Genomic DNA, 57,671 nt, shown 5'->3' with positions numbered 1-57,671 from the left:
CGTTCGCACCTTACCAATCAACCCGGCCTGGACACGCATCCGGGCTTCCACAATCAGTGGATAGCCAGAATAGGTATAAGTCACACCCAGAAAGCGTCCGGTCTGACTTACAACTTCGGCCAACGCTTCAGCATCCTGCAACGTGGTGGTGAGCGGTTTTTCACAAATCACATCAATACCGGCTTCGAGGAAGGCTTTCACTATGGGAAAGTGGGTAAAGTTTGGGGTGCAGATGGCGACCACATCAATGCCGTCAGCACGTGCCGCCTCAGCCTGCGCCATACTGGCATAATCCCGATAAGATCGCTCAAGCGCGATATAGTTTTGTGCTGCAAAGCGGTGCCCCCGCTCAGCATCAATGTCAAACGCACCCGCGACCAGTTCATACTGATCGTCAAGACGCGCGGCAAAACGATGGATTCCGCCGATATAGGCACCATCGCCACCGCCAACCATGCCTAATCTGATACGACGTCCACTCAACGTTGACCTATGCATGTTCTGCTCCTTCAATACCCAAAATTTTACGATTAAGTGATTGGTCTGCCCAGGACTTACAGAAATTATCAAACGGTTTATCGGTAACACGAATAATGTGGTCGCTGATGAACTGCGCGCCTTCACGTGCGCCATCCTCCGGGTTTTTGAAGCAGCATTCCCACTCCAGCACTGCCCAGCCATCAAAGCCGTAGCCGGTCAATTTAGAGAAAATGCCGCTGAAATCAGTCTGGCCATCGCCAGGTGAGCGGAAGCGGCCAGCGCGGCTGGTCCAGGGTTGATAGCCGCCATAGGCGCCGGTTTTACCATTCGGCCTGAATTCAGCGTCTTTAACGTGGAAAGCCTTAATGCGCGGGTGGTAGTGATCGATATACGTCAGGTAATCAATGCCCTGTAATACCAGATGACTAGGGTCATACATGATGTTGCAGCGTGGATGGTTGTGAGTTTTTTCCAGAAAACGCTCAAAGGTTAAACCATCATGTAAATCTTCCGTAGGGTGAACTTCATAACAGAGATCGATTCCCTGTTCGTCGAATGCGTTAAGAATCGGTGTCCAGCGTCGTGCCAGCTCGCTGAAGCCCTCATCAATTAAGCCTTCTGGCCACTGCGGATAGGGATAGAGAAATGGCCACAGCAACGTGCCCGAAAAAGTGACGTGTTTCTCCAGACCTAAGCGGCGTGATGCGCGTGCCGCCAGATAAAGCTGTTCAGTTGCCCACTGCTGGCGTGCTTGTGGGTCATTGCGCAGACTGGCTGGGGCAAAGCTATCAGCGGGTAAATCAAACGCAGGGTGCAGCGCCACCAGCTGTCCCTGCAAATGGCTGGCCAAATCGGTCAGCTGAAGGTCATGTTCAGCCAGCACGCCAAGGATTTCATCCGCATAGGTTTGGCTCTCGGCGGCTTTCGATAAATCAATAAGGCGATGATCCCAGCTGGGAATTTCAACCCCTTTAAATCCTTTTTCCGCTGCCCAGCCAGCCATGCCAGATAAAGAGTTAAACGGTACATCGTTGCCAGCGAATTGCGCCAGAAATACCGCAGGCCCTTTAATGGTTTTCATAACTTCTCCAAATTTAAAAAAGTGCACCTGCAACCTTCACAGGTGCCAACAACAGACACAGAAGGAAACAAAGGTTAATTTGTCATGAACTTCTGGTAATTTTGCGGCGTAACTAATTGGAACGGAATAAAGTTAATATCCTGAACCTTTTCACCTTTGGCAGCTTTTTCGGCCATATCCACCGCGCCATAAGCTTGTGATTTTGCATCCTGGAATACGGTAACGGTAAGTAAGCCGGTTTTGATCGCCTGCAATCCATTCGGTCCACCATCGGTACCGCCGACTAAAATATCTTTACCAATTTTAATGCCATTACTTTTAATAGCCATTGCGGCACCGATAGCCATTTCATCTGCGTTAGCGGAAAGAATATCAATTTTGTCCCCAGATAAAATCCAGTTATTCATCAGATTCATGCCATCTTCGCGCATCCATTTCGCGGTATCTTCTACAATCACATGCATATTAGGATGTTTGGCTATGATTTCTTTTGCTCCCTGAGTTCTGAAACGGGTAGCATCATTGCTTAATAACCCTTTCATGATGGCGACGTTGACGCTTTTACGATCCTTCACGAGATCTGCCAGATATTGCATCTGTAAACGGCCGGCTTCAATCTCATCGCTGCCGATGTAGCTCACGCCATCACCCATTTTCGCGTCTGAAGGCATACGGTTGAGGAAAATGAGTGGTACTTTAGCGGCGCGTGCCGCTTCAGCCATATTTTTGGTTCCCTGGGTATCAACTGGGTTAACGATAATAACGTCGACCTTACCGTTAATAAAACTTTGCACCTGGCTCAGTTGCTTATCTACCGCACCCTGAGCGTCCTCAAACTGAATTTTCATATCTGGATGGGTTTTCGCCTGCTCGATAATATAGCCTCTCAGACGAGAGAGAAACACATCATCCATTTGGGCGATACTGACGCCAACCTGTACGGCATAAACAGCAGGACTGAGCGAAAGTAAGGTAAGACAGAGTAAGATGATTTTTTTCATAATGGTCTTCCACGTTAATTATTAGTCTCAGAGAGAGTCTGATCTCGGGTATTTTATTATTAACTTCATTTACGTAGGGTTATTACAATGCTTTCAATTTAGTGCCTGTTCTGGCGTAGGCTTGACGGAAATATTTAATGGGCCTCCTTGCCAGACATCGATTAATTTAAATCGTAATCCAACTCCTTTCACGCGAAGAGGCGACGGCAGCATCGACCAGCTTCTGAATTTCATAGGCTTCGCTAAAATCGGGTCCGATTGATTTCTTCTCATTGATTGACTGAATAAACTCCAGCATTTCAATGGTCTTAAGATCGTTGAATCCAAGCTGATGTCCCGGAGCAGGACAGAACAGGCCATAAGGATAATGCTCGGGTCCCGCCACAAGCGTTTTGAAACCACTGGTTGCCTGGTTTTGACCGAGTTGAAAATATTGCAATTCGTTGAAACGCTCCTGATTAAAAATCAGTGCGCCTTTTGACCCGGTGATTTCAAAGCCCAGCTGCATTTTATGGCCGGAAGCTACCCAGTTAGCTTCAATATACCCGCTGCAACCGCGCGCAAACTTCACCGTCAGACGGGCGATATCATCCACTTCGACGGATTTGGTATTTGATGCACCTGCGCTTTCCGGGCGCGTTTTAATCACGGTTTCCAAATCGGCAAAAAGTGACGAAATGGGACCAAGCAGAAAGCGCGCCATACCAAGAATATGGCTGCCGAGATCGGCTACGGCACCGGCACCGCCAGAGGGATCCAGCCGCCATGACCAGGCAATATCTGGATTGGCCATAAAATCTTCGGCGTGAATGCCGCGAAAACCAGTAATCTCGCCCAGTTCCCCTTCCGCTATCATCTTTTGTGCCAGCTTCAGCAGTGGATTTTTAACATAGTTAAAGCCGACCTGGGTGACCACGCCCGCTGCCTGAGCGGCTGCCATCATGCGCTGTGCGGTTTGGCTATCAGGCGCCAACGGCTTCTCGCAGTGGACATGTTTGCCTGCGGCTATCGCCGCCAGCGACTGCTCGGCGTGAAAGCGATTGGGCGAGGTGATAGAGATGACATCGATCTCTGGATCTTCTATCAGCGCCTGCCAGTCAGTGGTTGAACGCTGAAAGCCATACTGATGCTGGGCACGGCGGGCGGCTTCACCGTCAATATCTGCCACGCACACCAACACCGGCTGCACCTCGCCACTGAAGTTGGCTGCCGCGCGCCAGGCCATGGCGTGAGATTTGCCCATAAAGCCGGTGCCGATAAGACCAATACCTAATTTGCGCATCACATTATCCTTAATTCAATTTCACCACGGCCTGGGTATCCGCTGACAGTTGCGCGGCATCGGCGAGTCGCAGCGCCTGACAGCCATCATGAATAGTGACAGGCAGCGCGCTACCATTGCCGATCGCCTGAATGAAAGCGTCGATTTCCAGCCGATACGCATCGGTATAGCGTTGCATAAAGAAGTCCAGCAACGGTCCACGCACTTCGGTGTGCTGGGCGCCAAAATGGCGCACCGTGGTTTCACGATGGTTGTCATTGATCATCATGCCGCCAGAGCCAAATGCTTCCAGACGCTGATCGTAGCCATATACCGCCTGGCGGCTGCAGTTGATCTGACATTGTTTACCGGAGGCGGTACGCAGCTGCACCATTACCGTGTCGTAATCCCCTAACGCTTCCAGCGAAGGTTCAAACAGGCGGCTGCCGGTGGCAAATACCTCAACGGGTTCCTCACCCAAAATCCAGCGCGCGAGGTCAAAATCATGGATCACCATATCGCGGAAAATACCCCCGGAATGCTTGAGATAGTTTAGCGGTGCCAAACCAGGATCGCGGCTGGTGATCACAACCTGGTGCAGATCGCCAATCTCTCCCTGAGCAATACGCTGATGAATTTCGTTAAAGCCGGGATCGAAGCGGCGGTTAAAACCGAGCATCACTCTGCTGGCCTTCTCGCCCAGCGCTTTTTCGGCCGCCAGTGCTTTGTGGATATCAAGGTCGACCGGCTTTTCGCACAGCACGGCTTTGCCCGCGTTGGCAGCGGCCAGCATTAGCTCAACGTGGGTATCGGTCGGTGTACCGATCACCACGGCATCTACAGCAGGATCGTTAATCGCTTCAAGGGGATCTCGCACCGCGCGACCGCCCCACAGATCAGTTAACGCTTGGGCATTTTCAATAAAGGGATCGGCAACCATAACCAGTTGAGCGTCTTTATGGCGCGCCACGTTGGCTGCATGAACCTGGCCAATACGGCCAGCGCCGAGGATGGCAATTTTCAGCATGATGTTCTCCGGGTCGAGAGGTTTATCGTTATCAGGGCAATTGGCTCATCAGGTCGTTAAGCGCCAGAACCTGCTTATTGACCACCAGATCCGTATCGAGCTGACCAGCGAAAAAGTTGACGATATTGGTGGCGGCGGAGATCGACATGCGCATCGCCGCCTCTTCAGTCAGCCCTGCAGAATGGGGGCTGAGAATTAATTTGTCGCGCTGGGCCAACAGTGCGGTATTTAGCGCGGGCGGCTCCTGCTGTAATACATCAAGACCCACGCCACCCAACGCATCATTTTGCAATGCAGTTGCCAGCGCCTCTTCATCGACAATACCGCCGCGTGCTGTATTGATTAAAATGGCGTGGCTTTTCATTAGCGCCAGTTCGTCCGCACCAATCACCGCTTTATCACCGCTCAAAGGCAGATGGATAGTGACCGCATCGGCCTGTTGCAGGCCTTCATTGATTTCTGCAACGCGTGTTACGCCGCTTTCTACAAAACTGTTATCGGGCAGGAAAGGATCATAAGCGATAACGTTCATGCGAAAGCTTTGCGCCAGGCGCGCCACTTCACGGCCGATGCGACCAAAACCGAGAATGAATAAGGTTCTGCCAGCCACTTCTACGGCGGAAAAACTGTTGCGACGATTCCATTCACCCTCACGAATGCTGCTATCGAAATAGCAGATGCGTTTTGCCAGAGCCAGCAGCATGGAAAGCGTGTGTTCCGCCACTGAAAGCGAATTCACATTGCCGACAATGGACAGCGGAATGTTGCGTTCGGTGAGGGCGGCAACGTCAACCGAGTCATAACCCACGCCGTGACGTGACACCATGCGCAGATTTTTTCCAGCAAAGATCTCTTTTGCCGTGAGCGGCTGCGTACGGATTAATAGCGCATCCGCTTCGGCAATAAAGGGCGCATAACTCGCCACACTGACTTCTTGTACCAACTGCACTTTGAATCCGGATACGTTATGCAGGATATCGAGCCCGGCCGGATGAATTTTTCCGGCAACCAGAATGTTTGGCATCTTAGTAACCTCCCGCCAGGGTTGATTGTGTTGCCTGCCCATCACCGTCGAGTTCGCGGAATTGCTGCACGCTGCTGGCTGCTGCGCCACGCAACAGCTGGACGTCGTTAGAAAGCGTGACTAAATCGAAACCCCATTGCGCCGCGTTGGCCGCATAAGTGGCAGAACCATTGTGCAGCCCCGCCTTTTTTCCGGCACGATGTGCAGTGGCGAGAATATGTTTAATCGCATCGACAATTTCAGGTTCAGTGCGATCAAAACCAGTGCGATATTTTCTGCCGGTGAGTCCTAGTGTCAGATCGGCTGGCCCAATATAGACACCGTCCAGACCGGGGGTAGCGACAATCGCTTCGATATTGTCAAAGGCTTCAGCGGTTTCGATCATCGCCAGGCACACCACGTGATCGTCGGCATGCTGGCCGTAATCCTGCCCGGCGGAAAATGTCACGCGGGTTGGGCCAAAACTGCGGCTGCCGTGGGGTGGATAACGCACGCAGGAGACCAGTGCCTGCGCTTGCTCTGCGGTACTGATCATCGGACAGATAATGCCCCACGCACCGGCATCAAGTGACTTCATGATAATGCCGGGTTCCAGCCAGGGCACACGCACCATCGGGGCGACACCGCTGGCGCGCATCGCCTGCAGCATATGCGTGGCCTGCTCATAGCCGACAAAACCGTGCTGCAAATCGATGGTTAGCGCGTCGTATCCTTGCTGCGCCATAATCTCGGCGGTAAAGGTGTTAGCGATACTCAGCCAGCCATTGAGCACCGTTTGCCCTTCATTCCAGCGTGCTTTGATATTATTCAGCTTCATCAATCAGTTCCTTACAGCACGATTTGCGTCAGTTTGACGTTCATGTAGTCGTGGAGACCCTCACTTCCGCCTTCACGACCCATGCCGCTGGCTTTAACGCCGCCAAACGGCACTTCGGCAGCGGCCAGCGCATAGCTGTTAATACCGACCATACCGGATTCGAGGCGCGCAACGGTTTCACGAATACGGGCCGGATCACGGGTAAAGGCGTAAGCGGAGAGGGCAAAGTCAGAGTTATTAACGCGTCGCCACAGATCCTCGCTATCGCGAAATGAGGTGATGGCGGCGATCGGACCAAAATTTTCTTCGGCGATCGCCAGCGCATCATCGGGGACGTCGGCAATGACGGTTGGAGCAAAGAAGTACCCACCATTTAATTCGATACGTTCGCCGCCGGTCACGATCCGCGCTCCTTTATCTCGCGCATCTGCCACAATCGCCTCGATAGCTTTGAGACGACGAGGATTGATCAGCGGGCCCATTTGCGTGCCTTCATCCAGCCCGTAACCGACTTTCAGTTTTTTCGCGCGCTCGGCAAATCCTTGCACAAAGTCGTGGTAGAGGCTTTGATGCACATAAAAGCGATCGCAGGTGACACAAACCTGACCACAGTTGGCAAATTTGGTTGCCACAGAAAGGTCGAGCGCTTTTTCCAGATCGGCATCGTCATAGACGATGACCGGCGCGTTGCCGCCTAACTCCATGCTAAGGCGTTTAATCGTGGCCGCTGAATCCCGAATCATCTGCTGACCAAGCTGCGTTGAGCCGGTCAGCGAGACTTTCTTCACCACCGATGAAGCAATCAGCGGTTCATAGGTGGTGGCAGTTGGCCCGACGACCAGATTCGCCACACCAGCCGGCACGCCCGCTTTACGCAGGCACTCAAATATCATCATGGCGGAGCCGGGGACTTCACTGGATGGACGTAACACCACCGTGCAGCCAGCCGCGAGTGCGGGTGCAAGCTTGCGTGCCACCAGCACCACCGGGAAATTCCACGCGGTAAATGCCGCCACCACGCCTACCGGTTCGTGCGATACTTCACAACGTCCGCCTGGCACCCGGCTTTCTACAATGCGACCATAGATGCGACGCGCCTCTTCGGCGTACCAGATAAATTGGTCAGTCGATAATTCCCATTCGCGCCTGGCCTGCGCCAGCGGTTTACCACTCTCCTTCGAAATGATCTGTGCGGCCTCTTTCGCTAACACAGTCATCTCTTTTGCCACCGCTTGCAGCAAATCGGCCCGTGCCCAGCCAGCGCTGGTTCGCCATTCGACCAGTGCCGCTTCGGCGCTTGCCAGAGCAGATTGGGTGTCGGTGGCAGAGGCGGCTGCAATTTCACCCAGCGTTTGCCCGTTACCGGGATCGGTAACGATCACCGGTTCTGCACCGCTGCCCTGACGCCATTCGCCATTAATAAACTGTCCAAAGTTTTGATACATGTTGATCCGTTCCTCCGGTAGCGGTTTCAGGCTAAAAGCGACTGCCTGAAACGGTCAGCTGAGAGGGAGGACCTGGAGTGCGAATCCCCCGACAGCATTGATAGTTGCAATGTTAGGATCACGGCAATAAAAATTGCAATGTAATGGCAGGCATGAGGTGAAAATGAGGGTTTTCTTTAAAATATCTATAAAAATCAAAAAGTAAATTAATTTAAATTTCATTGTAAAAGGTGTTTCATTCAGACTAAAAGTGAATTTTTCGAACCAAATCACAAATATCACGCAGAGCTTTTCCCTGTTGAGAGCGAATGAGTTAGAACTAATTGCATTAAAGTTTTACTTGCAATTTTTATTGCGGTAGCGTGCTGGCGAGATGGGCTGTTCGCCGAAAAGGATTAATGCATGAGCAAGATTGAGAAGATGCAAACCACGCTGCCGCATGAAAATTACGAACAAATTGTGGATGAGATTACTAAACGCTATGCGCAGCTGTCGGTACGGCATCAGCAGGCGGCACGCTATGTGACGCAAAATCCGAACACGGTGGCGCTGGAATCGATTAACGCTGTAGCCGCCAAATGCGGACTGCATCCCTCGGTGCTGGTGCGCTTTGCGCAGGTGTTTGGCTATAGCGGTTTTAAACAGATGCAGAGCGTATTTCAGACTCGACTCGCCACTGCGGCACCGGGTTACAATGAACGCATCACCGCGCTTGAGAATGATCTGCGTAAGAATGAGCAGAAAGGCAGCCTCGGCTTTCTGCAAAGCCTGGTGATACGGGACATCGCTACACTGCAGGAGCTGCTGAGCAACGTTGCGGAAAGCGATCTTGATGCGACTGCGGCATATCTGAAGGAGGCGGAGACTATCTACATCGCCGGTCAGTTGCGCTCCGAGCCGATTGCGTTATTGCTGCGCTACCTGCTCACCATGTTGAATCGCCGGGTGATCCTGCTGGATTCCGCTGGCGGCCTGGCGCCGGAAATGGCCAACAATATGCGTGAAAGTGACGTACTTATCGCCATCGCGTTTCGCCATTATGCCAAAGAAGTGATCGCCATTGCCGACCATGCCAGCGCACGCACCATTCCGGTGATCGCCATTACCGATGGGCCGCTATCACCTTTAGCCAAAAGCGCCAGCGTGCTGTTCAACATTCCGGAGGAGGAGTACAGCTTTTCGCGATCGCTGGCCGCGCCGGTTTGTCTGGCGCAAAGCATCGCCATGGCGCTGGCAGCAGTATTGCAGCCGGAAGTGGCGCAGCCGCGCATCGAAACCATTACTGAACGTGAGAAGCGCACTGAATCACCGCGCAAACGCAACCGCGCCTAATTGAACTAACGGGCTCCCTCTCGCTGCAGAGTGGGAGTTTTGTCGCCTGAAATTGCAACTTATATTGCTGTTGTTTTTTTTTAGCAATTTAAGTTGTGAAATAAAACACCACGCTGCACAGCAGCATCTTTGAAAAGTGAGTATGGATATGGCTACGATTCGTTGCACGACGGCTCAGGCGATAGTTCGCTATCTGAGCAATCAGTTTACCGAGGTAGATAGCAAACGCGTGCCGCTGTTTCCGGGCGTGTATGGCATATTTGGCCACGGCAATGTCACCTGCCTGGGCGAGGCGCTGGAGGCGGTGCAGGATGTATTACCCACCTGGCGCGGGCAGAATGAGCAGTCGATGGCCTTTGCGGCCGTGGGATTTGCCAAGGCGATGGTGCGACGTCAAATTATGGTTGTCACCGCCTCAATTGGTCCTGGCACTACCAATCTGCTTACCGCTGCGGGCGTAGCGCATACCAGCCGTCTGCCGCTTTTAATGATCTGTGGTGACAGCTTTGCACGTCGTCATCCCGATCCGGTAATGCAGCAGGTCGAGCATTTCAACGATCCGACCCAAACCGTGAATGATGCCTTCAAAGCGGTATCGCGCTACTGGGATCGGATTACCTATCCTGAACAGATCCTCTCCTCTCTGCCACAGGCTGTGGCAACCCTGCTCGATCCTGGCGACTGTGGCCCAGCGTTTATTGGCGTATGCCAGGACGTGCAGGAGATGGCGTGGGATTACCCTGAAGATTTCTTTGCCCCGCGTTTGCATCTGATGCCGCGTCCACGTCCCGATCGCCAACTGCTGGCTCGCGCTGCTGAGCGCCTAAAACAGGCTAAACGTCCGCTGATTATTTCCGGTGGCGGCGTGCGCTATTCGCAGGCTGAAGCAGAACTGGCGCAGTTTGCACTGGCGCATGGCATCCCGGTAGTGGAAACCATCGCCGGAAAGGGCGCGTTTACCCACGATGACCCCATTCATTGTGGGCCGATTGGCATTCTCGGTTCAACTTCGGCCAATGCGCTGGCCGCCGAGGCGGATGTGGTGATTGCGGTGGGCACGCGCTTGATGGATTTCGTCACCGGTTCATGGACGGTATTCGATCATAAAGCACAATTTATTGCGCTCAACGCAGCGCGCTTTGATGCGCACAAGCATCTGGCCATCCCGCTTGAGTGTGATGCCCGTGAAGGCGTTAGCGAACTGCACATGGCGCTCGGCAGCTGGAAAGCAGCAGATAGCTGGCTGGAAAAAGGTCGCCGGGCGTTTGCCAAATGGAACGAGCTGATTGCGGCACGGCAGGAACGCACAGTATCAGATGGTGATCCCACTTACGCGCAGGTGATTGGCGTAGTGAATGCGGCGGCGGCGGCAGAAGATTACATCATCAGCGCGGCAGGCGGACTGCCCGGTGAACTGGTCAAGGGCTGGAGGGTGAAGAATCCGGGCACGTTTGATTGCGAATTTGGCTTCTCCTGCATGGGCTATGAACTCTCCGCTGGCTGGGGCGTGGCGATGGCTGAGCAGGATCGCGACGTGTTCGTGATGATTGGTGACGGCACCTACATGATGATGAATTCCGATATCTACTCCAGCGTCCTTTCGGGTCATAAATTCATTTTGCTGGTATGCGATAACGGTGGTTATGCGGTGATCAACCGTCTGCAAAATGCCAAGGGCGGCGCCTCATTCAATAATCTGCTGAAAGATTGTCGGGTACAGGAGCCGTTTCACGTCGATTTCGTGGCTCATGCGCAATCTATGGGGGCGCTGGCGCGCAAGGTCTCCTCGCTGGATGAGCTTGAGGAAGCGATCGGCTGGGCCAAAGGTAACGATCGCACCACGGTCATCTCCATCGATACTCATCCGTTTGACTGGACGCCAGGGGATGCCTGGTGGGATGTCGGCGTACCGGAAGTCAGCGCACGTGACAGCGTTAACCAGGCACGTGAAGAGCACGTTAAAGGTCGCCTGGCGCAGCGCGTCGGCATTTAATCAGGGAGTTCATGATGTTAAAAGCAAAACTGGGCATCGCGCCCATTGCCTGGTCGAACGATGACTTACCACAGTTAGGTGGGGATACGCCGCTCACTACCTGCTTGTCTGAAAGTCGTCAGGCGGGATTTCAGGGCGTTGAAACCGGCGGTAAGTTTCCCAAAACCGCTGACGCGCTAAAGCCGCTTCTGCAAGAGTTTCAGCTGGATTTGGTATCAGGCTGGTACTCCGGCACCTTGCTGGACAACAGCGTGGAGGAGGAGATCAAAAAATCCCTGCCGCAAATGCAGCTGTTTCGTGAGTGCGGCGCGGCTTGCCTGGTATATGGCGAAACGGCTGGCACCATCCAAAATCAGCAGCATGTGCCGTTGGCGCAGCGTCGTCGTCTTAATGATGAGCAGATGCACGAGTACGGTGAAAAATTGATCCAGTTTGCTGCGTTTTGCCATGATTACGGCGTGCCTCTGGCTTTCCATCATCACATGGGAACCGCCATTGAGGATGAACATGATATTGACCGCTTGATGGCCGTCACCACGCCAGAGGTTGGGCTACTGTTTGACGCCGGTCACCTGGTTTTTGCAGGCGTAGATCCGCTGCGTATTCTGGAAAAACATGGTGATCGCATCATTCACGTGCATACCAAAGACGTGCGCGAAGAGGTCCTGCGCGCCGTAGACCGAAATAGCAATTCCTTCCTTGATGCGGTGCTGCAAGGGGTTTATACCGTCCCAGGTGATGGCATGATCGATTTCAGCACCATTGTTAATAAGTTGGCGCAAATCGGCTATCAGGGCTGGTTTGTGGTGGAAGCAGAGCAAGATCCGGCGAAAGCACCACCGCTGGAATACGCGCGTATTGGTTATAAAACACTTCGTTCTGCGCTCGACGCAGCCGGTTATTCAGTCATTTCAGGAGCAATATGATGAGCCAGTTAACAGGTAAAGTGGCCGTAGTTACCGGTGGTACTCAAGGCGTGGGTGCAGCGATTGCGCGCCAGTTTACGCAGCTGGGCGCTAGCGCGGTTGTGATTTGTGGGCGCAATCAGGAGAAAGGTATAAAGGTTGCCGAGCGTTTAAGCGGAGAAAGTGAAACCAAAGTGGATTTCGTGCGCGCGGATTTATCTAACGTAGAAGACTGTCGTAACGTCATCGCCACCGCAGATAAACTGCATGGCCGCGTCGATATTTTGGTTAACGCTGGCGGCATGAGCGATCGCGGTACCATTTTAGATACCGACCCCGAACTCTTTGACCGCATCTTCGCCACCAACGTACGTGGCCCGTTTTTCTTAATGCAGGAAGCCATCAAGCTGATGCGCCGCGATAACATTGCGGGCAGCATCGTAAATATCTGTTCGATGTCATCGCTGGCAGGGCAACCTTTTATCTCCGCGTACTGCTCTTCGAAGGGCGCGCTAGCCACTCTGACACGCAACACCGCCTACGCCTTACTACGTAACCGCATTCGTGTGAATGGCCTCAACATTGGCTGGATGGCATCGGAAGGCGAAGATCGCATCATGAAGCAATATCACAGCGCGGAGGATAACTGGCTGGAGAAAGCAGCGGCGTCTCAGCCATTTGGCCGCCTCATTCAACCGGAAGAAGTGGCGCGCACGGTAGCATTCCTGGCCAGTGAAGAATCCGGATTGATGACCGGTTCAATGATTGAGTTCGATCAGTCAGTCTGGGGTGGCTATGATCAAGCTGCTGCACCTGCCTCCCCGCTTTAAGCTCTTTCCCCAGTCTGTGAAAGCAGGCTGGTTCCTCATTTTATTAACTCATAGAAGAGGATGCGCCATGAATCTAAAACAACTCGATAGTATTGCTCAATTTTATAATCAGCTGCTGCTTCAGGTTCGCTTTCTGAAATTCAGTAAGCGGCGAACACCAGAAGAGGAGAAAAAAGAGTTGCTTGTTAACTGGCTGATTGAAGAGAAAAAGTTGAAAAATTTTGGTGAAGAGTGTCGACATGAGATCGTATATATGATTCTCGAATTAGAGAACAGCAGTCTCAGAAACTTTGAAAGTAAAGTGGAGCATCTTGAGACTAACTGCGCTGCTATTCGACTGGAGATGGAAATGAGTCAGGCGCTAAAGAGGGAAACGTCAACAAAATCGGGCTACGGTTGAAATGTCTGCCTCAGGACGAGGCAGATTTGGAGCTCCATTCACACTTATCCGATCTAGCCCGCTTCTCCTTCATCTTCTAAACCAACCGCAGCGCAACGCAACGAACCATATAGTGAATTAATCTAAAGTGATGATTTTCATCGAATGGGTTCAAATCGAAGCTACAAAAAAATACATCTTAGGTGGTGTAGCGGACTTTGGCTTAAGCGATCTGCCATAAAGGCCTTACGACAGTGCCTTTGAACTTTTAGCCTCTCTTCCAGACAGAAAGCGCGTGATAATGATGGGGTTCAATGGCTCCCTCGCAGACGCTCACATCACCAATGCGCAATCCATTAATAACGATTTCGTTTAGGTATACCAAGGAAACCTGCAGTGAAGAAAATATCTTATTTTCATTATCTTATATTTATTATTCAGATTCCGCTAGCCTGCCAAATTGCTGGTTGATGGTTACAAGAACCTTCAGCGAAGTCCTGAGAAGTCTGTAGCCAACACGAAGATAGCCGGGACCTCAAGCGTCCCGGCCAAAGGCTAACGCTAAAAACTATAATCCACCGCCGCAAAATACCTTCTGCCGTCTTCGTTATAGCTATAGTCGTCACGGTTGAGAGCTTTATCGGTCAGGTTCAGAACCCCTGCGCGGATCTTCACTGCTTTATTCACCTTATAAGACCCCCCGGTATTCCAGATGGTGTATCCGCCAGGCGTGGCGTTGCCTTTGGTCACGGGGCGGTTTTTACCTTTGTAATTCGCGGAAAGATAGAAGCTCCAGTCCTTCAGCCGTTTCCAGTCGAGCGTCGCATTACTGGTGTGGAACGGCAGTTCGGATAACAGCTTGTTGCCGCCATTACTCCAGTCGCGGGCGTCGTTATAGGTGTAATTCAGTTTAAGGTTCAGCTTGTCAGTGACCGGTAGACCAGGTTCGGTTTCCAGCCCACGGATCCGTGCTTTATTCACGTTGTAATACCGAAAGATCGGGTTGCCGCTGGCATCAAATCCGGCAAAGTTTTGATAGGTCTGCGCCAGATTGCGGTTGGCGGTGCGGATAACTGTAATCATGTCGTCGATGTCGTTCTGGAACACCGTCGCGCTGGCGGTCACATCTTCAAGCAGACCTTCCTGACCGGCGTAATAAAGGCCGAACTCCACATTTTCGCTGGTTTCCGCTTTCAGATTCTTACTGCCCACAACATTACAGCTGTCGCGGCAGGAGGAACTTCGCCAGTCCGGACTTAACTGCAGCAGAGAAGACGCTTTGAAGGCTGATGTCCAGCCGCCTTTCATCGTGATGGTATCACAGTAGCGCTGTAGACCAGATAAGCACGCGGGCTCCAGTTGACGCCGTAGTTTTCGTAGTCATCCATACGCACGCCGCCGGTAAGCGCCAGCTTTTCGAAGATGCGCCATTCATCTTCCAGAAACAGCGTATACTGATTTGCCTCCGTGCTGCCGCCGTTTTCATGTTTACCGCGTCTTACAGTTTATCGTTGCGGTATTCGCCGCCGAACGTCAGGAATTGGGCGTAATCGCCCAGCGGGATCATGACCTTGCCGTCGAGGGAATTGTTTTTAGAGGTGATGGTTTGGGCGTTTTTATTTTCGATTTTCTCACCGTAGAAACGTAATTCGGTGTTCGCCACTTCCCAGCGGCCATTGTGGCCCAGCGAGTAGTTTTCACGCTCGATACGGTTTTTATCCAGCGTGTCGAAATCACAATCCTGGCGGTCCATCCCGTAACCAAAAGTGATGTCCTGATCTTTATCCGGCGTCAGTGAGCATTCGACGTTGGCGTTGCGCGATGTGTAGCCTTCGATACGCGGCTGACCGGTGCTGCCGCTGGCAGAACTGGCCTTATCTTTCTCACGTTTACCCTGCGCACCGTAAACTTTCACGCCCAGTAAATCATCGACCAGCGGGCCGCTGGCAAAAAAGTGGCCATTGCCGCTGTCGCCGCGATCGCGATGTTCCTGAACGGTGGTGTCGGCGCTCAGCGTGCTGTGCCATTGCGTGCCGACTTTACGGATGATGATGTTGACCACGCCACCCAGCGCGTCGGAGCCGTATAAGGAGGACATCGGCCCATGCACCACTTCGATACGTTCGATGGAATCCGCAGGGATTCAGCTCAGATCGAAATCGTTATGGCGGAAAACGGCGTTACGGGAGTTCACGCGTTTGCCGTCGACCAGGATCAGCGTATAGCCGGGGCAAAATCCCTTTTACTCGGTCCAGTAAGTACCGGTCGGTTCGATGACAAGGAACGGTTTATAGAATTGCGTTTGCTACGCTTCAGGATCAGCAAACTTCTGCGGATAAAACACCCTGGCGAAGAACTGCACGGCCAGCACGTTACAGGAGGAATGGTACCAGATGCCAAAACTGCGACCGGCTTAAACCACTTTCAGCGTGCTGATGTCTTACGCGCCAGTAGCGGCTTCAGGCTGGCACTCACCTGCTCCGCAGTAGTCTGCGTGCCCGGCGCTAAACCGGCGGCTAGCGGATCGCCCGCTTTCGGCGCTTTGGCGCCACCGCTGACCAGATAGATATCCTGCTGCGCGGCGATAACTTTTTCCAGATTCACCTGCCCGAGCGCGCCTGGCAGATCGATAAAGTCCCGCATATTGCCGTTACCGTCTGAGCAACAGCATTCATGAGCTAAAGACGCCTGAGCCATGACCATTTTTTTCACCACGTCACATCAGGCGCTATATTAAGACATAGCTGCCCTGCGCCTGCACCAAAAAAGGGCTTTAACCCTTGCACTATCACGACTTTGCACCGTTCCGCTTCTTCTGAGGCTGGCACACTTTATGCTTGGATATTTGACAGCCTTTAACGTCTGCGAGGTGACGATGCTGAATATCAATCTCTCCGCTTCACCCTTTTTTGATGAGATGCTTCTGGCTGAAGGTGAACACCGTGACCACTACGCCGCCTACTGGCACTGGCTGCAGCAGGCCGATCACCAGGCGGTACAGCGCAAGCGGGAAGAAGCCGCCTTCCTGTTTCACCGGGTAGGGATTACTTTCAATGTCTACGATGACGATAATGGCGCTGAACGGTTGATCCCGTTCGACAGCGTGCCACGTATTATCCCGGCCGCCGAGTGGGCCATGCTCGATGCCGGCATTCGTCAGCGTGTGCAGGCACTCAATGCCTTTCTCTACGACATCTACCATGAACAACACATTCTGAAAGCGGGCGTCATTCCGGCAGAACAGGTTCTGGCTAACGAACAGTATCAACCCTGTATGCAGGGTGTTGATCTCCACCGTAACATCTATGCACACATTATCGGCGTGGATATGGTGCGCAACAGTGATGGCGAATATTACGTCCTGGAAGATAACCTGCGTACCCCCTCCGGCGTCTCCTATATGCTGGAAAACCGTAAGATGATGATGCGGCTTTATCCGGAACTGTTTGCACAGCAGCGCATTGCGCCCGTAGAACGCTATCCGTCACATCTGCTGCAAACGCTGCGCGAAAGCTCACCCGTCAACGATCCCACCGTGGTGGTATTAACACCAGGCCGCTTTAACAGCGCTTACTTCGAACACAGTTTTCTGGCCCAGCAAATGGGTGTTGAACTGGTGGAAAGCGCCGATCTGTTTGTGAAGGATGGCATGCTGTTCATGCGCACGACGGCCGGGCCATGCAGAGTGCATGTGATCTATCGTCGGGTTGACGACGCTTTCCTTGATCCGCTGGCGTTCCGCCCTGACTCCATGCTCGGCGTACCAGGACTGCTATCGGTTTACCGGGATGGCAATGTTGTCCTGGCCAATGCCATCGGCACGGGTGTGGCTGATGACAAATCTATCTATCCCTACGTACCGGATATGGTGCGCTTTTATCTGCAGGAAGAGCCGATCCTCAACAACGTCCCAACCTGGCAGTGCAGGCATAAAAATGAGCTGTCGTATGTGCTGGCCAACCTCGAAAAAATGGTGGTGAAAGAAGTTCACGGCGCTGGGGGTTACGGCATGTTAATTGGCCCCGCCGCGAGCAAAGCTGAGCTCGCCCACTTCCGTGACCTGTTGCTGGCGCGTCCGCAGAATTACATCGCGCAAAACACACTGGCATTATCCACCTGTCCCACGTTTGTCAACGACGGTCTGGCACCACGTCATATCGATCTCCGGCCCTTTGCGCTCAGTGGCGCGGAGATCCGACTGGTGCCTGGCGGGCTTACACGCGTCGCGTTGACGGAAGGATCGCTGGTCGTCAATTCATCTCAGGGCGGCGGAACCAAGGACACCTGGGTACTGGAGGATGATCTATGCTGAGCCGCACAGCCAGTGAACTCTATTGGATGGCCCGCTATCTGGAGCGGGCAGAAAATATCGCCCGGGTGCTGGACGTCACCAACAAGCTGTCGATGATGCCAATCCGCAACGGGGGTACGCATGATCTGCTGGTACCGCTCAACCTGACCAGCACCAGCGAGCTATATGCTGAGACCTACCCGACACTGACGATGCCCAATCTGGTCAGTTTTTTCGCTCTTGATAACCGGAATCACAGCAGCATTTTCAGTTGCCTGCAGATGGGCTGGAACAACGCGCACGCGGTGCGTGGCAGCCTGTCATCCGAAGTCTGGGAATGTATTAATGCCACCTGGATCGGGATGAAATCGATACGCCGTCAGGGCATCGGCTCAGACGGTGCCGACGCCTTCTTTGACTGGGTGAAAGAGCGCTCTCATCTGTTCCGCGGTGCCATGTTCGGTACTCTGCTCCGCAGCGATGCGATGCACTTTATCCGCCTGGGGACGCTGCTGGAACGGGCTGATGGCACTGCCCGTCTGCTGGAGGTGAAAAACCGACTGATGGACATTGATGACGACCCGGTGCGCGAATATTACCGTATGGACACACTGCTGCAGGCGGTAAGCGCGCGCGAAGCCTACCATAGTATTTATAAGCAGCCCCTGAGCCGGGAGACTATCGCCGAACTGATGATCCTGCGCAACGAGCTGCCGCGTTCGTTGCTGGCGTGTATCAACGATATGGTTCAGCAACTGGAGCTGATTGGGGGCCGTGCAAACCCGCCCCGCCGCCTGGCGCACATCCTGCACGCCGAGCTGCGCTTCAGCTCCATGAGAGACCTGAACAGAATCGGGCTGAACAACTGGCTGGAAGCCTTTCTCACCCAGGTCAACGAGATCGCCGAAAGTATTCATCACACGTATCTGGAGGCGCAATGAAACTTAGCATTGAGCACAACACGCACTATCGTTACGACCAGGCAGTGCAACGGAGTATTCAGTACCTGCGTCTGACGCCTCAGGAATCGCCTCATCAACGCATACTTTCCTGGCAACTGACCTTGCCGGAGAAGGCGGTCTGCACCACTGACGCCTTCGGCAACATTATGCATGTGCTGACACTTGATGAGCCGCATGAGTCCATCACCATTCATGCACATGGCGTGGTGGAGATTGAACACGGCATTGAAGATCAGGCTCAGGGGCATTTGTCGCCGCTGGTCTTTCTGCGCCACAGTCCGCTGACCCAGCCTGATACGGCGATTCAGGCGTTTGCCCTGCGCTATCATCAGCCTCAGGCGATTCTGGCCGCCCTGGAAAACCTGATGGCAGACCTGCTGCTCAGGATGCCTTACACCCCAGGTTCTACTCTGGTGACCGACAGTGCCGCTGAGGCTTTCGCCGCCCGTACCGGCGTCTGCCAGGATCATACGCATGTCTTTCTGAGCTGCTGTCGTAGTCTCAATATACCGGCACGCTACGTCAGCGGTTACCTGCACAGCAAAGACTCTACCCATGTCGCCACGCATGCCTGGGCCGAAGTCTGGGTAGAAGACCGCTGGCACTGCTTTGACGTCACCAACAATACCCGAATGCCTGATCAACATCTTAAGCTTGCCGTCGGCATTGATTACCTGAATGCCTGTCCGGTACGCGGTTTACGCATTGGTGGGGGCTACGAAGATATGTGTGCGATTGCCGCCGTACAAATGATGTAAATCGCGACTTGCTGATGGTGAAAACTTCATGCACGCTGATGGCGTGCAAATCTTTTTTTGAGGGGAGTGTGGTATGACCTATTGTGTGGCCATGCGCCTGTCATCCGGGCTGGTCTTTGCATCCGATTCACGCACCAATGCTGGCGTGGATCATATTTCCACCTTCCGTAAACTGCACGTGTTTCATCAGGATGGCGATCGTACGCTGGTGCTTCAGACTGCCGGCAATCTCGCGACCACGCAAAGTATTATCAGTCTGTTGCGACACCGCAGCAGGAATGCCGACTGCCCCAATCTGCTGAATGCCTCCAGCCTCTACGACGCCGCATCTCTGGTCGGCGAGACGGTTCGTGAGGTCATCCAGCGTGACAGTGAAGCACAACAGAATGGCAGTACGACAGACTTCAGTTGCAACCTGCTGCTCGGCGGTCAAATCAATGGGGATGAGATGGGTCTGTTCCATATTTACCCACAGGGTAATTTTATTGAAGCAACCCGTGATACGCCCTATTTCCAGATTGGTGAAAGCAAGTACGGCAAACCGATCATCGACCGGGTGCTTCACTACGACATGTCTCTGGAGCAGGCGATGCAATGCGCGCTGATTTCACTGGATTCGACCCTGCGCAGCAATCTGTCCGTTGGTCTGCCGCTCGACGTGATGATCTACCCTTGTGATAGCTACAGCGATGCCCGGCAATACCGCATTACCGAAGACCACCCGTACTTCAGTACTATCCGTAAAGGCTGGGGAGAAGGCTTAGTCAGCACCTTCAGACAGCTTCCGCCGCTGGTTCTCTAGTCAGAATCGGGCATCCTGTTCCCCTTTACAGCCCCAGCCCAAACACGAAATAATACCACCACAAGCCGGGTCGGAATCCGGTCGCTACTTACTCTCAACTCTGCGGACCCCTTATGGATAACGAAATTTCTCTCAAATATTATGATGTCGCAGATGAGTACGCGACGGAGGCTGCTAAGCCGATCAGCGAAGCGGAACGTACTCCGCTGGCGCATTACTTTCAGTTGCTGATCACCCGTCTGATGAATAACGAAGAGATCAGTGAAGAGTCGCAGCAGGATATGGCGCGCGAAGCGGGTATCGATGAGCAGCGTATTGATGATATCGCCGAATTCCTGAACCGCTGGGGCAACGAGTAAGAGATATGCACCGGCAGACGAGCGTTGCGCCATCCGCCGGTTAACCTTTTTGTCTACCGCATTCACCTCAGCGCCGGGCACCCGCCCCAGCCTTGCTGCCCGATCGAAAATTATCACCCAGACTTATATAGTCTGCGCAGGCATTGTGTTTTACACTGCGCGCTGTAAAAAACTGAGTAGATTAAGCAGGCAAAAATGGCGATGAACGGAACGATCACAACCTGGTTTGAAGATAAAGGTTTTGGCTTTATCAAAGATGAAAACGGTGATAACCGCTATTTTCATGTGATTAAAGTCGCCAATCCTGATCTGATTAAGAAAGATGCGGCGGTGACATTTGAACCCACCACCAACAACAAAGGCTTGTCCGCCTATGCGGTGAAAGTCGCACCGACCAGCAAATACATCTATATCGCAGGTGAGCGGCTGAAGATAACCTCGATTAAGTCTTACCTGGTTTACAACGAAGACGTCCCGGTTGATGCCGGTGTCGACAAAGAGAACGCGGTGCTCTCAGTGGGCCTGTTGCTGAATAACATCCGTCCGAAGTCTGACCCGAATGCCAGTGAGATGCGCTCGCTGAAAAAGCTGGCGGTGACTACCTTCCAGGGCACGACGCTGATCTTCTCCGAAGATGAGATCGACATCGAAAGCACGGTTAAAGTGCTTAAAGGCCTGAAGTAATCCCGCAGGCAGGCCGGGATTCTGTGAGCAGGATTTCGGCCTTTATGCCCGCATCCGCCTGATATTCAGGCACATCTCCTGACATGATGCTACCCGGTGCCGTGAGAAAGCGAATCTCTGGCAGATAAAACCGCCCTGCTCTCCCGCCTAATCCGTTGTTCATGATAAAACAAAGGTCAAAAGCGCAACGCATCAAGGTTCATCCCCACAACGCGTCTTTCCAGGTTAGAATCAGATACTTTGTTCAGTTATGGCCAATGTTTTCCATCATTGCAAAGTGATACGAAAAGCGGGTGAAATAAGGTATAAAGCCGCATGAAAATCCCAAACAGAATCCAGCCCCTGGTCGATGACGGCCTCATTGACGATGTGCTGCAGCGGCTGAAAAGCGGCAAAGAAGCAGACGTCTATACCGTGCTTTGCGGCGGTAAAGTGCAGTGCGCCAAAGTTTATAAAGAAGCGACCCAGCGTAGCTTCAGGCAGGCGGTGCAGTATCAGGAAGGACGTAAAACCCGCAACAGCCGTAACGCCCGCGCCATGCAGAAAGGCACGAAGTTTGGCCGTAAGCAGCAGGAGGAGTCCTGGCAGACTGCCGAAGTGGACGCCCTGTTCCGCCTGGCTAATGCCGGTGTTCGCGTGCCCCAGCCTTATCTCTGCATTGACGGTGTGCTACTGATGGAGCTGGTGACCGACGCCAATGGTTCCGTTGCGCCGCGCCTCAGTGACGTCACGCTCTCCGAAGAGGAGGCGATTACCGACTTCCACACCATGATTCGCAACATCGTGCGTATGCTCTGTGCCGGTATCGTCCATGGTGACTTATCCGAGTTCAACGTGCTGCTGGACGAGCAAGGCCCGGTGATTATTGACCTGCCACAGGCGGTCGATGCGGCAGCCAATAACCATGCTGAGTCGATGTTCGAACGTGACGTAGACAACATCACGTCCTACTACGGTCAGTTTGCTCCGGCGCTGCTGAAGACGCGCTATGCCAAAGAGATCTGGCAACTTTATGAAGACGGCAAGCTGACCCCGGAAACGCCGCTGACCGGACAGTTTGTCGAAGAAGAGCGCGTAGTAGATATGGATTCGCTGATGGATGAGATCATCACCGCAGAAGATGAATACTACGAGCGCCAGCGCGCCAGCCGTGAGCGCGACGAAGATTAGAAAAAAGCAGCGAGTTATCTCGCTGCCTCTGCACTAACGCACTACTACAATGCCCTCATCGTACGACGACCGTCAGCGCAATCAGCGTTAAGCCGATGATCATCACGCCGATAAATACCGTATCGAGCCTGCCTTTTTTCATCTTCGCCTCCCTAGAACCACTGACCAAACCGACGGATATAGAAACGTTTCATGCCCTGCGCCACCAGGCAGTAGCTGAACAGCGTCAGCACCAGCCAGGGGAAATATTGCCATGGCAGCGGCACCAGACCGACCATCGCACCCAGCGGTGAGAACGGAATCAGGATGCCCAGCGCCATCACCGCCAGCGTAGTCAGCATCACCGGTAAGGTGGCACGACTCTGGATAAACGGAATCTTCCGGGTGCGCAGCATATGTACCACCAGCGTCTGTGACAGCAGTCCCTCAATAAACCAGCCAGACTGGAACAGCGACTGCACGCCTGCATGGTTAGCACCGAACACGAACCACATCAGTGCAAAGGTGGTGACGTCAAAGATTGATGACGTCGGGCCCATCCACAGCATGAAGCGTTTAATATTGCCGGCATCCCATTTACGCGGCTTATTCAGAAACTCACGGTCAACCTTGTCCCACGGCAGCGCCAGCTGGGAGACGTCATACATCAGGTTCTGAATCAGCAGATGAATCGACAGCATCGGCAGAAACGGAATAAAGGCACTGGCCACCAGCAGCGAGAACACGTTGCCGAAGTTGGAGCTGGCGGTCATGTTGAGATACTTGATGATGTTGCCAAAGGTCTCGCGTCCTTTGAGTACCCCCTCATTCAGCACCTGAAGATCTTTCTCCAGCAGGATGATGTCCGATGAGGCTTTCGCCACATCCGCCGCGCTGTCCACAGAAATACCGGTGTCAGCCGCCCGCAGGGCAGGCGCGTCGTTGATACCATCGCCGAGGAATCCGACAGTGTGACCGTTCTGCTGCATCAGGCGCACCAGACGTGATTTCTGCAGCGGCGTCAGCTGGGCAAACAGGGTGCAGCGCTCTGCTTCGAGTGCCAGTTCATCATCGTTCATCGCCTCAATCTGATCGCCGGTCAGCATCGCCGGATCGGTCAGCCCGACATCGGCACAGACCCGCAGCGTCACCAGCGGATTGTCACCGGTCAGCACTTTCACCGTTACACCACTGTCGCGCAGGGCTTTAATCGCCTTACCGGCACTGGCTTTCGGTGGATCGCGGAAGGTCAGCATGCCCTGGATAACAAGATCGCGCTCATCACTGTCGCTGAGCGGCGCGTGCAGCTCGCCATCACGGGTTGCCACCAGCAGCACGCGATAACCCTGCTGATGATAGCGTTCGGTCTGCGCCAGCAGGGCCGCACGCTGTGCCGCATCCAGTGCAACGATCGCATCACCCTGCCGCACGGCAACGCTGACTGCCAGCATCTCTTCAACTGCGCCTTTACAGATCAGTTGTGAACGATGCTGTGTCAGATCCTCCACCAGCACCGACACCCGACGGCGGGTAAAATCAAACGGCAGCTCATCAACCAGCTGATACTGGCTGCGCTGAGTCTGTGAAATGACTTTATCGCCTGCGCAGAGCACGGCTCGGTCCATCAGGTTTTTTGCGCCACTCTGGCTGCCACTGTTAAGCCAGGCCAGCAGCAGGACCTGCTCATCTTCACTGCCCTGCGCATCCAGATGATGCGCCAGCAGGATAGTGTCCTGGGTCAGCGTGCCGGTTTTATCGGTGCAGAGCACATCCATCGCGCCCAGGTTCTGAATGGCGTTGAGCTTTTTGACGATCACTTTGCGCCGGGACATCGCAATGGCGCCTTTGGCCAGATTAGCGCTGACAATCATCGGCAGCATTTCCGGGGTCAGCCCGACCGCGACCGCCAGAGCAAACAGCGTGGCATCCATCCAGTCCCCTTTGGTGAAGCCGTTAATCAGCAGCACCACCGGGACCATCACCAGCATAAAGCGGATCAGCAGCTTGCTGACGCTGTTCACCCCACGGTCAAACGCAGTCTGTGGACGACTTCCGGTCAGCGATGAGGCCAGTGAACCAAACCAGGTTTCGCCTCCGGTCGCAACGACGACGGCGCTGGCTGTGCCGCTGGCCACGCTGGTGCCCATCAGGCAGATGTTCGGTGACGCCAGCAGCTCCTGAGCGGTCTGATCTTCGGCATCGACACCCGCATCGCTGCTGTGTTTCTCGACCGGCAGCGACTCCCCAGTCAGCACTGCTTCACTGATAAACAGATTGCGGGAACTCAGCAGGCGTACATCGGCAGGCACCTGATCGCCAGTGCTGAGCAGAATAATGTCGCCCGGCACCAGCTCACTCATATCTACATCCTGACGCTGCGCGGTTTCACTGCCGGGCTCCCGCCGCAGCACGGTAACCTGGCTGCGAACCAGTGACTGCAGCGCCTGCGCCGCACGGTTGGTCCGAAACTCCTGCCAGAAGCGCAGCAGCCCGCTCAGCATCACCATGGTGCAGATGATGATGACGCCGGAGAGATCGGTCTCCTGACCGGCGCGCAGCGGCAATATATAGTCGGTAAAGAAGCTCACCAGCGCCAGGACCAGCAGGACGTAGATAAACGGGTTATTAAACGCCATCAGCAGCTGAATCAGCGCCGGTGGTGCTTTCTCATGTGCCACTTCGTTGCGGCCATACAGGGCCAGTCGTTTCGCCGCTTCAGCCTGAGTCAGACCCTGACGCTGACTGCGCAGGTTCGCCAGCGTCATCTCGACGTGCTGGCCTGCCTGCTGTGCGACAGCAAATATTTTTTTACTTTTTTTATCGTTACGGTTGCCGGATGAGGTGATCGCAACCTGTTCAAGTTTCATGTCGCTCATGTCGACATCTCCCTGATTTAAAGCAATAGTTGTCCTGCACGAAAAATAAGGTGCATGGATAAAACCTGGCGTGGCCGGGTTATTTAATGAGGCGACCTTCAGGAATAATGACGTTATTCCGCCTGCGTGAAAAATAATAACGCGCGCAGGATGACGTAACGCCTGTTAAGCGCTGTGTTTTAAAGGTCTGATATCGGCGTTCGGGCGCAGCCTGAGCTACGCCAGTCGGGGTGGAGGAAAAAGGGCTAAGATAAACAGCAGCATAACGCACACTCCTGTGGATAACAGGATTAGAAAAAAGGAGCGCGATCGGTAATTAAAGCGGGGATCGCTGCTCGCCGGTTGGCAAGCAGCAGAGAAAATTCAGCTTGCCAGAATTAAAATTAATCTAGGGTGACTGTCCAACTGAATTCTCCTGAAGTTATTTGCCGCTATTATAAAGAGAGGAATATTGGGGTAAAGCGATTCAGAGATAAATGACCGCTTCGTTGAGGATTTGTTTCTGCTCAGGTTGCCGCTTCGGTAACAACATGGCGATCTTCTTATAACCACAACCTAACCCTTATAACCTTTTGACATATGATTAGCCCATATTCGACTATTCTTCGCATCGGCCCTTTCGTAAACTCGCGTAACTTTTTAGAGGCAAGGAAATTTCATGAAAACTATAATTCCATCACTGCTGGCGCTGACGCTGGCTGCCGCTTTCACAGCACAGGCCGCAACACCTAAAGATACGCTGGTTATTGCCCAATCTACCGACGACGCCGACAGCTTCGACCCGGCCAAAGGGTTTGAACTGACCAGCGTTCAGGCTTTTACGAATATCTATCAGCGTCTGGTACAGTCTGACCCGCAGAATCCGGTGGACCTGAAACCGACACTGGCCACCTCATGGCAGCCCGGCAGCGACAACCGCAGCCTGACCTTTGAACTGCGCAAAGATGCGAAATTCTCCACCGGTAACCCGCTGCGTCCGGAAGATGTGATCTTCTCGCTGGGCCGCGTGGTGAAACTGAACCTCGATCCCTCTTTCATCCTGACGCAGCTCGGCTGGACCAAAGATAACGTCGATGGCTTCCTGAAGAAGGTTGACGACAATCATGTGCAGATCAGCTGGACCGCCAACGTCAGCCCGACTTACGTACTGAGCCTGCTCTCTGCGCCGGTCTCGTCTATTGTCGATGAAAAAACCGCGATGGCGAACGCGAAGAATGGCGATTTCGGTAACGCCTGGCTGGCAACCCACTCGGCGGGTAGCGGTCCGTATCAGATCCGTAAAGTGGTGATGCATCAGGTGGTGCTGCTCAGCGCCAACCCGACCTCACCGGCGGGCGCGCCAAAAATGAAGAACATCCTGATCAAGAACGTGCCGGAACCGGCGGCGCGTCGTCTGCTGCTGGAACAGGGTGATGCCGATATCGCCCGTAACCTGGGTGCCGATCAGATTGCTGCGCTAAACGGCAAACCTGGCGTGAAGACAGAAGCGATTCCAATGGCGTCGCTCTACTACATCCAGTTCAACATCGGCGCGAACGAGACGATGAAGAACCCGGCCTTCTGGGAAGCAGCACGCTACCTGTGGGATTACAAAGGTATTGCTAATGAGTTGCTGAAAGGTCAGTTCGACGTGCATCAGAGCTTCCTGCCGAAGGGCTTCCTGGGCGCAATCAACGACACGCCATACAGCTACGACCCGGAAAAAGCCAAAGCGATTCTGAAGAAAGCGGGCCTGAACAACGTCACCTTCAAACTTTCCACCAGCAACCAGCCGCCTTATCTGGATATTGCGCAGGCGCTGCAGGGCAGCTTCGCCAAAGCTGGCGTGAAAGTGGAAGTGGTGCCCGGCCTGAGCTCCGAAGTCTCAACCAACGTGAAAGCGCATAAATATGAAGCGACGCTGAACGCCTGGGGCTCCGACTACTTCGATCCGAACACCAATGCCGCCTCGTTTGCTTACAACCCGGAAGATGGCAGCAAAACCATCGCCTTCCGTTCAGACTGGCACATTCCTGAGCTGAACAAGCAGGTCATTGCGGCCACTGCGGAAAGCGATCCGAAGAAGCGCATCGCGCTGTATGAAGCGATGCAGCGTGAAGTGATGAAGAACTCCCCTTACGTGATTGGCATGCAGGCGAAGAACCTGATCGCCCTGCGCGACAACCTGAAAGGCTATGTACAGGGCATTAACCCTGACATGGTGTATTACTCGCAGGTCACTAAGTAATGGCACAGTCTGTTCCTTCAGCCGGGTTCGCCCGGCTTTTTTGGCAGCGTGGCGGACGGCTGATCGGTAGCGTGCTGTCGCTGCTGGTCACGCTGCTTGGCCTGCTCGCCTTCACCTTTATGCTGTCGCATCTCTCGCCGATTGACCCGGTGCAGCAGATTGCCGGCGATCACGCCAGTGAAGCAACCTATCAACAGGTGCGTCACGACCTGGGGCTTGACCAGCCGGTGCTGATGCAGTTCTGGCGCTACATCGAACATCTGGCGCAGGGCGATCTGGGCGTCTCCCGTCTGACCAATCAGTCAGTGAGTGGCGACCTGATGACCACCTTCCCCGCCACCATTGAGCTGGCGACCTGCGCGATGATTTTCGCGGTGGTGTTCGGCGTCACGCTGGCGCTGCTGGCGGCGTGGAAACCGGGCAGCTGGATCGATAACCTCGCCCGCTTTATCTCGCTGCTGGGCTACTCGGTGCCGGTGTTCTGGCTCGGCCTGCTGGGCCTGCTGCTGTTTTATGCGGTGCTGCACTGGTCCGCCGGACCGGGACGGCTGGATGATATCTGGGTTTATACTCTGGAGCCGAAGACCGGCTTTGTGCTGATCGACAGCTGGCTGTCCGGTGAACCGGAGATGTTCCGCAACGCGATTGCGCACCTCTGGTTGCCGGTGGTGATCCTCGGCCTGCTGGCGATGGCGGGCATTACCCGTCTGCTGCGTGCTGCGCTGCTGGAAGAGAGCAGCAAAGAGTATGTGGTGCTGGCGCGTGCCAAAGGCGCGGGTCGGGTTCGCATCCTGCTGCGCCACATCTTCCCCAACGTGCTGGGCACACTGGTTACGGTGATCGCCCTCTCCTACGCCACCCTGCTGGAAGGTTCGGTGCTGACCGAAACCGTCTTCGCCTGGCCGGGTGTGGGTCGCTACATGACCAATGCGCTGTTCTCCGGCGATGTGCCGGCGATTCTGGGCTCCACCCTGTTGATTGGCAGCTGCTTTATTCTGATTAACGCCCTGGCGGATGTTTTAACCTGGTTAACCGATCCGAGAACCCGATGACGCAACAACTCTCTGAACTCGAAACGCTGCGACCACGCCGTCGCCGTCAACGCGTGACCTCGTTAACCGTTGGGCTGACGCTGGTGGCGATTCTTATCCTGATGGCGCTGCTGGCACCGCTGATTGCGCCGTTCGACCCAAATATGCAGACCATGTCGAGCCGCCTGCTGGCACCGTCGGCGCAGCACTGGTTTGGCACCGATGGCTTTGGCCGCGATCTGCTGTCGCGCGTAATTTACGGCGCACGTCCTACGCTGCTGCTGGTGTCGCTGATTCTGGTGCTGACCATTCCGGCCGGGCTGCTGATCGGCATCACTGCCGGTTACGTCGGCGGCTGGACCGAACGCCTGCTGATGCGCATTACCGATATCTTCCTGTCGCTGCCGAACCTGGTGATCGCGCTGGCGCTGGTGGCGATTCTCGGCCCTGGCCTGATGAACGGTGCGCTGGCACTGGCGCTGACCAGCTGGCCGCCGTTTGCCCGTCAGGCGCGCGCTGAAACGCTGGCGCTGCGCCGCAGCGACTACCTGGCCGCCGCGCGGATGCAGGGGATTACGGGCTTTCGCCTGATGTTCGGTCATATCCTGCCGCTCTGTATGCCGACGGCGGTGGTTCGCGCCGCGCTGAGCCTGGGCGGGATTATCCTGGCCGCGGCCGGTCTTGGCTTCCTCGGCATGGGCGTGCAGCCGCCGACGGCTGAATGGGGTTCAATGGTCGCCGAAGGCAGTAAAGTGATCTTCGATCAGTGGTGGGTTGCTGCCGCACCGGGCGCGGCCATTCTGTTTGCCAGCCTGGCCTTTAACCTGACAGGCGATGGCCTGCGCGACCGACTGGATACCCGTCATGCAAAATAATCTGCTCCATGCCGAAGGGCTGACCATTCGCAGCGATGATGCGCTGCTGGTCGATAACATCAGCTTTTCCGTGGGCCGCGAACGTGTGGCGCTGGTCGGTGAGTCCGGTTCCGGCAAGTCACTCACCGCCCGCAGTCTGATGGGCTTGCTCTCGCCCGCGCTGCATCTGCAGGCCAGCCAGCTTCAGGTCGCCGGTGAGAATGCGCTGACGCTGAGTGAGCGCTACTGGAACCAGCTGCGCGGTAACCGCGTGGCGATGGTGATGCAGGACCCGAAATATGCCCTTAACCCGACGCGCACCATTGGCTGGCAGGTAGAAGAGCCGCTGATCCTGCATCGCCGTCTGAGTCGTGCCGAGCGCAAAGAGAAGGTGTGCGAGATGCTGGATGCGGTCGGCCTGCCCGATCCGCGTCGTCTGATGCAGCAGTACCCGCATCAGCTCTCTGGCGGTATGGGCCAGCGCGTGATGCTGGCGATTGCGCTGATCACCGATCCTGACTTCCTGATCGCCGATGAACCGACCTCCGCGCTGGATCACGCCATGCGCGATCAGGTGCTGGCGCTGATTCGCGGTCTGGTGGAAGCGCGCAACATGGGTCTGCTCCTGATCAGCCATGATTTGCAGCAGGTCTCGGAACATTGCGAGCGGGTCATGGTGATGTACAAAGGCCGGTTGCTGGATACGCTGCCCGCCGCCGATCTGCCGCGCGCGACCCATCCCTATACCCGCACGCTTTGGGCCTGCCGCCCGGGCAAAGCGACTCATGGACAGGCTTTACCGGTGCTGGATCGCGCTGCGCTGGAGGTGAGTGATGATTAAGCTTAAGGATTTAAGCGTTGCCCACAAACAGGGTTACGAACTGCGCACCGTGGTGCATGAGGTCAACCTGGAGGTTAACGCTGGCGAGTGTTTTGGTCTGGTAGGGCCTTCAGGCTGCGGCAAGTCGTCGCTGCTGTGGGTGCTGGCCGGTCTGAACCCCCACTGGCAGGGCCAGATGCAGCTTGCCGGTCACGAGGTTCAGCCGGGCAAAGCCTTTACCGGCGCACTGCGTCAGGAAGTGCAGATGGTGTTTCAGGATCCTTATGCCTCGCTGCATCCGCGTCACCGCCTGCGTCGCACGCTGGCGGAGCCGCTGATGCTGCTGAAACGCGATAACATCAACGATCGTATCGATCAGGGTTTTCGTCACGTCGGACTCGATCCCGCGCTGGCAGATCGCTATCCGCATCAGCTCTCCGGCGGTCAGCGTCAGCGCGTCGCTATCGTGCGCGCCCTGCTGTTGCAGCCGAAAATCCTGCTGCTGGATGAGCCGACGTCGGCGCTGGATATGTCAGTGCAGGCCGAGATCCTCAACCTGCTCAACGATCTTAAACAGCAGGATGGTCTGACGATGGTGTTGGTCAGCCACGATCCCGACGTAATTGATCACATGTGCGATCGCGCCGTGCGCATGGCGCAGGGTCGCATCATCGAGCAGATCTCTGCCTGAACTCAGGCCGGACGGCGTTCACCTGCCGTCCGGCGCTGCTTCGCCCACCGCGTATCGCTTATCACGCCGCATTGCCGCCTTTAACCTCTTTCTCCTCTTCCTCTGTCAGAACGATTCTTTTCCACAGCCTCATTTGACTGCCACTGCGGTGAAGCGGGCAACCGTATGCAACTGCGTAAATCGCAGCACCAGGCTGATGCGGTATACTCGCCGCAGTTTCTTTAAAAAAGGAGTCAGGTAATGACGGTAAAACTGCGTCCGCTGGAGCGGGAAGATCTGCACTTTGTCCATCAGCTGGATAACAACGCCAGCGTGATGCGCTACTGGTTCGAGGAGCCTTATGAGGCGTTTGTGGAGCTGTCCGATCTCTACAACAAGCACATTCACGATCAGACCGAACGCCGCTTTGTGGTGGAGCACAGCGGGCAGAAAGCGGGCTTGGTGGAACTGGTCGAGATTAACCATGTGCACCGCCGCGCTGAGTTTCAGATCATTATCGATCCGGCGCATCAGGGCAAAGGGCTGGCCACACAGGCGGCAAAGCTGGCGATGGATTATGGCTTTTCAGTGCTGAATCTTTATAAGCTCTACCTGATTGTCGATCAGGAAAACGAAAAAGCGATCCACATCTACACCAAGCTCGGCTTCGAGATCGAAGGCGTGCTCAAGCATGAGTTTTTCATTAACGGGGAGTACCGCAACACCATCCGCATGTGCATTTTCCAGCATCAGTATCTGGAACGCCATAAAACGCCAGGCGGAATGGTGAAGCCGACCGCACAGTAATCAGCCGCGCGCGCCAACCGGGTTCATAAAGGGACGCGGATGCTCCGGCTTGAGGTCGTACATGCCGCCATAGAAGGGATCGACCAGCAGCCAGCCGGGGAATCCACCCAGCGGAATGTTGCCCAGCAGATACCAGAGGTTAGCGCGTGCCTCGATCGGCACCGTAACCGGCACATAGCCCGGACTTTCCAGCATCAGCAGGTAGTGCTTTTTGCCAAAGTAGCGGCCGGTCGATTTGGCCAGCTCGACAGTCTGCGGCGTGAAACCCTGCGCCACTGCATAGCCACGCTCATCCTGCACGGTAAAGCGCGCGCCCTGTGGCAGAGAGTCGATGCGCACCATCTGGGTTTCAGTGCCGACAATGGTGGCACAGCCGCTAAGCAGCAGCGCGGCGGCCAGAGCCAGAATTCGCTGTTTCATGAAGGGGTCCACAGAGTGATCAGTGATCAGAGTGTAGACCGCCCTCTTCATCTCAATCGGGCTATCATCGCCCGATTCAGCCAGCTTATTGCGGTTGACAAGCGCGGGCGATAGCCGCGATGTCATTGGGAGAGGTACGGCAGCAGCCGCCAATCAGCTTCGCGCCGGCCTGTTGCCACTCGTCCAGCTTGTCATGCAGCGTGCAGCCAGATGGCGCTGAATGCCAGGTTTTGCTGTCGGCATCATACTGCTCGCCGGAGTTGGGATAGACCACCAGCGGCTTGTCAGTCAGTCTCTGCAGCTGGCGCAGCGCAGGCGTCACGCTCTCAAGTGCCACGCAGTTAACCCCCAGCGCTACCACCTGTGGCTGCTGATTCAGCCAGCTCACCACATCTGACAGCGGCGTGCCGTCGCTGATGTGTCCGGCGTCACGCAGGGTAAACGTGAACCAGGCGCGGCTTTCAGGAAATTCAGCCAGCAGTTTCACCAGCGCCTGCGCTTCGGCAAAGGAAGGCAGGGTTTCACAGGCCAGCAGATCGGCACCCGCCGCCAGTAGCGCCTGCACGCGCGGGCGGTGAAACGCCATCATCTCCGCTTCCGGCAACGCGTAGTCGCCGCGATATTCCGAACCATCCGCCAGGAAGGCACCATACGGCCCCACCGATCCCGCCACCAGCAGCGTTTTTGCATCGGGCCGTACCGCCAGATAGTCGTGACGGGCGCGGCGCGCCAGTTCGACGCTCTGGGCGATCAACGCCAGTGACTGCGCCTCATCGAGACCGCGCGTAGCAAAGCCCTGCGGCGTTGCCTGGTAGCTGGCCGTTATGGCACAGCGCGCGCCGGCGACAAAATAGTCGTAGTGAACCTGGTAGATCAGTTCAGGATTTTCCATCAGCACTTTCGCTGACCAGAGCGCATCGGCCAGATGGCAGCCTCGGGCTTCCAGCTCGGTGGCCAGCGCGCCATCCAGGATCAGCGGCGACAACTCCGTTAAAGCCTGCGCGACAGGGTTATGCGACATCTTTGGCCTCCTCAGGCTTCGGGGATGATTTGTGGGTCAGATGGTAAGCGGCGTAGCAGAACAGCACGAACGGGATGCCACACCACAGCGCGATGCGCTGAGTCGGATCAAACGCCAGTCCGGCACAGGCCAGCAGGCAGAGCAGAAAGCCCAGAATCGGCGTCAGCGGATAGAGCGGCGCACGGTAGCCCAGTTCGGCCAGCGATTTGCCCTGCTGAAGATGACGGCGACGGAAAACAAAATGCGAGGCGCAGATGCTGAGCCAGACCGCGACCACCGCAAATCCGGAAATGGCCGACAGCGCCACAAATACCGTGTCTGGCGCTACCACGCTGGAGACCAGCGCCAGTAAGCCACCGATCATGCTGACAGTGATGGCCAGCAGAGGCACGCCGCGCTTGTTGACGCTGGCAAAGGCGCGCGGCAACGTGTTTTCGTTGGCCAGCGACCAGAGCATACGCCCGGATGCATAGAGGCCCGAGTTGGCCGCAGAGAGGATAGCAGTCAGGATCACAAAATTAATAATGTCAGCGGCATAAGGAATGCCGATCTTTTCAAACACCAGCACAAACGGGCTTTTGACAATTCCCGCCTGATCCATTGGAATCAGCGCCGCCAGCACAAAGACTGTGCCGATAAAGAAAATAATCAGTCGGGCCACCGTCGTGCGGATCGCCAGCGGCAGCACTTTCTCCGGCTGCTGAGTTTCACCGGCAGCAATCCCGATCAGCTCGGTGCCGGAAAAGGCGAAGTTGACTGCCACCATGGTCATCAGAATCGGCAGTACACCATTGGGCAGCCAGCCGTGCGCGGTGAGATTGCTCAGGCCCGGCGCGGGCGTGCCATCTTTCATCGGGATAAAGCCAAACATCGCCGCGCCGCCCAGCACGATAAAGGCAACGATCGTGACGACTTTTATCAGCGAGAACCAGAACTCTCCTTCCGCGAAAAAGCGGGTTGAGATGACGTTGAGCAGATAGATGGCGCAGCAAAAGACCAGGCACCAGATCCACACCGGGATCTGCGGGAACCAGTACTGCATACAGAAACCCGCCGCCGTCAGGCTGGAGCCAAGCGCCACCGTCCAGGTCAGCCAGTAGAGCCAGGCCACAGTGTAGCCGGTTGCCGGGCTGAGATAACGCGCGGCGTAGACGTGGAACGCACCGGTTTCCGGCATTGCTACGGAGAGCTCGCCCAGGCAGACCATCACCAGCCAGACCACCAGCGCGCCAATCAGATAGGCGAGCAGCGTTCCCGCTGCGCCGGTGGTTGAAATGATATAGCCGGTGTTAAAAAACAGGCCGGTGCCGATCACGCCGCCCAGCGATAACATCACCAGATGGCGCACTTTCATGGTGCGTTTAAATTGTTCCTGCGAAGGAGTTGGCTGTTCGCTCATCACTTTTATCCGTATGGACGTCTAAACATCTATAAGGGACAAATTTATACGCGTCACAGCCGGTAATTGCAACGGCAGGGTAAACAGGGAGGACTGACAGGAGGTTCAGTGCCCCGTCGCGGCGGGGCCTGATGCGTTAGCCGAAAACGCTTTGAATATAGCGTTCCAGCGCCATGCGGGAACTGAATCCATGCGGGATGCCGTAATGTTCCTGTGAATCACCCGCCAGGTAGAGAGGGAATTGGGTATAGTGATCGCAGGTCTTCATTTCTGAAGCAGGTTCAGCGAACGGCTGGCTTTTCTCTTTCAGCGTCGGGTGAATCACTAAAGCCATGCGCCCCATGCGCGCTTCGCGATTCACATAAACGTAGTTCTCACCACGGCGATAGCCATAGGCCCGTGGAGTAATTTCATCGACTTCGAAACCCGCTTTTTCCAGTACGCGCGCTACCTCATCTGGTCGTAAATACATGCTCGATCCTCTCCTCTTTCAAAAGCTTCGCAACCTTACATCAGCATGACAGAGTGGGCATTCGGAATTTTCCCTAAAGAACACTCCCGCGTCTCGTTTATCAAAAGGTCGTCTACACTAGTATTACGTTTTTAAATCAAAGGGAGCTAAAAAATGTTTAATCGCACTGTAAAAAACGATGACATTGATATCAATCAGGATGTGAATGAGCTGGCCGATTCACTGGAAGCGCTGTTGAAATCTTATGGCAGTGACGCCAAAGACGAAGTGGACTCTGCCCGCAGTCAGGCAGAAAAACTGCTGAAGCAGACCCGCTCTAAACTGAACGGTGGCAGCAACCGCGTATCTCAGGTTGCACGTGATGCTGGTGCTCAGGTTGATACCTACGTGCATGACAAACCATGGCACGGTGTAGGTGTCGGCGCCGCGTTTGGTATCGTAGTGGGTATACTGCTGGCTTCACGCCGCTAAGTACAAAAAAATCCCCTGAGCCCTGCCCCGTGCGGGGCTTTTTTTTGCCCTTTTTCCGGTCTGCGACATTTACAAAAGAATTTACCAGCCGGCAGGGCGCATCACTGCTGGCTTTGCCTGAGTTGCGCAAATGCAAATCATAAAACCCTATATCTGGTGGGCTTGACCACTCAAACCACTACATCTAGTATTTACCTTATCAGCAAGACACCAGATGCCCGTCCTAATGAAGGCTGCATCAGCTTTATTTCCGGGTATCAGAACCGTACATAGAGGGAAATACGAATCATGCGCATTATTATTTACACTAAAGATAACTGTGTCCAGTGCACGGCAACCAAAAATGCCATGGATCGTCAGGGGCTCGCCTATCAGCTGATCAATCTCGACAGCCAGCCGGATGCGATCGATAACCTGAAATCACTGGGTTATCGCCAGGTCCCGGTAGTAATGGCAGATAATGACCACTGGAGCGGCTTCCGCCCGGACAAGATCGCCACTCTGCGCACGCTTTCTGCCGTCGGGCACTAAGCGCATGTTCCCGCTGGTCTATTTTTCCAGCCAGTCGGAAAACACTCACCGGTTTGTGACACGCCTCGGCCTGGCCGCCCGGCGCATACCGCTGGATGCCCGGGAGACGCTGCATATCGATCAGCCCTATATTCTGGTGGTGCCCAGCTATGGCGGTGGCAGCAGTCGGGGTGCGGTGCCCGGCCAGGTGATTCAGTTTCTTAATGATGAGGCGAACCGGCGCGGTATTCGTGGCGTAATCGCGGCGGGCAACCGTAACTTCGGTGCCGGTTACTGCCTGGCGGGCAGCATCATTGCAAAAAAATGTCAGGTGCCCTGCCTCTACCGCTTCGAGCTGATGGGAACGCCTGACGATATTGCGAAAGTTAAAGCGGGAGTAACCCAATTTTGGCAACAACAGACACCCTCAACAGCGTGACGCTCGATTATCACGCCCTTAATGCCATGCTGAACCTCTATGACGCCGAGGGCCGCATCCAGTTCGACAAGGATCGTGAAGCGACACGTCAGTTTTATCTGCAGCATGTGCAGCCCAATACGGTCCCCTTCGCCAGCAACGCCGAGCGTTTACGCTATCTGGTGGCGGAGAGCTATTATGAAGCGGACGTGCTGAACCAGTACGATTTTGATTTTCTGCTTGCACTGCATGAGGTGGCGGAGAACTGGGGATTTGAGTTCAAAACCTTTCTCGGTGCCTGGAAGTACTACACCAGCTATACGCTGAAGACCTTTGATGGCAAACGCTATCTGGAAACTTTCGAACAGCGCGCCTGCATGGTGGCGCTGACGCTGGCTCGGGGCGATGAAACGCTGGCGCGGGCGCTGCTGGAGGAGATTCTCAGCGGCCGTTTCCAGCCTGCCACACCCACCTTTCTGAACTGCGGCAAACAGCAGCGCGGTGAGCTGGTCTCCTGCTTCCTGCTGCGTATCGAAGACAATATGGAGTCGATTGGTCGCGCCGTGAACTCGGCACTGCAGCTGTCAAAACGGGGCGGCGGCGTTGCCTTCTTGTTGTCCAATCTGCGAGAGTCCGGCGCGCCGATCAAACGCATAGAAAATCAATCGTCGGGCGTGATCCCGGTGATGAAAATGCTGGAAGATGCCTTCTCCTATGCGAATCAGCTTGGCGCACGTCAGGGCGCTGGCGCGGTGTGGCTCAATGCGCACCATCCCGATATCTTCCGCTTTCTGGATACCAAGCGCGAAAACGCCGACGAGAAGATCCGCATCAAAACGTTGTCGCTGGGCGTGGTAATCCCGGATATCACCTTCCAGCTGGCGAAAGAGAACAAACCGATGGCACTGTTCTCGCCCTACGACGTGGAGCGGGTCTACGGCCAGGCCTTTGGTGATATCAGCATCAGTGAGAAGTATGACGAGATGCTGGCCGACGATCGCATTCGTAAAACCTATATTCAGCCGCGTGATTTTTTCCAGACACTGGCCGAAATTCAGTTTGAGTCGGGCTATCCCTACATCATGTATGAGGACAGCGTGAACCGCAGCAACCCGATTGCCGGTCGCATCAATATGAGCAACCTCTGCTCAGAGATTCTGCAGGTGAACAGCGCCAGCGAGTACAACGACGATCTCAGCTATCGCCGCGTCGGCAAAGATATCTCCTGTAATCTCGGCTCACTGAATATTGCACACGCCATGGATTCGCGCGATCTGGCGCGCACAGTGGATGTGGCCGTTCGCGCCCTGACGTCGGTGTCGATGATGAGCGAGATCGGCTCGGTGCCTTCCATCGCCGAAGGCAATCGCCGCTCGCACGCCATTGGCCTGGGTCAGATGAACCTGCACGGCTATCTGGCGCGCGAAGGCATCGCCTACGGTTCGCCGGAAGCGCTGGATTTCACCAATCTCTACTTCTATTGCATCACTTACTATGCACTGCGCACCTCTAATCAGCTGGCGCAGGCGCATCAGCAGACTTTCGACGGCTTTGCGGATTCGGACTATGCCAGCGGCGTTTATTTCGATAAGTATCTGCAACGCGCGTGGCTGCCGCGAACCGAACGGGTGGCTCAACTGTTTGCCGATGCCGGACTGACGCTGCCAACTCAGGCAGACTGGCAGGCGCTGCGCGATGCGGTGATGCAGCACGGGTTGTTTAATCAGAACCTGCAGGCGATCCCGCCGACCGGTTCGATCTCCTACATCAACCACGCCACCTCCAGCATCCATCCGATTGTGTCTCCTATCGAGATCCGCAAAGAGGGCAAAACCGGTCGCGTCTACTATCCCGCGCCGTTTATGACCAATGAAAATCTCCATCTCTATCAGGATGCGTATCAGATTGGGCCGGAAGCGATAATTGATACCTACGCAGAAGCAACGCAGCACGTCGATCAGGGACTGTCGCTGACGCTGTTCTTCCGCGATGACGTCACCACCCGTGACATCAACAAAGCGCAGATTTACGCGTGGAAAAAAGGCATCAAAACGCTCTATTACATTCGACTGCGTCAGATGGCGCTTCAGGGCACGGAGGTTCAGGGCTGCGTTTCCTGCTCCCTGTAATGAACACGATGAAACTCAAACAGATTCAGGCCATTAACTGGAACCGCATTCAGGATGATAAAGATCTTGAGGTGTGGAATCGTCTTACCAGCAACTTCTGGCTGCCGGAGAAGGTGCCGCTTTCCAACGATCTGCCCGGCTGGCAGACGCTGGATAAACAGCAGCAGCAGCTGACCATCCGGGTCTTTACCGGCCTGACGCTGCTCGACACCATCCAGAACGTGATCGGCGCGCCAGGGCTAATGGAGGATGCCATTACCCCGCACGAAGAGGCAGTGCTGTCGAATATCAGCTTTATGGAAGCGGTACATGCCCGCTCCTACAGTTCGATCTTTTCAACCCTGTGCAACACGCAGGATGTGGATGCAGCCTACCAGTGGAGTGAAGAAAATGCGCCGCTGCAGAACAAGGCGCGTATCATCCTGGAACACTACCGCGCCGATGATCCACTGAAGAAGAAGATCGCCAGCGTCTTTCTGGAGTCGTTCCTGTTCTATTCCGGCTTCTGGCTGCCGATGTACTGGTCAAGCCGGGGCAAGCTGACCAATACCGCAGACCTGATTCGCCTGATTATTCGCGATGAGGCGGTGCATGGTTACTACATCGGTTACAAATATCAGCAGGCGCTGGCTGGCGCTGACGATCTGCGCCGCGAAGAGCTGCAGCAGTTCGCCTATGATCTGCTGTTGGCGCTGTATGAGAACGAAGTGGCTTATACCGAGGCGCTCTATGCCGATGTCGGCTGGGTGGAAGAGGTAAAAACGTTCCTGCACTACAATGCCAACAAAGCGCTGATGAATCTGGGCTATGAGGCGCTGTTCCCGGCGGAGCTGACGGCCGTAAATCCGGCGATTCTGTCGGCGCTGTCGCCCAACGCTGACGAGAACCACGATTTCTTCTCCGGCTCAGGCTCCTCCTATGTAATGGGGAAAGCGGTCGAGACTGAAGACGAAGACTGGAATTTCTGAGGGTTACCGGGTGCTGTTTTATCAGCATCCGGTTTTCAGTCGTCGTGGCGTGCCAGCCGCACCATTCCGACCAATCATAAGAAAAAATATTACTGCAACACGGCCTGACTATTTAACCGTTTGTTAATTCTTACCCGCCCCGCATTTCCGTAATTTTATCCGATTATTTCACTGATTATGATCGTTTCAGGCGTGATTATTTACCTGCATTGGAACCCAGTATTTCCGTAATATTTTACGCTGGTGACACTTGTTTTTCTCCCTTTCACCCGGCAAATCGGCTGAGATGCCAATAAATCCCTGACGATTTCACAAAAAATTAATTCGCGCTTATCCCTTGCGAGCACTGAAGATAATCGGCATCTGAATGTTCCGCGGCCGGTCAATATTCCACTTCAGGGTTGTCAGATAACGTCAGTGTGCTACCGTATGGCCTGCTTAAATTTCAGCGGGAAAGACAGAATAATATCAGATATTTCAACCAGGATTTAATGACTGCATGGCTATTAAGCTCGAAGTAAAAAATCTCTATAAAATATTTGGCGACAATCCGGATCGCGCTTTTAAATATATTGAAAAGGGTGCGACCAAAGATGTCATTCTTGAGAAGACCGGGCTCTCGCTTGGCGTAAAGAACGCCAGTCTGGCCATTGAAGAAGGCGAGATATTCGTCATCATGGGGTTATCCGGTTCAGGAAAATCGACCATGGTTCGCCTTCTCAATCGTCTGATAGAGCCGACGCGCGGCCAGGTGATCATTGACGGTGTCGATATTGCCAAAATATCAGCCAGTGAACTGCGCGACGTGCGCAGAAATAAAATCAGTATGGTATTCCAGTCATTTGCTTTGATGCCGCACATGGATGTATTAAATAACACGGCATTTGGCATGGAATTAGCGGGAATCGCACTGGCTGAACGCCAGGATAAAGCACTGGAAGCGTTACGTCAGGTCGGGCTGGAGAATTATGCGCACGCTTATCCGGATGAACTTTCCGGAGGAATGCGACAGCGCATTGGATTAGCCCGCGCGCTGGCCATCAATCCCGACATCTTATTAATGGATGAAGCCTTCTCCGCACTGGATCCGTTGATTCGTACTGAAATGCAGGATGAACTGGTTAATTTACAAGCCAGGCATCAGCGCACCATCGTCTTTATTTCCCACGATCTTGATGAAGCGATGCGTATTGGCGACCGTATTGCCATTATGCAGGGCGGCGAAGTGATACAGGTTGGTACGCCGGATGAAATCCTGAATAACCCAGCCAATGACTATGTCCGCACCTTTTTCCGTGGCGTCGATATCAGTCACGTATTCAGCGCCAAAGATATCGCCCGTCGTAGTGCGGGAGCGTTGATCCGCAAAGCGCCAGGTTTCGGCCCGCGCTCCGCCATTAAGCTGCTGCAGGATGAAGACCGCGACTACGGCTATGTGCTGGAAAAACAGAAGTTTCTTGGTGTGGTCTCCACCGACTCGCTGAAAGCCGCGCTGGCAGCTGGCCTGGGATTCGATAGCGCCCTCCTCGACTCGCCAGCCGCGGTGCCCGCCGATACCTCACTGAGCGATCTGCTCTCGCACGTCGCTCAGGCACCCTGTGCAGTGCCAGTGGTCGGCGAGGAGAATCAGTATGTCGGTATCATTTCCAAAAGCACGCTATTGCGCGCGTTAGATCGTGAAGGAGCCCAGCCATGAGTCAGGAAACCACCAATCCGTGGGATAGCGGCACCGCCGCCAGCAGTCAGCCTGCACCCACCAGCAGCGGCGGTGCCGATGCCTGGGGCACGCCCGATGGCAGCGCGACACCCGATGCAGCCAGCGGCAGTGACTGGCTCAACAGCGCCCCTGTGCCTGCGCCGGAACATTTCAATATCATGGATCCGTTCCACAAAACCTGGATTCCGCTTGATCACTGGGTGACCACCGGCATCGACTGGGTGGTCAACCATTTCCGACCGCTTTTTCAGGGTATCCGGGTGCCGGTTGACTACATTCTCAGCGTCTTTCAGCAGCTGTTACTGGGGATGCCCGCGCCGGTAGCGATTCTGGTGTTTGCGCTGATCGCCTGGCAGATCGCGACGCCCGCCATGGGCATCGCCACGCTGGTATCGCTGGTCGTGATTGGCGCAATTGGCGCCTGGTCACAGGCGATGGTCACGCTGGCGCTGGTGCTTACCGCGCTGATGTTCTGCATTCTCATCGGCCTGCCGCTGGGGATCTGGCTGGCACGCAGTGAACGGGCTGCGCGTATCGTACGTCCTTTGCTGGATGCGATGCAGACGACACCCGCCTTTGTCTATCTGGTGCCGATTGTGATGCTGTTTGGTATCGGCAACGTGCCAGGCGTTGTGGTAACGATTATCTTCGCCCTGCCACCGATTGTGCGTCTGACTATTCTCGGCATTAAGCAGGTGCCCGCCGATCTGATCGAAGCGAGTGAATCCTTTGGTGCCAGTCCGCGCCAGCTGCTATTCAAAGTGCAGTTGCCGCTGGCGATGCCCACCATTATGGCGGGCGTTAATCAGACCCTGATGCTGGCGCTGTCGATGGTGGTAATCGCCTCGATGATCGCCGTAGGCGGACTCGGTCAGATGGTTCTGCGCGGTATTGGCCGTCTCGATATGGGGCTGGCTACGGTGGGTGGTGTGGGGATTGTGATCCTTGCCATTATCCTTGACCGCCTGACCCAATCTTTTGGTCGCGATAGCCGCAGCCGCGGTAATCGTCACTGGTATCACACCGGCCCGTTGGGCCTGATCTTCTCTCCTTCACGTAAAAAATAATCTGTCGGGCGGCGTCTGTGCGCCGCCCATCCTGACGCGACATCTGAAATAAGGAATGACTATGCGCAACAGAGCCTCTCTGCTCGCCGCCGTGGTAACCACGCTGGCCGTTTCACACGTCTCCGCTGCCGATCTGCCGGGTAAAGGTATTACGGTACAACCCATACAGAGCACTATCGCTGAAGAGACTTTTCAGACCCTGATTGTCAGCCGCGCGCTGGAAAAACTTGGCTATCAGGTCAGCAAGCCAGGTGAAGTGGATTACAACGTTGGCTACACCTCTATCGCCGCTGGCGACGCCACCTTTACCGCGGTGAACTGGCAGCCGCTGCATGACGACATGTACAAAGCCGCCGGTGGCGATCAGAAGCTGTATCGTCAGGGCACCTACGTTACCGGTGCCGCCCAGGGTTATCTGATTGATAAGAAGACCGCCGAGAAATACCACATCACCAATATTGAACAGCTGAAAGATCCTAAGATCGCCAGCCTGTTTGATGCCAACGGCGATGGCAAAGCGGATATGACCGGCTGTACGCCAGGCTGGGGCTGTGAAGCGGTAATTAATCATCAGAACAGCGCCTTTGGTCTCAGTGATACCGTGACCGCCAATATGGGTAACTATTCAGCGATGGTGGCGGATACGCTGGCACGCTACAAACAGGGTAAGCCGATCCTTTATTACACCTGGACGCCTTACTGGCTGAGCGATGTGCTGAAGCCGGGCCGCGATGTGGTCTGGCTGCAGGTGCCGTTCTCTTCACTGCCTGGCGAACAGAAGGATGTGGATACCCGGCTGCCAAACGGCGCGAACTACGGTTTCCCGGTTAACACCATGCACATCGTCGCCAACAAAGCATGGGCGGCAAAAAACCCGGCTGCTGCCCGTCTGTTTGCGGTCATGAAGCTGCCTATTACCGATATCAATGCTGAAAACTCAGCAATGCATGCCGGACAAAACTCAGAAGAGGCAATTAACCGTCATGTGGATGGCTGGATTAAGGCACATCAGACTGAGTTCGATAAATGGATCAGCGAGGCGCAGGCCGCCGCAAAGTAACATGAAAACATTTCCGTCCCAGATTGGGTGATAAAAGTGCTGGCTCAGGGAGCCATACGCTCAAAGTAGGGCAGTTATTTGAGGGCAGAAACTTTTCTGCCCTTTTTTATGCCTGCTTTCCCGACTGGTATGGCCTGTTAATAAACATACGTGTGAAATAGTTTTTTGAGTTATTATTAACCTCAAATGATTATTAGTGACCGATGCTGTTTATGAATGCGACTCGCCAGGGTCTGACGCCTGCTTTAGTCATGCTGATGTCGGTGGCAACCGGCCTCTGCGTAGCCAGTAATTACTACGTTCAGCCACTGCTCAATACCATCGCCCGGCAGTTTGATCTTTCTGTTAGCCTTGCCGGGTTTATTGTCACCACGGCGCAACTCGGCTACGCCTGTGGTCTGCTGTTGCTGGTGCCGCTGGGCGATCGCTTTGAACGACGCAGCCTGATTGTGACGATGATCCTGCTGGCGGCGGCGGGCATGGTGATTATCGCCCTGTCGCACACGTTCCTCTTTTTACTGCTGGGCACGGTCATGACCGGCCTGTTCTCGGTCGCCGCACAAATTCTGGTGCCGCTGGCCGCCACGCTGGCTGAGCCGGAGCGGCGCGGTAAAATTGTCGGAACGGTAATGAGCGGTCTGCTGCTGGGGATTCTGCTGGCGCGTACCGTGGCAGGCGGTCTGGCACAGCTTGGCGGCTGGCGCACCGTCTACTGGACCGCCAGCCTGCTCATGGTAGTGATGGCGCTGGCGCTGTGGCGATCGCTGCCACGCGTGAAACAGTCCGTGCCCATGAGCTATCCGCAACTGCTGGCGTCCATCTTTCGTCTGTATGCAGGTAATCGGGTGATCCGCACACGTGCCTGGACCGGCTGTCTCTCCTTTGCCAATTTCAGCCTGCTCTGGACCTCAATGGCGTTTCTGCTCTCTGGCGCGCCATATCACTTCTCAGAAGGCAAAATTGGCTTGCTGGGCCTGGCAGGTGCCGCGGGTGCGCTGGCCGCACGTCAGGCGGGTTCACTGGCCGATAAAGGTAAAGCGAAGCTGACGACCCGACTGGGCCTGCTGCTTATGCTGCTGTCGTGGGCCGCCATTGCATGGGGTGCAGAGCAGCTTGTGCCGCTGATCGTCGGCATCCTGCTGCTGGATCTGGCGGTACAGGCTGTCCATATCACCAATCAGAGCGTGATTTATGCGCAGATGCCGGAGGCGCGTAACCGTCTGAATGCCGGTTACATGACCAGCTACTTTATCGGCGGTGCGGCGGGCTCGCTGCTCTCCGCTACCGCTTACCATCTTGCGGGCTGGTATGGCGTCTGTATCGCTGGCGCGTTACTGACTTTGGTGAATCAGCTGATCTGGGCGGGCGGATCGCGCTTTGAGCCGGAAAATATTAACTGAAGGCTGTCCGGACAGTGCATTGGTCTGGTCACAAATGGTTAGGTTTGTTATGGTTAGTAACAAACCTATTCACTTCAGTTATTTTTCCTCGCGATATTATTAAATTTGCCCCCTTTTTGATAACGTCCCGGCACTGCAGCTGCCGCCGGGCGTACGGGTTTTTGACCCAGGGCCAGGGAATGGCCTGGAATACCTTTGATGGTGCAGCGTGCGAGTCTGTCAGCGACCACCTGCCAAAAAGTGACTACGCTTAGCCTGTCACCATAGTTATTATACAAGTTGGAATTAGTGAGGTTTTTTTAATGGAAAGTTCGTTTACTCCCATTGAGCAGATGCTAAACATCCGTGCCAATCGCCATAAGGATTTTCCGTTACAGGAAATTATTCTGACGCGTCTCTGTATGCATATGCAGGGTAAACTGCTGGACAATCGCAATAAGATGCTGAAAGCACAGGGTATTAATGAAACCCTGTTTATGGCGTTGATTACGCTGGATGCGCAGGAAAATCACAGTATTCAGCCTTCTGAACTCAGCTCAGCCCTTGGATCTTCACGCACCAATGCCACGCGCATTGCTGATGAGCTGGAAAAGCGCGGCTGGATTGAGCGTCGCGAAAGCGATCACGACCGTCGCTGTTTGCACCTGCATCTGACCGATAAAGGGATGGAGTTCCTGCGTCAGTTGCTGCCCCCTCAGCATCAGAGCCTGCAGTACCTCTGGTCGTCGCTGTCAGTCGATGAGAAGTCTCAGCTCGAAGGCATCACCCGTAAGTTGCTTAATCGTCTTGATAAAATGGATGAAGATCAGCTGATCGCCTCGCTGTCCCGCTAATAGCAATAAGTGCGACACAATCACCTGTCGAAATCGTTATTTTAATTTCCTTTTTTATCTGGCCAGCGCTCAGTCGCTGGCTTTTTCGACTCGGGCGCTGGCAGAAAAGGATTTCTGCCGCCCGACTAAATGGAAAACGTGGAGAAAGTCATGAGTGCAACGGCAGAAGCACAAAGCCCGCAACCGTCAGCCAGCAAAAAGAAGAAGCGCAAAAGCGTGCTCATTGTGCTGGCGCTGATCTTTGTGCTGATTGGTATTGCCTGGGGCGTTTACTGGTTTCTGGTCCTGCGCCATTTTCAGGAAACCGATGACGCCTACGTTGCAGGTAATCAGGTGCAGGTGATGGCCCAGGTCTCCGGTAGCGTGAATAAGGTCTGGTTTGAAGATACCGATTTCGTCAAAAAAGGCGATGTGCTGGTGTCACTCGATAAGACCGATGCCGGGCAGGCGTTTGAAAAAGCGCAGACGGCTCTGGCCACCAGCGTGCGTCAGACGCATCAGCTTATGATTAATGGCAAACAGTATCAGGCCAGCATTACGCTGCAGCAGACCGCGCTGGCGCAGGCAGAAGCCGACCTGAAACGTCGTGAGCCGTTAGGTGCGGCTAACCTGATTGGCCGTGAAGAGTTGCAGCACGCCCGTGACGCCGTGGCAACGGCCAAAGCGCAGCTGGACGTTGCCATTCAGCAATACAATGCGAATCAGGCGATGATCCTCAACACCTCGCTGGAGAATCAGCCTGCCGTGCAACAGAGTGCTGCTGAGCTGCGTGACGCCTGGCTGGCGCTGCAGCGCACCGAAATCCGCAGCCCGATGGATGGCTTTATCTCCCGTCGCAGCGTACAGGTCGGTTCGCAAATCTCTACCAGCACCCCGCTACTGGCTGTCGTGCCTGCCACGAATCTGTGGGTCGATGCGAATTTCAAAGAGACGCAGCTGGCAGGCGTCCGTATCGGTCAGCCTGCCACCGTGGTCGCCGACATCTACGGTGACGAAGTGGTTTATCAGGGTAAAGTCGTGGGTCTGGATATGGGCACCGGCAGCGCCTTCTCTCTACTGCCAGCACAGAACGCCACCGGTAACTGGATTAAAGTGGTTCAGCGTCTGCCGGTTCGTATCGAACTGAATCAGGATGATATCGCCAGACATCCGCTGCGCATTGGCCTCTCCACGCTGGTTAAAATCGATACCACCAGCAAAGAGGGTAGTGCACTCGCCACCAGCGCCCGTCAGCAGGCCGCTTACAGCAGCAACGCGCTGGCGATTGACCTTGCGCCGGTCAATCAACTGATCACCGATATCGTTCGCGCCAACGCCGGATGAGAACGCGGAGTCTGTAATGGCACAAAAACCGCTTGAAGGGATGCCGCTGGTCCTGATGACCATTGCGCTGTCGCTGGCGACGTTCATGCAGGTTCTGGACTCGACCATCGCCAACGTGGCTATCCCTACTATTGCCGGCAACCTGGGGGCGTCAAACTCTCAGGGTACCTGGGTAATCACCTCGTTTGGTGTGGCGAATGCGATCTCGATCCCGCTGACCGGCTGGCTGGCAAAACGCATCGGTGAAGTGAAGCTCTTCACCTGGTCGACCATTCTGTTTGCCATTGCCTCATGGGCGTGCGGCATGTCAGATAGCCTGGAGATGCTGATTTTCTTCCGCGTCATTCAGGGGATCGTCGCGGGTCCGTTGATCCCGCTGTCGCAAAGTCTGCTGCTCAACAACTATCCCCCGGCCAAACGGAGTGTTGCGCTGTCGCTGTGGGCGATGACGGTGATCGTGGCACCAATCTGTGGCCCGATACTGGGTGGCTGGATCAGTGATAACTATCACTGGGGCTGGATCTTCTTTATCAACGTGCCGATTGGTGTGGCAGTAGTCATATTGACGCTGCAAACCCTGCGTGGCCGGGAAACCAAAACCGAAATCCGCCGGATCGATATGGTCGGGCTGGTGCTGCTGGTGGTGGGGATCGGCTGTCTGCAGGTGATGCTGGACCGCGGAAAAGAGCTCGACTGGTTTAACTCATCCGAGATTATCGTGCTGGGGGTTGTGGCCCTGATTGCGCTGTCAGTGCTGCTGGTGTGGGAGCTGACGGACGATCACCCTATCATCGACCTGTCGCTGTTTAAGTCGCGCAACTTTACCATTGGCTGCCTGTCGATCAGTCTGGCTTATATGCTCTACTTCGGCTCGATAGTTCTGCTGCCGCAGCTGCTGCAGGAGGTCTACGGCTACACCGCAACCTGGGCAGGTCTGGCGTCTGCGCCGGTGGGGATTTTGCCGGTGATCCTGTCGCCGATTATTGGTCGCTTTGCGCATAAGCTCGACATGCGACGGCTGGTCACGTTCAGCTTCATTATGTATGCCGTCTGCTTCTACTGGCGTGCCTATACGTTTGAACCGGGGATGGACTTTGGTGCCTCAGCCTGGCCGCAGTTTATTCAGGGCTTTGCCGTGGCCTGCTTCTTTATGCCGCTGACCACCATTACGCTGTCGGGACTGCCGCCGGAGCGCATGGCCGCCGCATCCAGCCTGTCGAACTTTATGCGAACCTTTGCGGGGTCAGTGGGAACGTCGATTACCACCACCATGTGGACGAATCGCGAGTCGATGCATCATAGCTACCTGACGGAGTCGATTACCCCGTATAACGTCAATTCACAGCAGATGTATAGCCAGCTGGAGAGCATGGGGATGACGCAGCAGCAGGCGTCAGCTTATATCGCGCAGCAGATTACCAATCAGGGACTGATTATTTCAGCGAATGAAATCTTCTGGGCGTCGGCGGGGGTCTTTTTAATCCTGCTGGTGCTGATCTGGTTTGCCCGCCCGCCGTTTGGTGCAGGCGGTGGTGGTGGCGGTGCACACTGATGTCACACAGCAAAACGGGCCTTTCGGCCCGTTTTTTTATGCGTTCTGACGCCACCATTCGGCGAGCAGTACGCCGGTTGCGACCGAGACGTTGAGACTTTCCACGTTACCGGTGCCGCCAATCGACAGGCTCATGTCACCCTGTTTGAACGCGGTGTCAGAAAGACCTTCACGCTCCTGACCTAACACCAGCACCATTTTCTCCGGCAGCTGAGCCTGCGCCAGCGGCGTGCCCTGATGGCTGGAGGTGGTCACGATGGTGTAACCCGCTTTACGGAACGCTTCCAGACCTTCGCTGAAGGTTGCGCCGCTGATCGCCTGCACATGCTCAGCGCCGCCTTCTGCGGTACGCACCGCTGCGCCTGACTCCAGCAGTGAAGCATCATTCACCAGCAAACCTTTTACGCCGAAATGCGCGCAGCTGCGCATAATCGCGCCAAGGTTATGCGGGTTGCTGACATCCTCCAGTGCCAGTACGCAGTCTTTGGTATTTGCCTGGCTCAGCCATTCAGACACCGCCATGCCCATACGCTTTTTGATCAGGAAGCAGACGCCGCCATGATGCTCAGTACCTGATGCTTTGGTGATCTCAGCATCTTCTACCACGTGATAGGCTTTGCGGTTAGCAGCCAGCCAGCGCAGCGCTTCGCGGAAGCGCGGTGTGACTTCCTGCACGAACCAGGCGCGGACAATTGCTTCCGGACGGCTCTGGAACAGCGCCTGACAGGCGTTCTCGCCATAGACGCGGGTCTCTTCATTACGCTGACGGCGGATCTGCTCAGGATCGACGAAGCTCTTGCCGCTGATGCCGCCGTGATCCGGCTTATCGCTCTCAGGCGATGACGCACGATCGGCGGAGGGTGCGCGTGACACGGTGCGCCACGGGGAGTCGCTGCTGCCATAAGCGCCGCGGCTGTCATCACCACGATCGTTGCGGCGACCTGCGCCAAGGTCTGAACGGCGTGGTGCGCCACGTCCGCCTTCATCACGACGCGGTGAACTGCTGCGACCGGTGTCGTCACTACGACGACCAGCGGAGCGACCGCCTTCCTGAGTGCGTTCAGTGCGGGGGCCAGATGAACGACGATTATCATCCTGGCGGGCAGCAGAGTGACCACCTTTGCCTGTACGAGGATTCGGCGCGCGCGCGCTTTTGTCGTCCTCGCCACGCACGTACATCACCTTAACTTTTCCGCTCTTGCCTTTATATTCGTCGTTCATGTCTTCCTCCTGCATTTAGAGCGCGCAGATTACCTGATGTGCTGGCGCTTAGCTATCAACTATTGAACCTATAGAGCAATCCAGATTGAGCGAAAATCCGCCCCCTTTCATAATGGACAATGATTACCAGACTGACACTTTTCAACATCAGAGGTTCCTATGAATACGGTATGCGCTTCATGTCAGGCAACCAATCGCGTTCCTGACGAACGCCTTGCCGACGTGGCGAAATGTGGTCGCTGTGGAAATGAGCTGTTCGATGGCGAGGTGGTGAATGCCACCAGCGCCAACTTTGACAAATATCTGCAGGATGATCTGCCGGTAGTGATCGATTTCTGGGCGCCCTGGTGCGGCCCCTGCGTCAATTTTGCGCCGGTGTTTAAAGATGTCGCCAGTGAACGCAGCGGCAAGGTCCGCTTTATTAAAGTGAACACTGAAGCTGAACCGGCCCTGAGTGCCCGTTTCAACATTCGCAGCATCCCGACCATCATGCTGTTTAAAAATGGCGAGCGGGTTGACATGCTGAACGGAGCTATGCCCAAAGCGCCATTTAACGAATGGCTCGACGAATCACTTTAAACGTCAAAGGCCAGCCAGTCTGGCCTTTTCCTTTTCATCTGCGCTTCGATTACACTGACGTTTTTCCTGCCCTGAATACTCATGTCTGATAATGCCGTTTTGCGCTTGCGCACCCAACGCCTGGCCCGCGCCACCCGTCCTTTCCTGGCGCGCGGAAATCGGGTCATTCGCTGCCAGGGCTGCCTGCTGCCAGAGGCCAACTGTCTCTGCAGCCAGATCGTGCCGCAGTCTGCCCGTAGTCGCTTCTGCCTGGTGATGTTTGATACCGAGCCAATGAAGCCGAGTAACACCGGTCGTCTGATTGCCGATATTCTGCCGGATACCCAGGCATTTGGCTGGTCACGCACCGAGCCGGATCCACTGCTGCTGGCGGCTGTGCGAAATCCCGATTATCAGCCGCTGGTCGTCTTCCCGGCCTCCTATGCCGATCCCGGTCGCGAGGTGTTGACAGCGCCACCCATCAGCGGCAAGCCGCCGCTGTTTATTATGCTCGATGGCACCTGGACCGAAGCGCGCAAGATGTTTCGCAAAAGTCCCTGGCTCGATGCCCTGCCAGTAATGTCGCTGGATGTCAGCACGCCTTCGCGCTATACGCTGCGTGAGGCGCACGGCGAAGGTCAGCACTGTACCGCTGAAGTGGCAGCGGCGCTGCTGGCGAAGGCGGGCGATCGGCGGGCGGCAGAGGCGTTATCTCACCATTTCGATCTGTTCCGCACGGCTTACCTGGCAGGAAAACCGCATCACGCCGGACAGGCTTAAACGTATCCTTCTCCGACTGGCAGGCATGAGCCTGCCCTGACAGTTTCCAGGATCCGGATGTTCAGCCTGCGATCTGCCCGGAAGCACGGCCAGCAAAAAGCGTTTACAATCACGCAAATCCCGATCTCTGGAGGGCGAGATGAGCCAACGCGGACTGGAAGCGCTGTTACGACCTAAATCAATTGCGGTGATTGGTGCCTCGGTCACGCCCGGGCGTGCCGGCTACTTTATGATGCGTAACCTGCTGGCAGGCGGTTTTAGCGGACCGGTGCTGCCGGTGACGCCAAAATATAAAGCGGTCAGCGGCGTACTGGCCTGGCCTACCATCGACAGCTTACCATTCGCGCCTGACCTGGCGGTGATCTGCACCCACTCAAAACGTAACCTCGAATTGCTGCAACAGCTCGGCGAAAAAGGGTGTAAAGCCTGCATTATCCTTTCCGCACCCGCCAGCCAGTCGGCGGAACTCAAAGCCTGCGCCAGCCAGTGGCAGATACGTTTGCTGGGGCCGAACAGTCTTGGCCTGCTGGCACCCTGGCAGGGACTCAATGCCAGTTTCTCGCCAGTACCCATAGAGAAAGGCCGTATCGCGTTTATCTCCCAGTCCGCCGCCGTGTCGAATACTATTCTCGACTGGGCGCAGCAGCGTAATCTCGGTTTCTCCTGGTTTATCGCGCTGGGTGACAGCCTGGATACCGATGTTGATGACCTGCTCGACTTCCTGGCTCGCGACGGTAAAACCAGTGCCATCCTCCTTTATCTGGAGCACCTCAGTGACGCACGTCGCTTTGTTTCCGCCTCACGCAGCGCCTCCCGTAATAAACCGATTCTGGTGATCAAGAGTGGTCGCAGCCGTGAAGCGCAGGCGCTGCTTGGCACCCACAGTGGTCTGGACGCTGCATGGGATGCGGCCATTCAGCGCGCCGGATTGCTGCGGGTACAGGATACCCATGAGCTGTTTTCCGCCGTTGAATCGCTGAGTCATATGCGGCCACTGCGCGGCGACAGGCTGATGATCATCAGTAATGGTGCGGCACCCGCCGCGCTGGCGCTGGATGAGCTTTACGCCCGCAATGGCAAACTGGCGCAGCTCAGCGATAAAACGCGTCAGCAGCTTGAGGCTATTTTGCCTGCCGGTGCGGGTCGCGGTAATCCGCTGGATTTAAAAGACGACGCTACCGCTGAGCGCTACGCTGCCTGTGTGGAGATCCTCCTCGACAGCCATGAACTTGATGCCTTAATGATCATTCATGCGCCAAGCGCGGTCGCGCCCGCGACTGAAACAGCCGCACATCTGATCGATACTGTGGCCCGCCACCCGCGCGGTACGCTGGTGACGCTGCTGACCAACTGGAGCGGCGAGTTCTCTTCACAGGCTGCGCGTCGTGCCTTTACGCAGGCGGGCATACCCACCTGGCGCACGCCGGAAGGCACCGTCACCGCCTTTATGCATCAGGTTGAGTACCGGCGTAATCAGAAGCAGCTGCGCGAAACGCCTGCCCTGCCCGCCACGCTGAACCTGGATAGTGCACATGCTCACCAGCTGCTGTCACAGGCGCTGGCGCGCGGCATTACCTCACTGGACACTCACGAAGTGCAGCCGGTGCTGCAGGCTTATGGGCTGGCCACGCTGCCAACCTGGATCGCCAGTGACAGCACGGCAGCGGTAACCATTGCCGATCAGATTGGCTATCCGGTGGCGTTGAAGCTGCGTTCACCCGATATCGCCCATAAGTCAGAAGTTCAGGGTGTGATGCTCTACCTGCGCAATGCCAGTGAAGTGGAGCATGCCGCCGAAGCCATTTTTGATCGGGTAAAGCAGACGCTGCCGCAGGCACGTATCGAGGGACTGCTGGTTCAGAGCATGGCCAGCCGGGCGGGCGCGCAGGAATTGCGGGTTGTGGTCGAACAGGATGCACTGTTTGGCCCAATCATTATGCTGGGTGAAGGCGGAGTTGAATGGCAGGCTGATAAACAGGCTGCCGTTGCCCTTCCCCCGCTGAATATGACGCTGGCACGTTATCTGGTCATTCAGGCGATCAAGAGCGGAAAAATCCGCAGCCGCAGCGCTCTGAATCCACTGGATATCCCCGGCTTGAGTCAGCTGCTGGTGCAGGTCTCTGATCTGGTCGTGGATTGCCCTGTGATCCAGCGACTGGATATTCACCCGTTGCTGGCAGCGGGCAATGACTTTACCCTGCTGGACGTCACCCTGACGCTGGCCCCGTTCCACGGCGATAATGAAGCACGACTGGCCATTCGCCCTTATCCGCAGCATCTGGAAGAGCAGGTAGCGTTAAAAGATGGGCAATTCTGTCTGTTCCGCCCAATCCTGCCAGAGGATGAGCCTTTACTGCGCGATTTTATCAGTCAGGTTACCAAAGAGGATCTCTACTACCGCTACTTCAGTGAGATCAACGAATTCACGCATGATGACCTCGCCAATATGACCCAGATCGATTATGACCGTGAGATGGCGATTGTGGCTGTACGTCAGCATCAGGGACGTCCCGAGATCATCGGCGTCACCCGCGCTATCTCTGACGCTGATAACATTGATGCAGAGTTTTCAGTGCTGGTCCGTTCGGACCTGAAAGGGTTAGGTATGGGCCGTCGTCTGCTGGAAAAGATGATCCGTTACACCCGACATCACGGCTTGCAACAATTGAACGGTATCACCATGCCCCATAACCGCGGCATGATTACCCTGGCCCGAAAACTCAATTTTCATGTTGATATTCAACTGGATGACGGTATCGTCAGCCTGAAATTGTCTTTACAGAATGAGATCAGCTAACCTTGTAGAGAAAGGTAAAAAACGTTCGAATCGACGAAGTTGATGTTATTATTTATGGTTATAACCCTGATTTGATGGCAAAAGGCCATGCAATGAACAGAGAAGAAGTGCACTGTGATGTTGTCTAAATTTAAACGTAATAAACACCAACAACACCTCGCAGAGCTGCCGAAACTGTCACAATCCGTTGCGGATATGTCGACACTTTACTCGCCGGCCGAATTTCGTCAGACGTTGCTGGAGAAGATTGCGGCAGCGCAGACCCGCATCTGTATCGTTGCGCTCTATCTGGAAAACGATGATGCCGGGCGTGCCGTCATGGATGCGCTTTATCATGCGAAGCAGGCACGACCGGAACTGGATATCTCGATTCTGGTAGACTGGCATCGTGCGCAGCGTGGGCGAATTGGCGCAGCGCGAGGCGTAACTAATGCCGACTGGTATTGCGAAATGGCGACGCGTTATGCCGATATTGCCATCCCGGTTTATGGTATTCCGGTTAATACCCGTGAAGCCCTGGGTGTACTCCATCTTAAAGGTTTCATTATTGATGATACGCTGCTCTACAGCGGCGCCAGCATCAATGATGTTTACCTGCATCAGCATGACAAGTATCGCTACGATCGCTACCAGATTATCCGCAATTCGCAGCTGACCGATACTATGTATGACTGGATCACGCTCAATCTGAAGCCAGCAGAAGCGGTTAACCGGCTCGATTTCGCTGAGCGCCCTTCCAGTCCTGAAATTAAAAATGAGACGCGCCAGTTCCGCCAGGATCTGCGTGGCTTCAATTATCAGTTTGAAGGGAATGCCGGCAATGATGAACTGGCAGTCACACCGCTGGTCGGTCTGGGTAAGCATAGCCTGCTCAATAAAACCATTTTTCACCTGATGCCCTGTGCAGAACAGAAGCTGATTATCTGTACGCCCTACTTCAACCTGCCCGCCTTGCTGGTGCGTAATATCATTAACCTGCTGCGCCAGGGAAAACAGGTCGAGATTATCGTCGGTGATAAAACAGCCAATGATTTCTATATTGCGCCCGACCAGCCGTTCAAAATTATCGGCGCGCTGCCATACCTGTATGAAATCAATCTGCGCCGCTTCCTTAGCCGGTTGCACTACTACGTTACGACTGGCCAGTTGGTCGTGAGACTGTGGAAGGATGGCGAGAACAGTTATCACCTTAAAGGGATGTGGGTGGATGATGAATGGCAGCTGATCACCGGCAATAACCTCAATCCACGTGCATGGCGGCTCGACCTGGAAAATGCGGTGCTGATCCACGATCCTCATCAGCAGTTAGCAGCGCAGCGTGAAAAAGAGCTTACGCTAATCCGTCAGCACACCACGGTAGTGAGGCATTTCCGTGAGCTTGAAAGTATTGCTGATTATCCGGCCAAGGTGCGGAAACTGATTCGTCGTTTGCGCCGGATTCGTATCGATCGTCTGATCAGCCGTATTCTTTAATCCCTGCGGCCATGAAGGCATCCATTATGCAAAGCGTGCTGCTTGCTTTGCTGTTGTGTAGTGGATGTGCTCATATGGCGGAAGATCAATTGACCGTACGGGATAAAGCAGAACATTTTGTCGCCTCCGCAATTCTGGCCGCAGCCGGCAGTGAATAGGACAGCGCCAGCACCTTTCAGGCCGGTAAAGCAACACTTTCGGCATGCTGTTTTCGTTGAGTTTCGGGGCGGGAAAAGAGTGGTATGACAGCCGCCCGAATGGCAGCGGCTGGAGCTGGAAAGATTTCGCATGGGATGCCGCCGGTGCAGCCAGCGGCATTGCCTTGTGCAATCCGAGTCAGTAGCTGTTTTAAAGCTTAATCCCCTTACCATGCTTGTGCAGCAACAGCGACACCAGAAACGCCACCGCGCCCATTGCAGAGACATACCAGAAAAAGGTGGTCTCAACCCCCTGCTTCTTCATCAGCAACGCGACATACTCTGCCGAACCACCGAAGATCGCATTCGCGACGGCGTAGGAGAGCCCGACACCCAGTGCCCGCACCTGCGGCGGAAACATTTCGGCTTTAAGGATGCCGCTGATAGCCGTGTAGAAGCTGGTAATCAGCAATGCCAGCATAATTAACAGGAAAGCCACGCCGGGACTCTGCACATTTTGCAGCAGCGTCAGAACTGGCACGGTACAGATAGCCGCACCCGCACCAAAGATCATCATCGAGGTGCGACGACCGATTTTATCTGACAGCGCACCAATAATGGGCTGAATCAGCATAAAGACCAGCAGCGCACCGGTCATCAGCCCGCTGGCCGTTTTAGGATCCATACCCGACGTGTTAACCAGATACTTCTGCATGTACGTGGTGAAGGTGTAAAAACTCAGGGAACCGCCCGCGGTGAAACCCAGCACCATCAGAAAAGGACGGGTATGATTGCGCAGTAATCCGATTACGCTTCCCGCATCGAGATGTTCGCGGCTGGTCTTGTCTGATGTTTCTTCCAGAGAGCGCCGTAACCATAATGCGACAACCGCGAGCAGCGCGCCGAGGAAGAAGGGGATTCGCCAGCCCCAGCTGCGTAGCTCTGCGTCAGTGAGCAGAAATTGCAGCACCACCACGGTCAGTACCGCCGCTAACTGGCCACCGATCAGCGTGACATACTGGAATGAGGCGTAGAATCCTTTGCGCCCTTCCAGGGCTACTTCGCTCATGTAGGTTGCGCTGGTCCCATATTCTCCGCCCACCGATAATCCCTGAAACATACGCGCCAGCAGCAGAATGACGGGAGCCGCCACGCCGATCGTTGCGTATCCCGGCAGGCAGGCAATGACCAGCGACCCGAAACACATCATGCAGACCGAAACCAGCATCGAATTTTTTCGGCCATGTTTATCGCCAATATAGCCGAACAGCCAGCCACCAATCGGACGCATCAGAAATCCTGCCGCAAAAACGCCCGCTGTCTGTAATAATTGCGTGGTGGTATCGCCCTGCGGGAAGAAGATGTGCGCAAAGTAGAGCGAGAAGAATGAATAGACATAGAAGTCGAACCATTCAACCAGGTTTCCCGATGACGCGCCGACGATAGCCCAGATGCGTTTCCTTGTATCATCCGGCTGGATTTTATTATTTGTTGTTGTCATGCCTTACCTCTGTTCCTTGCTGATCAACAGCGTTTAAAGGATTGAGTAAAGCATTTAAGTCTACTGAAGGTAAAGGCGGGGTAATCTGAGATTAATAGTGTGAGCCATATCGCCAATTAGCGAAAATTCAGCGAGTTGCTGGCGATTCTTGAGAGAAGCATGGAGGTTGTAAGGGCTGCTGGAAGTGGAATTGCGGTCACTGTTTCTACTTAATGTCGCCAAATCTGGACGTAAAAAAGCCCCGCACTCTCGTGCGGGGCTTCTTCACTTATTTGATGCCTGGCAGTTCCCTACTCTCGCATGGGGAGGCCCCACACTACCATCGGCGCTACGGCGTTTCACTTCTGAGTTCGGCATGGGGTCAGGTGGGACCACCGCGCTAAAGCCGCCAGGCAAATCTTGGTGCGCGAAACGAAGCATTACGCTCCGCTTCCGCTGATTTTATCCGGAATAAGCTGAAAATCGTGTCTCTCAAAAACGCCTCTGGCGTTGTAAGGTTAAGCCTCACGGGTCATTAGTACCGGTTAGCTCAACGCATCGCTGCGCTTACACACCCGGCCTATCAACGTCGTCGTCTTC

The 57,671-nt window shown here is 55.0% G+C and carries 51 protein-coding genes, 2 rRNA genes and 2 pseudogenes (1 of these 55 running past the window's edge); 35 read left to right on the top strand and 20 right to left on the bottom strand.

The window, feature by feature from the left end; genetic code table 11:
* The 8 genes from QSK07_RS00275 to QSK07_RS00240 form a co-directional block, all read right to left on the bottom strand.
* Positions 1 to 498 carry the start of a Gfo/Idh/MocA family protein gene (locus QSK07_RS00275; protein ID WP_285720150.1) on the bottom strand. It extends 675 nt beyond the left edge of the window, so the window shows 498 of its 1,173 coding nt (coding positions 1-498); the start codon lies at positions 496 to 498; the stop codon falls past the left edge of the window.
* Positions 491 to 1,561, bottom strand: coding sequence for a sugar phosphate isomerase/epimerase family protein (locus QSK07_RS00270; RefSeq protein WP_285720149.1), 1,071 nt, complete (start codon positions 1,559 to 1,561; stop codon positions 491 to 493). Before QSK07_RS00270 ends, QSK07_RS00275 begins: the two co-directional genes overlap by 8 nt.
* A 74-nt stretch (positions 1,562 to 1,635) precedes the next feature.
* Complete coding sequence (locus QSK07_RS00265) at positions 1,636 to 2,562, bottom strand: substrate-binding domain-containing protein (RefSeq protein ID WP_285720148.1); 927 nt, start codon at positions 2,560 to 2,562, stop codon at positions 1,636 to 1,638.
* A gap of 166 nt (positions 2,563 to 2,728) precedes the next feature.
* Positions 2,729 to 3,844 (bottom strand): Gfo/Idh/MocA family protein, encoded by a 1,116-nt coding sequence (locus QSK07_RS00260; RefSeq protein WP_285720147.1) that lies wholly within the window; start codon positions 3,842 to 3,844, stop codon positions 2,729 to 2,731.
* A 10-nt stretch (positions 3,845 to 3,854) separates the two neighbouring features.
* Positions 3,855 to 4,850 carry an inositol 2-dehydrogenase gene (gene iolG / locus QSK07_RS00255; RefSeq protein WP_285720146.1) on the bottom strand — a complete coding sequence of 332 codons (996 nt, stop codon included), beginning with the start codon at positions 4,848 to 4,850 and terminating at the stop codon, positions 3,855 to 3,857.
* 31 nt (positions 4,851 to 4,881) lie between these two features.
* A complete protein-coding gene (locus tag QSK07_RS00250) occupies positions 4,882 to 5,874 on the bottom strand; it encodes a hydroxyacid dehydrogenase (RefSeq protein ID WP_285720145.1) in 993 nt (330 codons plus the stop codon).
* A gap of 1 nt (position 5,875) precedes the next feature.
* Positions 5,876 to 6,691: an HpcH/HpaI aldolase family protein gene (locus tag QSK07_RS00245; protein ID WP_285720144.1), complete on the bottom strand. Its 816-nt coding sequence runs from the start codon at positions 6,689 to 6,691 to the stop codon at positions 5,876 to 5,878.
* A gap of 11 nt (positions 6,692 to 6,702) precedes the next feature.
* Positions 6,703 to 8,136 carry an NAD-dependent succinate-semialdehyde dehydrogenase gene (locus QSK07_RS00240; protein WP_285720143.1) on the bottom strand — a complete coding sequence of 478 codons (1,434 nt, stop codon included), beginning with the start codon at positions 8,134 to 8,136 and terminating at the stop codon, positions 6,703 to 6,705.
* 402 nt (positions 8,137 to 8,538) lie between these two features.
* Here QSK07_RS00240 and QSK07_RS00235 point away from each other — a divergent pair, with 402 nt between their 5' ends.
* The 5 genes from QSK07_RS00235 to QSK07_RS00215 all read left to right on the top strand — a co-directional run bounded on the left by QSK07_RS00235 (position 8,539) and on the right by QSK07_RS00215 (position 13,596).
* Complete coding sequence (locus QSK07_RS00235) at positions 8,539 to 9,468, top strand: MurR/RpiR family transcriptional regulator (RefSeq protein WP_285720142.1); 930 nt, start codon at positions 8,539 to 8,541, stop codon at positions 9,466 to 9,468.
* Positions 9,469 to 9,616: 148 nt separating this feature from the next.
* Entirely contained in the window at positions 9,617 to 11,461 is a 1,845-nt protein-coding gene (gene iolD / locus QSK07_RS00230) for a 3D-(3,5/4)-trihydroxycyclohexane-1,2-dione acylhydrolase (decyclizing) (RefSeq protein ID WP_285720141.1), read from the top strand.
* 14 nt (positions 11,462 to 11,475) lie between these two features.
* A complete protein-coding gene (iolE, locus tag QSK07_RS00225) occupies positions 11,476 to 12,387 on the top strand; it encodes a myo-inosose-2 dehydratase (protein WP_285720588.1) in 912 nt (303 codons plus the stop codon).
* Complete coding sequence (locus QSK07_RS00220) at positions 12,387 to 13,196, top strand: SDR family oxidoreductase (protein WP_285720140.1); 810 nt, start codon at positions 12,387 to 12,389, stop codon at positions 13,194 to 13,196. Before iolE ends, QSK07_RS00220 begins: the two co-directional genes overlap by 1 nt.
* The gene (locus tag QSK07_RS00215; protein WP_285720139.1) at positions 13,162 to 13,596 is read left to right on the top strand and encodes a hypothetical protein; all 435 of its coding nucleotides are present in this window, start codon (positions 13,162 to 13,164) and stop codon (positions 13,594 to 13,596) included. The genes QSK07_RS00220 and QSK07_RS00215 overlap by 35 nt, the downstream gene beginning before the upstream one ends.
* 540 nt (positions 13,597 to 14,136) lie before the next feature.
* On the opposite strand, the pseudogene cirA reads toward QSK07_RS00215, so the two are convergent.
* A pseudogene (gene cirA, locus QSK07_RS00210) lies at positions 14,137 to 15,817 on the bottom strand (catecholate siderophore receptor CirA); the annotation flags it as partial.
* A gap of 182 nt (positions 15,818 to 15,999) precedes the next feature.
* Positions 16,000 to 16,218: a hypothetical protein gene (locus tag QSK07_RS00205; protein WP_285720138.1), complete on the bottom strand. Its 219-nt coding sequence runs from the start codon at positions 16,216 to 16,218 to the stop codon at positions 16,000 to 16,002.
* A gap of 232 nt (positions 16,219 to 16,450) precedes the next feature.
* On the opposite strand from QSK07_RS00205, the gene QSK07_RS00200 reads away from it, so the two are divergent.
* The 7 genes from QSK07_RS00200 to QSK07_RS00170 all read left to right on the top strand — a co-directional run bounded on the left by QSK07_RS00200 (position 16,451) and on the right by QSK07_RS00170 (position 22,601).
* On the top strand, positions 16,451 to 17,887 hold the full coding sequence (locus QSK07_RS00200) for a circularly permuted type 2 ATP-grasp protein (protein ID WP_285720587.1): 1,437 nt from the start codon (positions 16,451 to 16,453) through the stop codon (positions 17,885 to 17,887).
* Positions 17,881 to 18,807, top strand: coding sequence for an alpha-E domain-containing protein (locus QSK07_RS00195; RefSeq protein ID WP_285720137.1), 927 nt, complete (start codon positions 17,881 to 17,883; stop codon positions 18,805 to 18,807). Before QSK07_RS00200 ends, QSK07_RS00195 begins: the two co-directional genes overlap by 7 nt.
* Positions 18,804 to 19,586, top strand: a complete 783-nt coding sequence (locus QSK07_RS00190; protein WP_285720136.1) for a transglutaminase family protein — start codon at positions 18,804 to 18,806, stop codon at positions 19,584 to 19,586. The genes QSK07_RS00195 and QSK07_RS00190 overlap by 4 nt, the downstream gene beginning before the upstream one ends.
* Positions 19,587 to 19,659: 73 nt before the next feature.
* Complete coding sequence (locus QSK07_RS00185; protein WP_275222878.1) at positions 19,660 to 20,388, top strand: proteasome-type protease; 729 nt, start codon at positions 19,660 to 19,662, stop codon at positions 20,386 to 20,388.
* Positions 20,389 to 20,501: 113 nt separating this feature from the next.
* A complete protein-coding gene (locus QSK07_RS00180) occupies positions 20,502 to 20,747 on the top strand; it encodes a DUF2543 family protein (protein ID WP_285720135.1) in 246 nt (81 codons plus the stop codon).
* 195 nt (positions 20,748 to 20,942) lie between these two features.
* Positions 20,943 to 21,431 carry a cold-shock protein gene (locus QSK07_RS00175; RefSeq protein WP_013358783.1) on the top strand — a complete coding sequence of 163 codons (489 nt, stop codon included), beginning with the start codon at positions 20,943 to 20,945 and terminating at the stop codon, positions 21,429 to 21,431.
* Positions 21,432 to 21,746: 315 nt separating this feature from the next.
* Positions 21,747 to 22,601 carry a PA4780 family RIO1-like protein kinase gene (locus QSK07_RS00170; protein WP_275222873.1) on the top strand — a complete coding sequence of 285 codons (855 nt, stop codon included), beginning with the start codon at positions 21,747 to 21,749 and terminating at the stop codon, positions 22,599 to 22,601.
* 55 nt (positions 22,602 to 22,656) lie between these two features.
* Here QSK07_RS00170 and mgtU read toward each other — a convergent pair whose 3' ends face one another.
* On the bottom strand, positions 22,657 to 22,743 hold the full coding sequence (gene mgtU, locus QSK07_RS22805; RefSeq protein ID WP_352230957.1) for a magnesium transporter protection protein MgtU: 87 nt from the start codon (positions 22,741 to 22,743) through the stop codon (positions 22,657 to 22,659).
* Positions 22,744 to 22,753: 10 nt separating this feature from the next.
* A complete protein-coding gene (gene mgtA / locus QSK07_RS00165; protein ID WP_285720134.1) occupies positions 22,754 to 25,456 on the bottom strand; it encodes a magnesium-translocating P-type ATPase in 2,703 nt (900 codons plus the stop codon).
* 658 nt (positions 25,457 to 26,114) lie between these two features.
* Between mgtA and QSK07_RS00160 the strand changes: the two genes are divergently transcribed.
* From QSK07_RS00160 to speG, 6 genes are all read left to right on the top strand, one after another.
* The gene (locus QSK07_RS00160; RefSeq protein WP_033733569.1) at positions 26,115 to 27,683 is read left to right on the top strand and encodes an ABC transporter substrate-binding protein; all 1,569 of its coding nucleotides are present in this window, start codon (positions 26,115 to 26,117) and stop codon (positions 27,681 to 27,683) included.
* On the top strand, positions 27,683 to 28,735 hold the full coding sequence (locus QSK07_RS00155) for an ABC transporter permease (RefSeq protein ID WP_013358787.1): 1,053 nt from the start codon (positions 27,683 to 27,685) through the stop codon (positions 28,733 to 28,735). Before QSK07_RS00160 ends, QSK07_RS00155 begins: the two co-directional genes overlap by 1 nt.
* Positions 28,732 to 29,589 carry an ABC transporter permease gene (locus QSK07_RS00150; protein ID WP_033733571.1) on the top strand — a complete coding sequence of 286 codons (858 nt, stop codon included), beginning with the start codon at positions 28,732 to 28,734 and terminating at the stop codon, positions 29,587 to 29,589. The genes QSK07_RS00155 and QSK07_RS00150 overlap by 4 nt, the downstream gene beginning before the upstream one ends.
* Positions 29,579 to 30,409 (top strand): ABC transporter ATP-binding protein, encoded by an 831-nt coding sequence (locus tag QSK07_RS00145; protein WP_285720133.1) that lies wholly within the window; start codon positions 29,579 to 29,581, stop codon positions 30,407 to 30,409. Before QSK07_RS00150 ends, QSK07_RS00145 begins: the two co-directional genes overlap by 11 nt.
* On the top strand, positions 30,402 to 31,079 hold the full coding sequence (locus QSK07_RS00140) for an ABC transporter ATP-binding protein (RefSeq protein ID WP_285720132.1): 678 nt from the start codon (positions 30,402 to 30,404) through the stop codon (positions 31,077 to 31,079). Before QSK07_RS00145 ends, QSK07_RS00140 begins: the two co-directional genes overlap by 8 nt.
* A gap of 240 nt (positions 31,080 to 31,319) precedes the next feature.
* Positions 31,320 to 31,865, top strand: a complete 546-nt coding sequence (gene speG, locus QSK07_RS00135) for a spermidine N1-acetyltransferase (protein WP_003850356.1) — start codon at positions 31,320 to 31,322, stop codon at positions 31,863 to 31,865.
* Here the strand turns inward: speG and QSK07_RS00130 are convergent, their stop codons facing one another.
* From QSK07_RS00130 to QSK07_RS00115, 4 genes are all read right to left on the bottom strand, one after another.
* Entirely contained in the window at positions 31,866 to 32,285 is a 420-nt protein-coding gene (locus QSK07_RS00130; protein WP_003850357.1) for a hypothetical protein, read from the bottom strand. It abuts the gene before it with no gap.
* An 85-nt stretch (positions 32,286 to 32,370) separates the two neighbouring features.
* Positions 32,371 to 33,306, bottom strand: coding sequence for a homocysteine S-methyltransferase (mmuM, locus tag QSK07_RS00125; RefSeq protein WP_285720131.1), 936 nt, complete (start codon positions 33,304 to 33,306; stop codon positions 32,371 to 32,373).
* A complete protein-coding gene (gene mmuP / locus QSK07_RS00120; protein WP_275222862.1) occupies positions 33,296 to 34,705 on the bottom strand; it encodes an S-methylmethionine permease in 1,410 nt (469 codons plus the stop codon). The genes mmuM and mmuP overlap by 11 nt, the downstream gene beginning before the upstream one ends.
* A 136-nt stretch (positions 34,706 to 34,841) precedes the next feature.
* The gene (locus QSK07_RS00115) at positions 34,842 to 35,177 is read right to left on the bottom strand and encodes a DUF2002 family protein (RefSeq protein ID WP_003850360.1); all 336 of its coding nucleotides are present in this window, start codon (positions 35,175 to 35,177) and stop codon (positions 34,842 to 34,844) included.
* 153 nt (positions 35,178 to 35,330) lie between these two features.
* Between QSK07_RS00115 and QSK07_RS00110 the strand changes: the two genes are divergently transcribed.
* The 12 genes from QSK07_RS00110 (at position 35,331) to emrB (ending at position 48,625) form a co-directional block, all read left to right on the top strand.
* Positions 35,331 to 35,648, top strand: a complete 318-nt coding sequence (locus QSK07_RS00110; protein WP_033733577.1) for a DUF883 family protein — start codon at positions 35,331 to 35,333, stop codon at positions 35,646 to 35,648.
* A gap of 288 nt (positions 35,649 to 35,936) precedes the next feature.
* Positions 35,937 to 36,179: a glutaredoxin-like protein NrdH gene (gene nrdH, locus QSK07_RS00105; RefSeq protein WP_098052559.1), complete on the top strand. Its 243-nt coding sequence runs from the start codon at positions 35,937 to 35,939 to the stop codon at positions 36,177 to 36,179.
* A 4-nt stretch (positions 36,180 to 36,183) separates the two neighbouring features.
* Positions 36,184 to 36,597 (top strand): class Ib ribonucleoside-diphosphate reductase assembly flavoprotein NrdI, encoded by a 414-nt coding sequence (gene nrdI, locus QSK07_RS00100; RefSeq protein WP_098052558.1) that lies wholly within the window; start codon positions 36,184 to 36,186, stop codon positions 36,595 to 36,597.
* Entirely contained in the window at positions 36,567 to 38,705 is a 2,139-nt protein-coding gene (gene nrdE, locus QSK07_RS00095) for a class 1b ribonucleoside-diphosphate reductase subunit alpha (RefSeq protein ID WP_285720130.1), read from the top strand. The genes nrdI and nrdE overlap by 31 nt, the downstream gene beginning before the upstream one ends.
* Before the next feature lie 8 nt (positions 38,706 to 38,713).
* A complete protein-coding gene (gene nrdF, locus QSK07_RS00090; RefSeq protein WP_098053137.1) occupies positions 38,714 to 39,673 on the top strand; it encodes a class 1b ribonucleoside-diphosphate reductase subunit beta in 960 nt (319 codons plus the stop codon).
* A gap of 499 nt (positions 39,674 to 40,172) precedes the next feature.
* Complete coding sequence (gene proV, locus QSK07_RS00085) at positions 40,173 to 41,369, top strand: glycine betaine/L-proline ABC transporter ATP-binding protein ProV (RefSeq protein WP_098052556.1); 1,197 nt, start codon at positions 40,173 to 40,175, stop codon at positions 41,367 to 41,369.
* Positions 41,366 to 42,457, top strand: a complete 1,092-nt coding sequence (gene proW, locus QSK07_RS00080; protein WP_285720129.1) for a glycine betaine/L-proline ABC transporter permease ProW — start codon at positions 41,366 to 41,368, stop codon at positions 42,455 to 42,457. The genes proV and proW overlap by 4 nt, the downstream gene beginning before the upstream one ends.
* 61 nt (positions 42,458 to 42,518) lie before the next feature.
* Positions 42,519 to 43,517, top strand: a complete 999-nt coding sequence (gene proX, locus QSK07_RS00075; protein WP_098052554.1) for a glycine betaine/L-proline ABC transporter substrate-binding protein ProX — start codon at positions 42,519 to 42,521, stop codon at positions 43,515 to 43,517.
* A gap of 212 nt (positions 43,518 to 43,729) precedes the next feature.
* Positions 43,730 to 44,917, top strand: coding sequence for an MFS transporter (locus tag QSK07_RS00070; RefSeq protein WP_275222855.1), 1,188 nt, complete (start codon positions 43,730 to 43,732; stop codon positions 44,915 to 44,917).
* A gap of 302 nt (positions 44,918 to 45,219) precedes the next feature.
* Positions 45,220 to 45,750 (top strand): transcriptional repressor MprA, encoded by a 531-nt coding sequence (gene mprA, locus QSK07_RS00065; protein WP_003850381.1) that lies wholly within the window; start codon positions 45,220 to 45,222, stop codon positions 45,748 to 45,750.
* 150 nt (positions 45,751 to 45,900) lie between these two features.
* Entirely contained in the window at positions 45,901 to 47,073 is a 1,173-nt protein-coding gene (emrA, locus tag QSK07_RS00060; protein ID WP_098053135.1) for a multidrug efflux MFS transporter periplasmic adaptor subunit EmrA, read from the top strand.
* Between the two features lie 16 nt (positions 47,074 to 47,089).
* Positions 47,090 to 48,625, top strand: a complete 1,536-nt coding sequence (gene emrB, locus QSK07_RS00055) for a multidrug efflux MFS transporter permease subunit EmrB (protein WP_098052552.1) — start codon at positions 47,090 to 47,092, stop codon at positions 48,623 to 48,625.
* Between the two features lie 36 nt (positions 48,626 to 48,661).
* On the opposite strand, the gene QSK07_RS00050 is transcribed toward emrB, so the two are convergent.
* A complete protein-coding gene (locus QSK07_RS00050) occupies positions 48,662 to 49,846 on the bottom strand; it encodes a tRNA/rRNA methyltransferase (RefSeq protein WP_098052551.1) in 1,185 nt (394 codons plus the stop codon).
* Positions 49,847 to 50,005: 159 nt separating this feature from the next.
* Here QSK07_RS00050 and trxC point away from each other — a divergent pair, with 159 nt between their 5' ends.
* The 5 genes and pseudogenes from trxC to QSK07_RS00020 all read left to right on the top strand — a co-directional run bounded on the left by trxC (position 50,006) and on the right by QSK07_RS00020 (position 55,797).
* Positions 50,006 to 50,425 (top strand): thioredoxin TrxC, encoded by a 420-nt coding sequence (gene trxC / locus QSK07_RS00045; protein WP_013358802.1) that lies wholly within the window; start codon positions 50,006 to 50,008, stop codon positions 50,423 to 50,425.
* Positions 50,426 to 50,506: 81 nt separating this feature from the next.
* Positions 50,507 to 51,184 (top strand): tRNA-uridine aminocarboxypropyltransferase, encoded by a 678-nt coding sequence (locus tag QSK07_RS00040; RefSeq protein WP_285720128.1) that lies wholly within the window; start codon positions 50,507 to 50,509, stop codon positions 51,182 to 51,184.
* A 139-nt stretch (positions 51,185 to 51,323) separates the two neighbouring features.
* The gene (locus QSK07_RS00035; protein WP_285720127.1) at positions 51,324 to 53,981 is read left to right on the top strand and encodes a bifunctional acetate--CoA ligase family protein/GNAT family N-acetyltransferase; all 2,658 of its coding nucleotides are present in this window, start codon (positions 51,324 to 51,326) and stop codon (positions 53,979 to 53,981) included.
* Positions 53,982 to 54,098: 117 nt separating this feature from the next.
* Positions 54,099 to 55,454, top strand: a complete 1,356-nt coding sequence (gene pssA, locus QSK07_RS00025; RefSeq protein WP_275222904.1) for a CDP-diacylglycerol--serine O-phosphatidyltransferase — start codon at positions 54,099 to 54,101, stop codon at positions 55,452 to 55,454.
* Between the two features lie 11 nt (positions 55,455 to 55,465).
* Positions 55,466 to 55,797, top strand: a pseudogene (locus QSK07_RS00020) (YfiM family lipoprotein).
* Between the two features lie 5 nt (positions 55,798 to 55,802).
* Here the strand turns inward: QSK07_RS00020 and QSK07_RS00015 are convergent.
* From QSK07_RS00015 to QSK07_RS00005, 3 genes are all read right to left on the bottom strand, one after another.
* Positions 55,803 to 57,092 carry an MFS family transporter gene (locus QSK07_RS00015; protein WP_285720126.1) on the bottom strand — a complete coding sequence of 430 codons (1,290 nt, stop codon included), beginning with the start codon at positions 57,090 to 57,092 and terminating at the stop codon, positions 55,803 to 55,805.
* 277 nt (positions 57,093 to 57,369) lie between these two features.
* Positions 57,370 to 57,485 (bottom strand): 5S ribosomal RNA (gene rrf, locus QSK07_RS00010).
* A 100-nt stretch (positions 57,486 to 57,585) separates the two neighbouring features.
* A 23S ribosomal RNA gene (locus tag QSK07_RS00005) occupies positions 57,586 to 57,671 on the bottom strand; the annotation flags it as partial.

Source organism: Pantoea sp. QMID4, assembly GCF_030270445.1.
GTDB classification, from domain to species: Bacteria; Pseudomonadota; Gammaproteobacteria; order Enterobacterales; family Enterobacteriaceae; genus Pantoea; species Pantoea vagans.
The sequence above is the reverse complement of the archived record's forward strand: the minus strand, read 5'-3'. Positions and strand labels throughout refer to the sequence as shown.

Coding starts and splice junctions, on each gene's coding strand:
- QSK07_RS00270 (WP_285720149.1), bottom strand. CDS start 1,561: ATGAAAACCATTAAAGGGCCTGCGGTATTTCTGGCGCAATTCGCTGGC.
- QSK07_RS00265 (WP_285720148.1), bottom strand. CDS start 2,562: ATGAAAAAAATCATCTTACTCTGTCTTACCTTACTTTCGCTCAGTCCT.
- QSK07_RS00260 (WP_285720147.1), bottom strand. CDS start 3,844: ATGCGCAAATTAGGTATTGGTCTTATCGGCACCGGCTTTATGGGCAAA.
- iolG (WP_285720146.1), bottom strand. CDS start 4,850: ATGCTGAAAATTGCCATCCTCGGCGCTGGCCGTATTGGCCAGGTTCAT.
- QSK07_RS00250 (WP_285720145.1), bottom strand. CDS start 5,874: ATGCCAAACATTCTGGTTGCCGGAAAAATTCATCCGGCCGGGCTCGAT.
- QSK07_RS00245 (WP_285720144.1), bottom strand. CDS start 6,691: ATGAAGCTGAATAATATCAAAGCACGCTGGAATGAAGGGCAAACGGTG.
- QSK07_RS00240 (WP_285720143.1), bottom strand. CDS start 8,136: ATGTATCAAAACTTTGGACAGTTTATTAATGGCGAATGGCGTCAGGGC.
- QSK07_RS00235 (WP_285720142.1), top strand. CDS start 8,539: ATGAGCAAGATTGAGAAGATGCAAACCACGCTGCCGCATGAAAATTAC.
- iolD (WP_285720141.1), top strand. CDS start 9,617: ATGGCTACGATTCGTTGCACGACGGCTCAGGCGATAGTTCGCTATCTG.
- iolE (WP_285720588.1), top strand. CDS start 11,476: ATGTTAAAAGCAAAACTGGGCATCGCGCCCATTGCCTGGTCGAACGAT.
- QSK07_RS00220 (WP_285720140.1), top strand. CDS start 12,387: ATGAGCCAGTTAACAGGTAAAGTGGCCGTAGTTACCGGTGGTACTCAA.
- QSK07_RS00215 (WP_285720139.1), top strand. CDS start 13,162: ATGATCAAGCTGCTGCACCTGCCTCCCCGCTTTAAGCTCTTTCCCCAG.
- QSK07_RS00205 (WP_285720138.1), bottom strand. CDS start 16,218: ATGCGGGACTTTATCGATCTGCCAGGCGCGCTCGGGCAGGTGAATCTG.
- QSK07_RS00200 (WP_285720587.1), top strand. CDS start 16,451: ATGCTGAATATCAATCTCTCCGCTTCACCCTTTTTTGATGAGATGCTT.
- QSK07_RS00195 (WP_285720137.1), top strand. CDS start 17,881: ATGCTGAGCCGCACAGCCAGTGAACTCTATTGGATGGCCCGCTATCTG.
- QSK07_RS00190 (WP_285720136.1), top strand. CDS start 18,804: ATGAAACTTAGCATTGAGCACAACACGCACTATCGTTACGACCAGGCA.
- QSK07_RS00185 (WP_275222878.1), top strand. CDS start 19,660: ATGACCTATTGTGTGGCCATGCGCCTGTCATCCGGGCTGGTCTTTGCA.
- QSK07_RS00180 (WP_285720135.1), top strand. CDS start 20,502: ATGGATAACGAAATTTCTCTCAAATATTATGATGTCGCAGATGAGTAC.
- QSK07_RS00175 (WP_013358783.1), top strand. CDS start 20,943: ATGGCGATGAACGGAACGATCACAACCTGGTTTGAAGATAAAGGTTTT.
- QSK07_RS00170 (WP_275222873.1), top strand. CDS start 21,747: ATGAAAATCCCAAACAGAATCCAGCCCCTGGTCGATGACGGCCTCATT.
- mgtU (WP_352230957.1), bottom strand. CDS start 22,743: ATGAAAAAAGGCAGGCTCGATACGGTATTTATCGGCGTGATGATCATC.
- mgtA (WP_285720134.1), bottom strand. CDS start 25,456: ATGAGCGACATGAAACTTGAACAGGTTGCGATCACCTCATCCGGCAAC.
- QSK07_RS00160 (WP_033733569.1), top strand. CDS start 26,115: ATGAAAACTATAATTCCATCACTGCTGGCGCTGACGCTGGCTGCCGCT.
- QSK07_RS00155 (WP_013358787.1), top strand. CDS start 27,683: ATGGCACAGTCTGTTCCTTCAGCCGGGTTCGCCCGGCTTTTTTGGCAG.
- QSK07_RS00150 (WP_033733571.1), top strand. CDS start 28,732: ATGACGCAACAACTCTCTGAACTCGAAACGCTGCGACCACGCCGTCGC.
- QSK07_RS00145 (WP_285720133.1), top strand. CDS start 29,579: ATGCAAAATAATCTGCTCCATGCCGAAGGGCTGACCATTCGCAGCGAT.
- QSK07_RS00140 (WP_285720132.1), top strand. CDS start 30,402: ATGATTAAGCTTAAGGATTTAAGCGTTGCCCACAAACAGGGTTACGAA.
- speG (WP_003850356.1), top strand. CDS start 31,320: ATGACGGTAAAACTGCGTCCGCTGGAGCGGGAAGATCTGCACTTTGTC.
- QSK07_RS00130 (WP_003850357.1), bottom strand. CDS start 32,285: ATGAAACAGCGAATTCTGGCTCTGGCCGCCGCGCTGCTGCTTAGCGGC.
- mmuM (WP_285720131.1), bottom strand. CDS start 33,306: ATGTCGCATAACCCTGTCGCGCAGGCTTTAACGGAGTTGTCGCCGCTG.
- mmuP (WP_275222862.1), bottom strand. CDS start 34,705: ATGAGCGAACAGCCAACTCCTTCGCAGGAACAATTTAAACGCACCATG.
- QSK07_RS00115 (WP_003850360.1), bottom strand. CDS start 35,177: ATGTATTTACGACCAGATGAGGTAGCGCGCGTACTGGAAAAAGCGGGT.
- QSK07_RS00110 (WP_033733577.1), top strand. CDS start 35,331: ATGTTTAATCGCACTGTAAAAAACGATGACATTGATATCAATCAGGAT.
- nrdH (WP_098052559.1), top strand. CDS start 35,937: ATGCGCATTATTATTTACACTAAAGATAACTGTGTCCAGTGCACGGCA.
- nrdI (WP_098052558.1), top strand. CDS start 36,184: ATGTTCCCGCTGGTCTATTTTTCCAGCCAGTCGGAAAACACTCACCGG.
- nrdF (WP_098053137.1), top strand. CDS start 38,714: ATGAAACTCAAACAGATTCAGGCCATTAACTGGAACCGCATTCAGGAT.
- proV (WP_098052556.1), top strand. CDS start 40,173: ATGGCTATTAAGCTCGAAGTAAAAAATCTCTATAAAATATTTGGCGAC.
- proW (WP_285720129.1), top strand. CDS start 41,366: ATGAGTCAGGAAACCACCAATCCGTGGGATAGCGGCACCGCCGCCAGC.
- proX (WP_098052554.1), top strand. CDS start 42,519: ATGCGCAACAGAGCCTCTCTGCTCGCCGCCGTGGTAACCACGCTGGCC.
- QSK07_RS00070 (WP_275222855.1), top strand. CDS start 43,730: ATGAATGCGACTCGCCAGGGTCTGACGCCTGCTTTAGTCATGCTGATG.
- mprA (WP_003850381.1), top strand. CDS start 45,220: ATGGAAAGTTCGTTTACTCCCATTGAGCAGATGCTAAACATCCGTGCC.
- emrA (WP_098053135.1), top strand. CDS start 45,901: ATGAGTGCAACGGCAGAAGCACAAAGCCCGCAACCGTCAGCCAGCAAA.
- emrB (WP_098052552.1), top strand. CDS start 47,090: ATGGCACAAAAACCGCTTGAAGGGATGCCGCTGGTCCTGATGACCATT.
- QSK07_RS00050 (WP_098052551.1), bottom strand. CDS start 49,846: ATGAACGACGAATATAAAGGCAAGAGCGGAAAAGTTAAGGTGATGTAC.
- trxC (WP_013358802.1), top strand. CDS start 50,006: ATGAATACGGTATGCGCTTCATGTCAGGCAACCAATCGCGTTCCTGAC.
- QSK07_RS00040 (WP_285720128.1), top strand. CDS start 50,507: ATGTCTGATAATGCCGTTTTGCGCTTGCGCACCCAACGCCTGGCCCGC.
- QSK07_RS00035 (WP_285720127.1), top strand. CDS start 51,324: ATGAGCCAACGCGGACTGGAAGCGCTGTTACGACCTAAATCAATTGCG.
- pssA (WP_275222904.1), top strand. CDS start 54,099: ATGTTGTCTAAATTTAAACGTAATAAACACCAACAACACCTCGCAGAG.
- QSK07_RS00015 (WP_285720126.1), bottom strand. CDS start 57,092: ATGACAACAACAAATAATAAAATCCAGCCGGATGATACAAGGAAACGC.